Raw genomic sequence first — 55,908 nt, 5'->3', positions numbered from 1 at the left:
GGGCATCATCCTGAAGGCGCCCGCGGGTACCGGCATCATCGATGCGAGCGTCACCGGATCGGTGTTCTCGGGCAACGCCAACAGTGGCGTGGTCGGCAACGGCACCGGCGCCACGGGGCGCTTCGGGACCAGCACGATCACCGGCAACGGCTCAGGCTCGGCGGCTGCGGTCACCGGCGTGAACGCGGTCGGCGGCGCAACGCTGTCGAGCTATGGCACGAACGTGCTCGACGGCAATTTCAATAATACCAACACGCTGTCGAATGGTGCCTTCTCGGGAACGATCATCCTCCACTGATCGCTCGCGAAGTACCAAAGTGATTGTTCCCCGGGGTTAAATCCCCGGGGAGCCTTGCTTTCGATCAAGGTTAAAAAATCGCGCATTTCTTCGCGGTTTGAGTTATGGGAATCCGGCCAGAGCATCTGCTGGGAGGCAGAATGCTATTTCGGAAGGGGATTTCCATGATTTCGTTCGACAAGCGTGCGTTGATGATCGGCGCTGCAGTGCTTGGAATGGGCGTGCTGGATGCCGCGCCGGCCTATGCGCAAGCGACGCGCACCTGGGTTTCGGGCGTGGGCGACGACGCCAATCCGTGCAGCCGCACGGCGCCTTGCAAGACCTTCGCCGGCGCCATCTCGAAGACCGCAGCGGGCGGCGAGATCAACTGCCTCGATCCCGGCGGGTTCGGCGCGGTGACGATCACCAAGTCGATGTCGATCATCTGCGATTACACCGAAGGCGGCGTCCTGAACACCGGCTTCAACGGCGTCATCATCAATGCTGCCGACACCGACGTGGTGACGCTGAGCGGCCTCGACATTCTCGCGCTGCAGAGCAACCCCGGCACCAACGGCATCACCTTCCTCAATGGCGCTGGCCTTCATGTCCGCAACACCACGATCAAGGGCCAGGGCACGCAGGGAATCAGCTTCACGCCCGGCGTCGGCAAGACCTCGTTCCTGAATCTCGACAATGTCGTCGTCCAGGATAGCGGCACCAGCGGCAACGCCACCACGGGCGCGATCAAGATCGCCCCGGGGAACAGCGGCACCGCGACCGTCACCATCACCAACAGCCGCGTGACCGCCAACGCCAATGCCGGCCTTCGCCTCGATCTGACCGGCACGACCGGCACCAAGATCAACGCGCAGGTTTCGAACAGCACGTTCAGCAACAGCGCGGTCGGCATGCTGATCAAGGCGCCCGCGGGCACCGGCACGATCAACATGAGCGTCACCAACACGATCGTCGCGAACAACGGCAATAACGGCGTGTTCGGCAACGGCTCGGGCGTGTCGGCACGCTTCGCCACCACCACGATCACCAACAATGGCTCCAGCGCCGCCGGCGTCAGCGCCGGCGTCACCGCGGCGAACAGCGCCGCCGTGCAAAGCTATGGCAACAACTTTCTCAACGGCAACTTCAACAATGCCGCCGCCGCCGCCGACGGCGCCTTCTCGGGCCCGGTCGCGCAGCAGTAAGCGCTCGGCCTGTCGGATCGATTGCGCCCGGGCCGGTAACGGTCCGGGCGTTTTCGTTTCAGCCGCCCGGCGCGAAATCCTCGACCAAGTCGTAGCGGTCGCCGGGGAAACTCTGGCGGACGAAGGTGACGGGCGCGCCCTGGCGCCATGTCCAGCGCTCGACCTGCAGGCAGGCGGTACCGGTGGCGAGGCCGAGCCGGCGCGCGGTGGCGGGAGAGGCGGAGACCGCGCTGATCCGGTGGCGCGCGTCGCTCCACGGGACATGGCCGAGCAGCCAGGTGCCGGGGGCCTGCGCGGCGAAGTCGATCCGCTCGGCCTCGGGCACGGTGCCGAGATGGATCCAGCGCTGTTCCCATCCGAACGGGCTGGCGGCCGCGAGATGGGTTCCCGCCAGCTTCAGCCAGCGGCCGCGCGGCATGCCGGGCTCGGGAGCCTCGGGGCCGATCCCGCGATCGGCGAGCTGCCAGTCATAGGGCTCGCCGCGCGCGCGGAGCAGCAGGCCGATATCGGGCACGCCGATCACCGCCGAACGGATATGCGGGCGCGCGACGAACGAGCCCGCGCGGCGGCGGCGCTCGATCAGCCCTTCGCGTGCGAGGCGGCTGAGCGCCTTGTTGACCGTCGCGCGCGCGCAGCCATGCTCGGCGACCAGCTCATGCTCGAACGGGATGCGCGTGCCCGGCACCCATTCGCCCGAGCGGATGCGCGCCTCGATCTGGTCATGGATGCGCGCCTCGATCGTCATGCGAGCAGGCGGGCGAGGGTGGCGCGATAGCGGGTGGCGATGGCGTCGGCATGGATGTGGCGGCCGTTCGCGACCAGCTTCTCGCCGTTAAGCCAGACGCAATCGACCGGCGCGTGGGCGGCAAAGATCCAGCTGTCGAGGATCGCATCGCCGCTGCGGTTGGCGAAGGCGGGGTCGGCGGGGTTGAGCGAGACCCAGCTATCGTCGGTGGCGCCGAGGCTCTTGCGGCCACCCGTGAGCGCGGCGTCGAACAGCCGCGCGCCGGTTGAACGGCCGGCGGCGGCGAGGACATTGCGGGCGCGGGAGGTGAGGCGCTGGCCATATTCGAGCAGGCGGAGTTCCTCGGCAGCGTCGATGCGGACATTGGAATCGCTGCCAACGCCGATCAGCCCGCCTTCGTCGAGATACGCTGCTGCAGGGAAGATGCCGTCGCCGAGATTGGCTTCGGTGATCGGGCAGAGGCCCGCCACCGCGCCGCTCGCCGCGAGCGCGGTGCGTTCGGCGTCGGTGACATGGGTGGCGTGGACGAGGGTCCAGTCCGGTCCGACGGGCATTTCGCCGAGCAGCCATTCGACTGGGCGCCTGCCGCTCCAGGCCTCGCAGTCAACGACTTCCTTCACCTGCTCGGCGATATGGATATGGATCGGCCCGCCGAGCGGCAGGATCGCACGGAGCTCATCGGGCATGACCGCGCGCAGGCTGTGCGGAGCGATGCCGACGATATCGGTCAGCCCGCACGCGGATTCGATCAGCCTCGCGAAACTGTCGGGCGTATTGAGGAAGCGCCGCTGCGCCTCGCCCGCGGGCGCGCCGCCAAAACCGCCATGCGCGTAGAAGACCGGCAGGAGTGTGAGGCCGATGCCGGTATCCTCGGCGGCGGCGGCGATGCGCGCGGCCATCTCCGCGGGATCGGCATAGGGACGCCCGTCGGGTGCGTGGTGGAGATAGTGGAATTCGCCGACGCGGGTGAAGCCGCTCTCGAGCATCTCGGCATAGGCCTGGGCGGCGATCGCCTCGAGATCGTCGGGAGAGAGCCGGTCGACGAAGCGATACATCAGTTCGCGCCACGACCAGAAATCGTCGCTGCCGGGTCCGCGCGCTTCGGCGAGCCCCGCCATGCCGCGCTGGAAGGCATGGCTGTGGACATTGGGCAGGCCGGGAATGCCGATGGCGTGGCGCTCGTCGCCGGACTGGGGGTCGCTGTCCGCGGTAGCGCCGCTCGCGGTCACGCGGACGCGATCGGCCCATTCCCCGGCGATCCACGCGGTTTCAAACCAGAGGTTCATGCGAATATGTCTAGACATATTCGGCACATTGTCCAACACCCGCCTGCATGGCGACTCCCGCGGACCGGCTCTGGAAGAATGCGCGTCTGGCGACGATGAGCGGCGCGGGGGTGGTGGAACGGGGCGCGGTCGCGGCGAAGGATGGGCGGATCGCCTATGCCGGGCCTGAGGCGGGGGCGCCCGATGCCGCCGAGATCGTCGATTGCGATGGCCGATGGATCACCCCGGGGCTGATCGATTGCCACACCCATCTCATCCATGCCGGCAACCGCGCGCGCGAGTTCGAATTGCGGCTGCAGGGCGCGACCTATGAGGAGATTGCGCGGGCAGGGGGCGGGATCGTCTCGACGATGCAGGCCACCCGCGCGGCGAGCGAGGCCGAGCTGGTCACGGAGAGCCTGCCCCGCCTCGATGCGCTGATGGCCGAGGGCGTGACGACGGTCGAGATCAAGTCAGGCTATGGCCTGACGCTTGACGACGAGTTGAAGATGCTCCGCGCCGCGCGGGCGCTGGGCGAAGCGCGCGGGGTGCGGGTGCGCACGACTTTCCTCGGCGCGCATGCGGTGCCGCCCGAATATCGCGACGATCCCGAGGCCTATGTCGATCTGATCTGCGGCACGATGATCCCGGCGCTCGGCGGGCTCGCCGATGCGGTCGATGCCTATTGCGAGGGGATCGGTTTCTCGCCCGCGCAGACCGACCGGATTTTCGCGGCGGCGCGTGCGCATGGCCTGCCGGTCAAGCTCCATGCCGAACAGCTTTCGAACAGCCAGGGCGCGGCGATTGCTGCGCGCCATGCTGCGCTTTCGGCGGACCATCTGGAGTATCTCGACCAGGCCGGCGTCGCCGCGATGGCGGCGGCGGGGACGGTCGCGGTGCTGCTGCCCGGGGCGTTCTATTTCATGCGCGAGACGAAGCTCCCGCCGGTCGAAATGCTGCGCGCGGCGGGGGTGCCGATCGCGCTCGCGACCGATTGCAATCCGGGCACGTCGCCGCTGACCTCGCCGCTGCTGGTGATGAACATGGGGGCGACGCTGTTCCGCCTGACGGTCGAGGAATGCCTGGCCGGCGTGACGCGCAACGCCGCGCGCGCGCTTGGGCTCGACGATCTGGGCACGCTCGAAATGGGCAAGGCCTGCGATCTCGCGATCTGGGATATCGAGAGCCCGGCCGAACTGGTTTACCGGATCGGGTTCAACCCGCTCCATGCACGCGTGATGGGAGGCGTATGATACTCAAGCCCGGCCATGTGACCCTGGCCGAATGGCGCGCGATCTACGAAGGCGCGCGGCCGTCGCTCGACCCCTGCTGCAACGCCGGCATCGCGGCGAGCGCCGCCGCGGTCGAGGCGATCCTCGCGCGGCACGAGCCCGTCTACGGGATCAACACCGGCTTCGGGAAGCTCGCCTCGGTGAAGATCGGGGATGCCGATCTCGAGACGCTCCAGCGCAACATCGTGCTCAGCCATGCGGCGGGTGTGGGCGATCCGGTGCCGGTGCCGATCGTCCGGCTGATGCTTGCGCTCAAGCTGACCAGCCTCGCCCAGGGCGCATCGGGCGTGCGGCCCGCGACGATCGAAATGCTGCAGCATATGCTGCAGCATGACGTGATGCCGGTGATCCCCGGACAGGGTTCGGTGGGGGCCAGCGGCGACCTTGCCCCGCTGGCGCACATGGCCGCCGCGATGATCGGCGTCGGCGATGTGATCGTCGGCGGCGAGCGCCACGTGGCGAAGGATGTGCTGACCCCGCTGACGCTCGGACCCAAGGAGGGGCTGGCACTGCTCAACGGGACGCAATTCTCCTGCGCCCATGCGCTCGCCGGTCTGTTCGAGGCCGAGCGGCTGTTCCGTGCGGCGCTGATCACCGGGGCGCTCTCGACCGAGGCGGCGAAGGGATCGGACACGCCGTTCGACCATCGCATCCATGTGCTGCGCGGTCACAAGGGGCAGATCGAGGTCGCGGACACGCTGCGGCGGCTGATGGCGGGCTCGGCGATCCGCGCGAGCCATGCCGTTGATGACGAGCGCGTGCAGGATCCCTATTGCCTGCGCTGCCAGCCCCAGGTGATGGGCGCCTGCCTCGATCTGCTGCGGCAGGCGGCTGCAACATTGGCGGTCGAGGCCAATGGTGTGACCGACAATCCGTTGATCTTTGCGGAGACCGGCGAGGCGCTGTCGGGCGGCAATTTCCACGCCGAGCCTGTGGCGTTCGCGGCGGACATGATCGCGCTGGCGGTGTGCGAGATCGGCAGCCTCTCGGAGCGCCGCGTGGCGATGCTGGTCGATCCCGCGCTCTCCGGATTGCCCGCCTTCCTCACTCCGCATCCGGGGCTCAATTCGGGCTTCATGATCCCGCAGGTGACCGCCGCCGCGCTGGTTTCCGAGAACAAGCAGCGCGCCTATCCGGCGAGCGTCGATTCGATCCCGACCTCGGCCAATCAGGAGGACCATGTCTCGATGGCGGCCCATGGCGCGCGGCGCCTGCTCGGCATGACCGCCAACCTCGCCCATATCATCGGCATCGAATATCTCGCCGCCGCGCAGGGTTGCGACTTCCATGCGTCCCTGACCTCCAGCGCCGAACTCGAACGCGCCCGCGCGATCCTGCGCGCCAAGGTGCCGATGCTCGGCGAAGACCGGCACTTCGCGCCCGACATGGCGACGGCGACGGCATTGCTCCACCATCTCGATTTCGAGCTGCCGGGAGTGGAACCATGATCGCCATCGAACGCGGGCAGGCGCCGCTGATCGTCAGCATTCCCCATGCGGGCACCGAGATCCCGGACGATATCGCGCCCGACCTGATCTCGTTGGAGCGTGCCCGCCACGACGCCGATCTTTATATCGACAAGCTCTACGCCTTCGCCGGCGGCATGGGCGCGACGATCTTTCGCACCACCATCTCGCGCACCGTGATCGACATGAACCGCGATCCTTCGGGCGCGTCGCTCTATCCGGGCATGGCGACCACGGGACTATGCCCGCTCACGACCTTCGGCGGCGACCCGCTGTGGCGCGAAGGGCGCGAGCCGGACGAGGCCGAGATCGCGCGGCGGCGCGCACTGTATTTCGAGCCCTACCACAAGGCGCTCCACGCCGAGATCAATCGCCTCTGCGCGATCCACCCCAGGGTCGTGGTCTACGAGGCGCATTCGATCCGCAGCCATGTGCCGATGCTGTTCGACGGCGAATTGCCGCAGTTCAACATCGGCACCAATAGCGGTGCCGCCTGCGCGCCCGAACTGGCCGAGGCGGTCGCGGGGCAATGCAGCGCGAGCCAGGTCGTCGACGGCCGCTTCAAGGGCGGCTGGACCACGCGCCATTATGGCCAGCCCGAAAAGGGGGTGCACGCGATCCAGATGGAGCTGGCGATGCGCACCTATCTCGACGAGGCGGCACCCGCCTGGGACGAGGCGCGTGCCGAACCCTGCAAGACCATCCTCCGCCACGTGCTCGCCGCCGCGCTCGAATTCGCCGAAGGACGCCAATGACCCGTATCGACAACGCCCGCCATATCAAGGCCGCGACCGGCACCGAACTGACCGCGAAGAGCTGGCTCACCGAAGCGCCGCTACGCATGCTGATGAACAATCTCGATGCGGAGGTAGCCGAGGACCCGCAGAGCCTCGTCGTCTATGGCGGCATCGGCCGCGCCGCCCGCGATTGGGAGGCGTATGACCGCATCGTCGCGACGCTGCGCGACCTCGAATCCGACGAGACGCTGCTCGTCCAGTCGGGCAAGCCGGTCGGCGTGTTCCGTACTCATGCGGGCGCCCCGCGCGTGCTGATCGCCAATTCGAACCTCGTGCCCGAATGGGCGAATTGGGATCATTTCCATGAGCTCGATCGCAAGGGCCTGATGATGTACGGCCAGATGACCGCCGGCTCGTGGATCTATATCGGCACCCAGGGCATCGTTCAGGGCACCTACGAGACCTTTGTCGAGATGGGCCGCCAGCATTATGGCGGCGACCTGAGCGGCAAGTGGATCCTCACCGCCGGGCTCGGCGGGATGGGCGGCGCGCAGCCGCTCGCGGCGACGATGGGGGGGGCGCATTGCCTGGCGGTCGAGTGCCAGCCGAGCCGGATCGAGATGCGGCTGCGCACGGGTTATCTCGACCGCAGCGCGACCAGCATCGACGAGGCGCTGGAGATCATCCGCAGCGCGGACAAGCCGGTTTCGGTGGGCCTGCTCGGCAATGCGGCGGAAGTGCTGCCCGAGATGGTCCGGCGCGGCATCCGGCCCGATGCGGTGACCGACCAGACCAGCGCGCACGACCCGGTCAACGGCTACCTGCCCGCCGGGTGGAGCCTCGACCGGTGGTTCGCGAAGCGCGAGAGCGCGCCGCACGAAGTGGAGGCCGCCTCACGCAAGTCGATGGCCGCGCATGTGCGCGCGATGCTCGATTTTCAGGCGATGGGTGTGCCGACCTTCGATTACGGCAACAATATCCGTCAGGTGGCGAAGGACGAGGGCGTGGCGGATGCGTTCGCCTTTCCGGGCTTCGTCCCCGCCTATATCCGCCCGCTTTTCTGCCGGGGGATCGGGCCGTTTCGCTGGGCGGCGCTCTCCGGGAACCCTGAGGATATCTGGAAGACCGATGCAAAGGTGAAGGAGTTGCTGCCCGACAACAAGCATCTCCACAACTGGCTCGACATGGCGCGCGAGCGGATCCACTTCCAGGGCCTGCCCGCGCGGATCTGCTGGGTGGGGCTGGGCGACCGGCACCGGCTCGGCCTCGCCTTCAACGAGATGGTCGCGAAGGGCGAGCTCGAGGCCCCGGTGGTGATCGGGCGCGATCATCTCGACAGCGGTTCGGTCGCGAGCCCCAATCGCGAGACCGAGGCGATGAGGGACGGATCGGACGCGGTTTCCGATTGGCCGTTGCTCAACGCCCTGCTCAATACCGCGAGCGGGGCGACCTGGGTTTCGCTGCACCATGGCGGGGGCGTCGGGATGGGCTATTCGCAGCATAGCGGGATGGTGATCGTCGCCGACGGGACGCCCGAGGCGGCAGAGCGGCTGGGACGGGTGCTGTGGAACGACCCCGCGACCGGGGTGATGCGGCACGCCGATGCTGGGTACCAGATCGCGATCGGCTGCGCGCGTGAGCAGGGGCTGAAGCTGCCGTCGATTTGATCGACCTACGCGGTGCCCCGGCGAAGGCCGGAGCGTTGGAGGTGGAAATCGACGGTAGTGGAATATTGCCAACGCTCCGGCCTTCGCCGGAGCACGGAAGTTTAGATTGCCTTTAGCGCCTCGATCAGCCGATCCACCTCATCGGCGGTGCTGTAATGGCACAGCCCCACCCGGACCAAACCACCGGCCTCCTCCAGCCCCAGCCGCGCGATCACCTCGACGGCGTAGAAATGGCCCGACCAGGCGTAGATTTCGCAGGCGGCGAGGTGCTCGGCGATCGCGTCGGGATGGTGCCCCTCGATGGTGAAGCTGAAAGTCGGCACGCGCCCGTCCATCGTCGGCACGCCGTACAGCTTGAGCCCCGGGACGGTCGCCAGCCCGGCCAGCAGCCGCTCGCCCAGCCCGCGCTCATAATCGGTCGCCGCCTTCATCGCCGCGACCAGCCGCGCCCGGCGGCTATTGGCGGCAGGATCGGCTTCGCGGCCCAGCCATTCGAGATAGTCGATCGTGCCGAGCACGCCCGCTTGTCCCTCGAAGCTCGGCGTCCCGCTCTCGAAGCGGTGCGCGCCGTCATTGCCCGCCGGGCGGACCTTATAGGCTTCGACCGCCTCGGCGTCGCGCGCCCAGAGCACGCCTTGGTGCGGCCCGAAGAATTTGTACGGCGAGCAGGCGAGGAAATCGGCGCCGAGCGCCACCACGTCGGTGGGAATGTGCGGCACCGATTGGACTGCGTCGACATAGACCAGCGTGCCGCACCCGGCGCGGACGATGCGGATCGCTTCTTCGACCGGGTTGATCGTGCCGAGCGCGTTACTGGCGATGCCGAACGCGGCGAGGCGGGTGCGTGCGGACAGCAGTCCGGCGAGTTCGTCGAGCTTCCACTTGCCCGTAGTGGGATCGAAATCGAGCCACCGCACGGTAACGCCGCGGTCACGTGCGGCGAGCAGCCAGGGGGCGACATTGGCGTCATGATCGAGCCGGGTGAGGACGATCTCGTCGCCCTCCACCCATTTCGCGGACAGCGCGCGCGAGACGGCCAGGGTGAGCGACGTCATGTTCGGGCCGAACGCGATCTGCTCGGGCGTGCCACCGAGCAGGTCCGCCATCGCGGCGTGCGCTGCGTCGCTGACCGCGTCGGTCTCGATCGAGGTACGGAAGGCGCCGCCCGAATTGGCGGTGCCGCTCTCCAGATGGGCGACCATCGCGGCGATGGCGGGGGCGCAGATCTGGGTGCCTCCCGGCGCGTCGAAATAAACCCGCCCAAGTTCATTGGCTCCGGGCTGCGAGAGCGCCTTGAATTGCGCGCGGACGGCTTCGATAGGGAAGGTCATGCGCGCGGCATAAGTGGGACGGGGAGAGTCGGCAATGATCCGCACCGGAGTGATCGGTTACGGCCTGGGCGGCATGGCCTTCCACGCGCCCCTGGTGGACGCGGTGCCCGAGCTCGAGCTGGCCGCCATCGCTACCTCGCGCGCCGATCAGGTGCATGGGCGCTACCCCGCCATGGCGGTAACCACGCCCGAGGCAATGATCGCCGATCCCGCGATCCAGCTGATCGCCATCTCGACCCCCAATGACAGCCATTTCCCGCTCGCCGAGGCGGCGCTGAACGCGGGCAAGCATGTCGTGATCGACAAGCCGTTCACGAACACGGTGGCGGATGGCGAGACGCTGATCGCGCTGGCGAAGGCGAAGGGACTGGTGCTCAGCGCCTTCCACAATCGCCGCTGGGACGGCGATTTCCTGACGGTGCGCAAGCTGCTCGACAGCGGCCGGCTGGGCGATGTGCGGCTGGCCGAATTTCGCTGGGACCGGTTCCGGCCTGAAGTCACGACCTTGTGGCGCGACCTGCCCGAGGCGGGATCGGGGATGCTTGCCGATCTGGGGCCGCACCTGATCGATCAGGCGCTGGTGCTGTGGGGCATGCCCGAGGCACTCCACGCCGATATCGCCGTCCAGCGCGACGGTGCGCGGACCGACGATTACTTCGTGGTCACGCTCCACTACGGCCGGAAGCGCGTGGTCTGCTCGGCCTCCCGGCTGATCGTCTCGCCCAGCCCGCGCTTCGCGTTGCGCGGGACGGCGGCGAACTTCGTGAAGTACGGCCTCGATCCGCAGGAACCGATGATGAAGGCGGGCGGGAGCGCAAACGATCCGGCCTATGGCGTCGAGGATGCGGCCAGTTACGGGGTGTTGAATCTGCCCGACGGTAGCCGCGAGACGGTCCCGACCGAGCGGGGGGATTACAAGCGCTACTATTCGGGGGTTGGGCGGGCGATCGCGGAAGGTGGCAAGCCGCCGGTGACTGCGGAGGATGCGGTTGCCGGGTTGCGGCTGATCGAGCTGGCTCGGCAGAGCTCGGCCGAGGGGCGGCGGATCGTCCTCTAGACTCCCCTCCCTGCAAGGGAGGGGTAGGGGGTGGGTGGCGAGCGCAGCGAGCGATCCGCTCGGTCTCGGCAGAAGAAAAGCCCGGGCATCGAGTCCGGCCTTTTCTCACCCACCCCTAGCCCCTCCCTTGCAGGGAGGGGAATTTATTACCGCCCCGGCCGCCACGTCGCGGGCAGGGTCCGTGGCTTGAGCGTGACCTGGACCGTCTGCGACGTCTCGCGCGCCGAGGCGCCGAGGATCACCGTGTAGGTGCCGCCCGCGATCCGCCAGCAATGCCCCGCCAGGTCCCAGGTGGCGAGCAGGCGGGGGTCGATGCCGAACCTCGCGGTCTTGGTCTCGCCGGGCTTGAGATAGAATTTCTCGAACCCGCCCAGCCGCTTGGGGGCTTCCCAGCCGGTGCCCGAGACATAGACCTGCCCGACCTCGGCGCCCGCGACCTTGCCCGTATTGGTGATGCTGAACGAGACCATGATCGTCCCGTTGCCCGGCTTGGCGGTGAGCCCGCCCAGATCGAAGCTGGTATAGCTGAGCCCCCAGCCGAACGGGAAGGCGGGCTCCAGTCCCTTGGCGTCATACCATTTATAGCCGACCGCCGCGCCCTCGCTATAGGTCGTGTCGCCCTTGTTGGGCTCGCTCGGCTTGGGCAACTGATCGAGGCTCTTGGGGAAGGTCGCGGGGAGGTGGCCCGAGGGGTTGACCTTGCCGAACAGCACATTGGCGATCGCATCGCCGCCAGCAGTGCCGGGCAGCCATGCCTCGACCAGCCCCTCGACCTCGTCGGCCCAGGGGGTGAGCACCGGCCCGCCGGTCTCGAGCACCACCACCGTCTTCGGGTTCGCCGCGGCGACCGCCCAGATGGTGGTGTCCTGATTGTCGGCGAGCGTCAGCGACACGTCGAACGCCTCGCCGACCCACTGGGTCGCGAAGACGAGCGCGACATCGGCCTTCCTGGCCGCGCGCGCGGCGGCGGCGGGATCGTCACCCGAGACATAGGTGATCTTCGCGTTCGGCGCCTGGCGCTGGATCGCGGCCATCGGCGAGTTGGGATAGTACATCCGCGGCCCCGGCCAGCCGGTCGGCGCGATCCCCGGCGCGGCATTGCCGCCCACCGGATAGACGAGCGACGATCCGCTGCCCGCGAGCACGCCCTTGTCGGCATGGCCGCCGACGATGACGATCGACTTCACGTCGGGCGACAGCGGCAGGATCGCGCCGTCATTCTTCATCAGTACCATCGATTCCTCGGCATCGGCACGCGTGATATCGGCGTGCTTGGCGAGATCGGCGGCGGGCAGATCGAGCGGCGCCTCGGTGATCGGATGGTCGAACAGGCCATTGGCGAACATCGCGCGCAGGATGCGCGTCGCCATCTGGTCGAGCCGCGCCTGGCTCACCTCGCCCTTGGCCACCGCCGCCTTGAGCGGCTCGCCGAAATAGGGGGTCGAGCTGAGCCCGAATCCCGAATCCTGCTCGAGGCCCGCATTGGCCGCGGCGACGGTTGAATGCGTCGCGCCCCAATCGGCCATCACATAGCCTTTGAAGCCCCAATCGGTGCGCAGTACCTGGGTGAGCAGCCAGGGATGCTCGCAGGCATGCGTGCCGTTGACCTTGTTGTACGAGCACATGATCGAGCCGGGGTTGCCCGCCTCGATCGCGAACTGGAAGGCGAGCAGGTCGGACTGGCGCGCGGCGCTTTCCTCGATGATCGAATTGCCCTCGCCGCGATCGGTCTCCTGGTCGTTCACCGCATAATGCTTGATCGTCGAGATGATGTTGTTCGACTGGATGCCCTTGACCTGGCTGCCGACCATCACCCCCGCGAGCCAGGGATCCTCGCCGCCATATTCGAAGTTGCGGCCGTTGCGCGGCTCGCGCAGCAGGTCGACCCCGCCCGCGAGCATCACGTTGAAGCCTGACATGCGCGCTTCGCGCCCGATCATCGCGCCGCCGGCAAAGGCGGTGTCGGGGTTCCAGGTCGCGGTGGTGGCGAGGCCGGAGGGCAGGGCGGTGCGCTCGCGCTTGTGTGCCGCACCCCCCTGGGTGGCGACGCCGACACCCGCGTCGGTTTCCCACTGGGCGGGGATGCCGAGGCGGGGGATTCCGGGGACGTAGCCCGCGCTGCCCGCGCGCGCCTCGGCGTGCGCCTTGAAGCGGGTCCCGAAGTCGGTGCCGAAATAGCCGAAGACCAGGACGAGCTTCTCGTCGTTCGTCATCGCCGCGACCGCGAGCTGGGCGCGTTTGTCGGGCGAGAGCTTGGGGTTCATCCAGGGATGCGCGGGCGCGGCGGCGGCGCGTGCCGGGGCCGCATCCGCGCCGGAAACGAAGGGGGCGAATCCCGCAGCCGTGAGGGCGATGGCGGCCCCGATCAGCGGGGCGGCAAGCAGGCGGCTGCGGCGATTCATGGTCTTCCCTCTCCTCGGATGATCAGGCCCTTGGGCATTTTCTGATCTGTCAGCGTTGTCGGCGACCGACTTATAGGGCAAGCTAACCGTCGGACGCCAGCCCTGCATAGTCGTAGGGGCTTAGCGGCTTGCTCGCCTTGACTTTCGCGGCCCCGCCGCCGAGCCAAGGCGGGCGACGAGAAAACAACGATAAGTCAGGGAGAGACGCATTGGCTAGCAGATCGCAATCCGGGGCGGGGGCGGCATTTGCCGCGGTGACCGTCCTGTTCTTCGCCTGGGGGTTCATCACCTCGATGGTCGACCCGCTGGTCGCGTCGGTGAAGGGTATCTTCACGCTGACCGACGTGCAGGCTCAGATGGCGGCGGCCGCCTTCTTCACGGCTTACGGCCTGACCAGTTTTCTCGGCGCGGCGCTGCTCGCGAAAATCAAGTCGGTGCCGACGATCCTCTTTGCGTTGACGACGATGATCGTGGGCTGCCTCGTCATGCTGCTCGCGGCGAACGTTCAGGTGTTCGCGCTGGTGCTGCTCGGCCTGTTCATCCTGGCGAGCGGCATTACCGTGCTTCAGGTCGCGGCAAACCCGCTCGCCGCGGCGCTGGGCGATCCGAAATACAGCCATTTCCGCCTGACGCTCAGCCAGACCTTCAACTCGATCGGCACCGTGATCGGCCCGATCCTGGGTTCGGAACTGTTCCTGAAAGGACTGGAAGTGAAGCACGGTACGGTCGTGACCGATGCCGTGCGCGCGCAGGCGCTCGCCGGGATCGACATGGCGTATTTCTGGTTCGCCGGATTGATCCTCGCCCTGCTGCTGTTCTTCTGGGTCAGCCGCCGCGTGGTTTCCGCCGCGGCGCCCGCCTCCGTGGGAAGCGGCAACTTCTTTGCGCTGATCGGGGACGCTTTCTCGTCCAAATGGGCGCTGTTCGGCGGGCTCGCGATCTTCCTCTATGTCGGCGCGGAAGTGGCGATCGGCACCCAGATGGCGCTGTTCCTCAATTCGGATGCGGTGTGGGGCAAGTCCGATGCCCTCTTCGCACTGCCCTTCATCGAATATGCGGTGCCGCAGGACGGCGTCGTCGGCCTCTCGCTCGAGCAGGCGGGCAAGGCCACCGCTTTGTATTGGCTGGGCGCGGTGGTCGGGCGTGCGATCGGTTCGGTGCTGCTCGCGCGCATCAACGCGGCGAAGCTGCTGACGACCTTCACGGCGGTCGCGGCGGGGCTGTGCTTCTATGTCTTCGCGATCGGCGGCGTGACTGCGGGCTACGCCGCGCTCTCGATCGGCCTGTTCAATTCGATCATGTTCCCGGTGATCTTCACCCTGACGCTCGAGCGTTCGACCGCAAGCGAGGCGGCGACCTCGGGGCTGTTGTGCACCGCCATCGTCGGGGGCGCGGCGGTGCCGTTGCTGGTCGGGCTGGTCTCGGGAGCGAACGGTTATGTGTTCGCACTGATCGTGCCGGCGCTTTGCTATGTCGCGCTGTGTCTGTTCGCGATCGGCGCGGGCAAGGCGAAGGTGCTGCGCGCCGAAGGCGAGATGGCGTCGATCCACTGATGAAGCTGGCCATGTTCCCCCCGGTCCGGGGACCGGGGGGAGAAATGGTGCGCGTGATACTCGGCAACCGAGGCCCGGCGCCCGCGCGCAACGTCAGGCCCGAACCGCTAAACGACCGGGTGCGGGAAAACCTGCATGTGCTAGGCTGGTGGCATGTGGCGGCGCGGTGCGAGATTGGGACGGGGTGAGCGGATGATCCTTGGGCTTGGCGCGGTGCTGGCGGCGGCTTTGGCCCTGACTACGGCCGATGCGCCGCCGCGCGTGGCGGTGACCGGCGGGACGATCGAGGGCAGCGCCGCGCCGGGCGGCGGTGCGCTGATCTTTCGCGGCATCCCCTATGCCGCGCCCCCGACCGGCAATTTCCGCTGGCGGCCGCCGCGCGCAGTGGTGGCGTGGAAGGGCGTGCGGCCCGACAACCCGCAAGCGCCCGCCTGTCCGCAGAACGACCAGGGCTGGAACCACGCCGACTTCGCCAATGCGAGCGAGGATTGCCTGACGCTCGATATCCGCACGTCCGGCCTGACGGGCAAGCGGCCGGTGATGGTATGGATCCATGGCGGCAGCAATTTCTCGGGATCGGGGCGCGGCACCGTCCAGTCGCGGATCACCGATACGGGCGTGGTGCTGGTGGCGATCCAGTACCGGCTCGGGCTGCTCGGCTTTCTCGCGCATCGCGGCGCGGCGGCAGAGGCCGGGGGACATGCCGGCAATTACGGGCTGATGGACCAGATCGCAGCGCTGCGCTGGATCCAGGCCAATATCGCGAGGTTCGGCGGCGATCCGGCGAATGTGACGATCTTCGGGGAGTCGGCGGGGGCGCAGGACGTGTCGCTGCTGCTCGCTGCTCCGCCCGCGCGCGGGCTGTTCGCCAAGGCGATCATGGAAAGCGGAACGCCCGGCTTCGGCATGCCCCCGCGGCCCCTGGCGAACGCGCTCGAACTGGGGGATCAGGCGCAGAAGCTGCTGGGTGCGCGATCGATCGGCGAGATGCGCAAGCGGCCGCTGGCCGAGCTGCTGGCGGTGGATTTGAAACTGGTCGATCCCTCGCTGCTCACCAACGACTTTCGCTGGCTGCGCACCGCGATCGACGGCGCGGTGATCCCCAAGCCGCCGCGCGAATTGCTGGCGGAGGCGCCGCCGCGTCCGGTGATCATCGGCAGCAACCGCGCCGAGTTCGGCCCCAGGCCGGGCGAGGTCGATTGGGACCGGCAGCTCGGCGCGATCTTCGGGCCCAATGCGGCGAAGGCGCGCGAATTCTACCGGCAGGACGATCCGCGCATGGGCCATCCCGAGCTGCAATTCTGGACCGACTGGGTCTTCCGCTGCCCCGCGGGCCGCGTCGCCGATCTGCTCTCGGGCCGCGGCGCGCCGGTGTGGCGCTACGAGTGGGACATGACCGAGGACGGCAGCCGGACCGGCCATTCGGCCGAGATCGGCTGGGTGATGAACGCCAGGAGCTTCGGCAATGGCGCGTCGCTCCAGACCTATTGGACCAATTTCGCCAAGACCGGCGATCCCAACGGAAACCTGCCGCGCTGGGTGCCCTATACCGCGCGCGGGCGCGGCCATGTCTTGTTCGATCCGCGCGGCGTCACGCCCCAGACCGCGCTACGCGACCCCGTTTGTTCGATGCTGGAGGAATTATGATCGACCGCCGCTCCTTGTTCGCGCTCGGCGCGATGCTCCCCTTTGCCGGGCCCGCGCTGGCGCAGCAGGCCGCGCGCGAAGAGACGTGGGACGAGAAGTGGCAGCGCGGGTTGCGCGAGGATTGGCCCGGGCTGCGCCGCTATGCCGAGGACAACCGCAAGCTGCTCGCCTCGGGTGCGAAGACCAATATCGTCTTCCTCGGGGATTCGATCACTGAAGGGTGGCGCGACAAGCGTCCGGGCTTCTTCACCCCCGGCCGGGTCGGGCGCGGGATCAGCGGGCAGACCACACCGCAGATGGTGCTGCGGATGATGCAGGACGTCATCCAGCTCCGTCCGCGCTACCTCCACTTCATGGCCGGCACCAACGACATCGCCGGCAATACCGGCCCGATGACGGTGCCCCAGACGCTCGACAATATCCGGCTGGTCGCGGACATCGCGCGCGCGAACGGGATCAAACTGCTGCTCGCCTGCACGCCGCCCGCGGATCACTTTCCGTGGCGCCCGGGCCTCCAGGTCGTGAAGCCGATCCGCGAGATCAACGCGTGGAGCGCGGCGCACGCCAAGGCTCTCGCCGCGACCTGGGTCGATTATACACCCGTCCTCGCCGACGCTTCGGGCGCGATGAAGCCCGGCATGGCGTTCGACGGCGTCCATCCGACCGAGCAGGGCTATGTCGCCATGGAAAGCGTGATTGGGCCCCTGCTGAAGGCGCGCGCCATATGAAGTGGCTGGCGGTTGCCGCCGCACTGTTCGCCGTGTCGCCCGCGGCCGCGCAGGAGCAATGGTACACGCTCGCCTCGCCCGATGGGGTCAACGCCGTCGTGATCGGCGCCGATGCGGGCGGCACGGTGACCTATGCGGTCGAGCGCAGGGGCGAACGCGTGATCGCCGCTTCGCCGATCGTGCTCGATCTCGCGAACAACTCGCTCGGCTATGGCATGACGGTGACGGGCACCGAGGCGGCGAGCGCCGACACGCGCTACCCGATGGTCGCGGGCAAGGCCTTGGAGGGGCGCGACCATTACCGCCAGCTCACCGTCCATTTCGAGGAGCAGGGCGGCGACAAGCGCAAGATGGACGTGGTGGTCCGCGCCTATGACGACGGCATCGCCTTCCGCATCGTCCTGCCGATCCAGCCCACCACCGCCGCCGCGATCATCCGCTACGAGCGAACCGGTTTCTATTTCCCGCGCGCCTACCAATGCTGGGGCTTCAATGTGGGCAAGTTCGGATCGAGCCATGAGGGCGAGTTCGATCCCGTCGATACGACGCGGATGCGCGACCATAATCTGTTCGACCTGCCCTTCGTCTGCGAGACCGGCAAGGCGGCGTTCGCGCTCGCCGAGGCCGACCTGCTCGATTTCGCGGGCATGTACCTCACCGGGCGCGGCGATGGCGGGTTGGGGCTCCAATTGAAGCTCTCGCCCTCGCTCGACGATCCGCGCATCGCGGTGCACACCCGCGTCGGCAGCCCGATCGTCACGCCGTGGCGCGTGGTGATGCTGGCGGACGCGACCGGGCAGCTCGTCGAATCGACGATCCTCACCAATCTCTCGACCCCCAGCCGGATCGCCGACACGAGTTGGATCAAGCCCGGCCTGACGACCTGGGACTGGTGGAACGGCCCGGTGATCGCGCGCTACCCGGGCAAGCGGACCAGCACCGAGGTCTCCAAAGCGCTGATCGATTTCTCTGCCGAGAACGGCATTCCCTACGCGATGGTCGATGAAGGCTGGTATGCCGGCGCGGGCGGCGGCGGGGTGCGGCGCCCGGGCGTCGACCTCACGCGCTGGAGCGATGCGATCAACATCGAGGAGGTGGCGGGATACGCCAAATCGAAGGGCGTGCGGCTGTGGCTCTGGACGCACTGGCAGGCGCTCGACGACCAGATGGAGGAGGCGCTGACGCTCTACGAGCGGCTGGGCATTGCGGGCATCAAGGTCGATTTCATGGACCGCGACGATCAGTGGATGGTCAACTGGTATTCGAAGCTGCTCGCCGCGGCGGCGCGGCACCATCTGATGGTCGATCTCCACGGCGCCTATCCGCCGCGCGGGCTCACACGCACCTATCCGAACTTCGTCACGCAGGAGGGCGTGATGGGGGCCGAGTACAATAAATGGAGCCGGCGGGTGACCGCACGCCACAATGTGATGCTCGCCTTCACCCGCGGGCTGCTCGGGCCGATGGACTATACGCCGGGCGGCTTCCACAACGCCTCGCCCGCCGATTTCAAGATCCGCAACGACCTGCCGATGGTGCAGACCACCCGTGCGCACGGCCTGGCGCTCTATGTCGTGTTCGAAAGCGCGCTGGGGAGCGTGGCGGACAGCCCGGATAGCTATGCCGAAAGTCCGGCGGGCTTCGAGTTCGTCCGCGGCGTGCCGGCGAGCTGGGACGAGACGCGCTACGTCGCCGGCGCCACCGGCGAGTATATCGTGGTGGCACGGCGCAAGGGCACGACCTGGTATCTCGGCGCGATCGCCGATGGCGGGCGAACGGTCAGCGTGCCGCTGCGCTTTCTGGGGCCCAGACGCTACGATATGACGCTCTGGTCCGATGGCGATACCGCGAGCGCAGTGGTGAAGAGCGAGCGCCGCGTCGGCGCGGACGATATGGTCGAGCTGGTGCTCAAGCCGACGGGCGGGGCGGCGGCAGTGTTCAAGGTGAAGTGAGGTTTAGCCCGCTGCCGCCCGCCGCTCCAGGCTCGGATCCTCGTCCGCCAGCAGCGCCGCGATCTGGCTGGCCTCGATCGCGCGGCTGAACAGGAAGCCCTGTACCGACGAGCAGCCGTGGCGGCGCAGCTCGGCGAGCTGGTCGCTTTCCTCGACGCCCTCGGCGGTCGTCTCGATCCCGAGCGTGTTGGCGAGGCCGGTGATCGCATGGACGATCGCGGTCGCGCCCGGGCGTGTGAGCAGGTTCTGGATGAAGCTGCGGTCGATCTTGATCTTGTCGAACGGGAAGCGCAGCAGATAGCTGAGGCTCGAATAGCCCGTGCCGAAATCGTCGAGCGCGATCCGCACGCCGAGCGCGCGCAGCGAATGCAGGATCTTGAGCGTCGCCTCCGACCCCTCGAGGAAGATCGATTCGGTGATCTCCAGCTCGAGCTGCGAGGGCGCGAGCCGGCTGGCGGCGAGCGCCTGCATCACCAGCTCTTTCAGCCCCGGGCGGCGGAACTGGACCGATGAGACATTGACCCCGACGCGGATATGATCGGGCCAGCTCGCAGCATGCGCACAGGCTTCGCGCAGCGCCCAGGCGCCGATCTCGACGATCAGCCCGGTCTCCTCGGCGACGGGGATGAAATCGGCCGGCGCAACCGGCCCGCGGATCGGGTGCTTCCAGCGCAGCAGCGCCTCGAACGATCCGATGCGGTTGCTGGCGAGATCGAACAAGGGCTGGAAGTGAAGCTCGAACTGGCCCTCGGCCAGCGCGACGCGCAGGTCGTTTTCGAGACAGCGGCGCTCCTGCGCGCGTGCGTTGAGCGCCTCCTCGAAGAAGCAGAAGCCTTTCCGGCCGAGTTCCTTGGCGCGATGGAGGGCGAGTTCGGCATGGTTGAGCAGGCTGAGCGAATCCTTGCCATCGGCGGGCGCCAGCGCGATGCCCATGCTCGCGCCGGGGATCAGCCGGTTGCCCTCGATCGTGACCGGGTCTTCGATCAGCGCGAGCACGGTCTGCGCCAGCCGCTCGATCTGATCGCCCTCGGCGACGATCGCGAACTCGTCCCCGCCAATCCGCGCGACGAAGCTCTTGCCGAGCCCCGCGGTCAGCCGCTCGCCGATCCGGCGCAGCAATTCGTCGCCGCCGTGATGGCCGAGCCTGTCGTTGACCGACCGGAAATCGTCGAGATCGACGCAGAGCACCGCCACCTGCCCGCCGCTCCGCTCCCGCGCGCGCAATTCGAGGTTGAGATGCTCGTGGAACAGCGCGCGATTGGGCAGTCCGGTCAGCGTGTCGTTGAAGGCGAGATGCGCGATGCGGCGTTCGCGATCGGCGATGTTCCCTGCCATGCGGTTGAAGCTTTCGGCGAGGCGGCCGAGCTCGTCCTTGTCGTCGATATCGACGCGGGGCTGATCGCCCGCCGCAAGCGCCTCGGCGGCGCCGGCGAGCGTCTCGAGCGGGCGCGTGATCGACCGCACCATCCGCCACGTCGCGAACATCGCGCCCGCAAGGCCGATCGAGGCGGTGACCGCCACCGAACCGGTGAGAAAAGCGCTCAGCATCGTCGCCGCGACCAGCCCGCCGCAAACCAGCGCCAGCCGCGTTTGCAGGCGCGCGAAGCGCGGCAGGGGGGTGCTGAGGTTCGGGATGCGCATTAAGCGGGGACGCTAGCCCAACAGCGTAAACAACTCCTTCAGAGGCCGTTTCAGGAGGGTTATGGACCGAGCCATTTGCCGCGCATCCAGCGCGCCGCCGCGGCTTCGACGAGCGCGGGATAATCGGGCCATTCGGGGCCGATCAGCGGCAGGCCGAAACCGGTGATGGTGGCGGCGATCCCTTCGGCGTCGATCGCGCGGCCGGCGGCGCGGGCGCGGCGCGCGATTTCGAGCTCCTGGCCCCAGAAATAGACCGAGGCGGCCCCCACATTGACCTGCATCTCGCGCACCTCGTCGATGCGGCGGTCGTTGATCAATGGCAGCCAGATGTCGGGCATCAGCAGATCGACCGGCGCATCGGGCGCGTAAGTAAAGGCATCGCCCTCGATCGGCCGGATCTTGGTGCGCGCCGCTTCGGGGAGCTGCGAAAACAGGTCGAGTTCGCGGTGGAGCGCAAGGACGTCGGGATCGTGCTCGACCACGGTGACCGTGCTCACCTCCTCGCGCATCGCGGTCGCCGCCGCCGCCCAGCCCATGCCGAGGCCCATGATCAGCACATGGCCCTTGGACAGCCCGATCCCGATCTGCGCGCTCTCGATTTCCATCGGGGTGAGCGACATCCAGACCTCGCCGCGCCGCGCCAGCGACGGGAGCCCCACGCTCAGCGTGGCCGGGCTCCAATAGCCCTGCGACACCACCGGCCCGCTGACCCGCAGCTCCCACTCGCCGCTGGCCAGCGGGCGATATTCGGGGATGAACAGATCGGTCGAGAAGGTCTGAAGGCCGGTCATGGCCTGCTCCGATAGAGCCGATCCGCGGCGAGCGCGAGGGTCAGCGCCGTCAGAGTCCTAGTCCGCCTGCTTGTTCTCGTGGACCGTCGCGTCGGCCGAAGCTTGGTCGTGCCCGCTCTTGTCGCTGAAGAAGGCCGCGGCAAAGAGCCCGCAGCCGAGCAGGGTCGAGAAGAACACGCCGAGCGTGGTCGCAACCACCATCGTCACGTTGAGGGGACCGAATAGCGAGAGATACCAGAGCGCGCCCGCCACCATCAGCACGCCGATGACCGCGATCCAGCCGATCATCCGCTTGAATTCCTTGAGCGCTGCCGCGCGGCCGCCGGGCATTTCGTCCTCGCTTTCCTGTGGTTCTCAGATGGGCGCTCGGGGGGGTGCGGTCAACCGGACGGCAGGCTAGGATAGATGCCATGAATGCAACCCGGGATGCAGCATTTGAGCGGGCGACGCCCGATGGCGGGCGCGAGGGCGTAATGCGCGCGCTCGCGGCCGAGGTGCCGGTGGCGGTCGAGGTGAATGGCATCGGCTATGCGGTGATGATGGCGACGCCGCGGGATCTGGAGGATTTCGCGTTCGGCTTCGTCGCGTCGGAGCGGCTGGGCGAGGTAATCGAGGCCGAGGTGCACGAGGCGTCGCGGGGCGCGATCTTGCGCATCACCCTGTCGACCAGCGACATGGTGCTCGAACGCGTCCGCCACCGCACCACCGATTCCTCGTGCGGGCTGTGCGGGATCGACAACCTCGAAGCAGCGCTCCGGCCCTTGCCCAGGGTTGGCGGCGAGCGCGCCGCGCCCGAGGCGGTCTTCCGCGCGATCGGCGCGTTGCGTTCGCATCAGCCGCTCAATGCCCTCACCGGCGCGCATCATGCCGCCGCGCTCTGCGCCGCGGACGGCGCGATCCGCCTCGCGCGGGAGGATGTCGGCCGGCACAACGCCTTCGACAAGCTGATCGGCGCGATGGCGCGGCAGGGGCTCGGCTGGGATGGCGGCTTCGCGCTGCTGTCGTCGCGCTGCTCCTACGAGCTGGTCGAAAAGGCGGCGCTCGCGGGTTGCCCGATGCTCGCCACCGTCTCCGCGCCGACCGCGCTCGCGGTGGAAGCGGCGCGGGAGGCGGGCCTCGCGCTGGCGGTGCTCGCGCGTGAGGATGCCTTGCTGTGGATGGCGCCATGAGGCTGCTGGGCGCGGTGCTGGCGGGCGGGGAATCGCGGCGCTTCGGATCGGACAAGGCGCTCGCACTGCTCGACGGCAAGCCGCTGATCGAACACGCCATCGCTGCGCTGGCCACGCAGACCGAGGCGGTGATCGTCGTCGGCAGGGAAGGGGGCATTCCCGATCGCCCCGGGCCGGGCCTCGGCCCGCTCGGCGGGATCAACGCGGCGATCCATGAAGCCGCCGCGCGGGGTTTCGACGCGGTGCTGACCTGCGGCTGCGACGTGCCCGCGCTGCCGCGCGGATTGGCGGAGCTGCTCGCCGGGGGCGGCTATGTCGCGGAAATGCCGGTTATCGGTCTCTGGCCCGCGACGCTCGGCGACCATCTCGATCGCTGGCTGGCGGATGACAATGACCGCTCGGTGCGCGGCTGGGCGAATGCGGCGGGGCTGCGCCGGATGATGCTGGGCGCGCCGGTGGCGAACCTCAACACCCCCGACGATCTCGCGGCCTTTACTCGGGGGCCTGCTGGATGAAGTGGCAACGGGCGATCGGCTGGCCGGCCTTGTTGAGGCTCGAATAGAGCAGCTGTTCCCGGGTTTTCCGGTCGGTCCAGCGGATCACCCGCATCTGGATGCCGGCATTCTCGCGCGTTTCGCTCTCGCCCTTGCCGTGCCGCTTCGCGAGCATCGCCTCGAGCGCGGGGCATTGCTTCGGATCGACCGGCTCCATCTTGACGAAATCGAGCGTGCGGGTCTGCGAGGTGAAGAAGAAATCGGCATTGGTCGCGAATTTGCCGAGCTTGTACGGCGCCGAGATCAGCCGCTGGCGCCCCCAGACATCGCCGCCATTCTCGCGCTTGAGCGGCTTGGCGCCGGGTACGGCGGCCAGCACCTGTTCGGGGCTCATGCCCCAATGCGTCTTGCCCCAATCGGCGAGCGCAGGTGCCGCGGGCAGCAGGATCAGGGCGAGAGCGAGGCCAAGGGAAAGGGTAGTGCGGCGCATAAATCCCCTATCAGGGCAAAGCGTTACGAAGTTCTTCGATCCAGGGCGCTGCCACCCCGTCCGATGGCGCGCGCCAGTCCCCGCGCGGGCTGAGCGCCCCGCCCGACGAGACCTTGGGGCCATTGGGCAGCGCCGATCGCTTGAACTGGCTGGTCTGGAAGAAGCGGAACAGGAAGGTCTCGAGCCACTTGGCGATCGCCGGCAGATCATACTGGTGCCGCTCCGAAACCGGGAAATCGATCGGCCACAGCCCGGCTTCGGCATCCTTCCAGGCATGCCAGGCGAGGAAGGCGATCTTCGACGGCCGCATCCCGTGGCGGACCGTATAATGGAGGAAGAAATCGTGAAGCTCGTACGGCCCGATCCGGTCCTGCGTGCTCTGCATCTTGCCGCTGGCATCGGCGGGGACGAGTTCGGGCGAGATTTCGGTGTTCAGGATCGCGTCCAGCACATCCGCCGCCTCCCCCGAAAACTGGCCGGTCGAGATCGTCCAGCGGATCAGATACTGGATCAGCGTCTTGGGCACGCCGGCATTGACGCCATAATGGCTCATATGGTCGCCCACGCCATAGGTGCACCAGCCGAGCGCGAGTTCGCTCAGGTCCCCGGTGCCGATCACGAACCCCTGGCGCTGGTTGGCCAGTCGGAACAGATAGTCGGTGCGCAGCCCGGCCTGCACATTTTCGAAGGTCACGTCATAGACGGGTTCGCCCTTGGCGAAGGGGTGGCCCATGTCGGCGAGCATCTGTTGCGCGGCGGGCCGGATGTCGATTTCCTGGCCGGTCACCCCCAGCGCCTTCATCAGCGCCCAGGCGTTGGCCTTGGTCGCATCGCCGGTCGCGAAGCCGGGCATGGTGAAGCCGAGAATGTCCGAGCGCGAGCGGCCGAGCCGGTCCATCGCCTTGCACGCGACGATCAGCGCATGGGTCGAATCGAGCCCGCCCGACACGCCGATGACGAGATGCTCGCTCCCGGTCGAGGCGATCCGCTTGCGCAGCCCCTCGACCTGGATGTTGAACGCTTCATAGCAATCGTCGGCGAGCTTGGCCGGATTGTTGGGCACGAACGGGAAGCGGCGCAGGCTGCGCTTGAGCCCGACATCCTCGAATGTCGAACCATGATCGAAGGCGATGCGCCGGAACCGCGTCTCGGGATGCCCCGCGGCGGCGGCGGCGTCGTTGAAGGTCCCCATCCGCATCCGCTCGAGGCGGATCCGCTCGAGGTCGATATCGGCGGTGACCAACTCGGTGGTCAGCTCGAACCGCTCGGACGTCGCGAGCAACTCGCCCAGCTCATAGATTTCACCCTGGCCGTCCCACGCCAGATCGGTCGTGCTCTCGCCCGGCCCCGACGCCGAATAGAGATAGGCCGACACGCTCCGCACCGATTGCGACGCGGTCAGCAGCGCGCGTTCGCGGGCCTTGCCGATGACGATGTTCGATGCGGAAAGGTTGCACAACACCAGCGCCCCGGCGAGCGCCCCCGCGGTCGAGGGCGGGGTGGGGGCCCAGAAATCCTCGCAAATCTCGATATGGAAGACGAAGTCGGGGAGATCGCTCGCGGCGAAGATCAGATCGGTCCCGAAGGGCGCGGTCTGCCCCGCCACGTCGATGCTCAGCCCCGCAAGGCCCAGTCCGCTCGCGAACCAGCGCTTCTCATAATATTCGCGGTAATTGGGCAGGAAGCTCTTGGGCACCACGCCGAGGATGCGCCCGCGCGCGATCGCCAGCGCGCAATTATAGACGCGCCCGTTGCGCCGCAACGCCGCGCCGATCAGCAGCACCGGCTTGAGCGTTGCGCTTGCCGCGACGATTGCCGCGATCCCCGCCTCGGTCGCGCCGAGCAGCGCATCCTGGAGATGCAGGTCGTCGATCGCGTAGCTGGTGACGTTGAGTTCGGGGAAGATGAGCAGGTCCGCGCCTGCCGCGTCGCCGGCCTTGGCCAGTTCGATCGTCGCGGCCGCATTGGCGGCGGGATCGCCCGCGGTCGCGATCGGCGTGCACACGCCCGCGCGGATCATCCCCTGGCGGTGGAGCGAATAGAAAGGATGCGGCGTGGCCATGCCGCCTCCTACTGCGCTGGCGATGGACTGGCTAGCGTCAGACCTTGTTGGTCGAATAGATCATCCGTCCGGCGCCAAGCGTCAGGAAGACCTTCTCCAGATCGGCCTCGCCCACCGCGAAGCAGCCCTGGCTGCGGCCCAGCTTGCCCCATTTGGCGATCATGTCGGGGTTCGAATACCAGGCGCCATGGATGACGATCGCGCGGTCGAGCGCGTTGCTGTTGCTCTCGTCCAGCCCTTCCAGCCGCTGCGAGGCGCCATGCTTGCCGGTATAATAGTCCGAGGTGACGAAGGCGCCCTCGCAGGTCGCGTTCGAGCCCGGATCGTTCGAGAAGCGCTGGAGCAGCCCGGTATGATCGGGATCGGAGCCGATGCCGTGCGCGACGAGCAGGGTCTCGCACGCGCCAGTTCCCAGATTGATGATGTGGAAGCGCGGCAGCGCCGAGGGGATCGAGAAATCGGCGATCGCGATCCGGTCATGCGCCTGGATGCGCATCGAATGCTTGTCGAGCGCGGCGATGGCGCGGCGGAACAGCTGCGGGCGGACGCCCTGCGGCGTCAGGATCGGGCTGCGCGAGAAGGCGGGTTCCTGGAACGCCACCGGTTTTGCGAACGGCACCAGGGGCTGTTGTGGCACCGGCACCGGCGCGGCGGCGACATGCGCCACGCGCGACGTACATGCGCTCAGTCCGATACCCCCGGCCATCACCAGCGCACCCTTGATCAGCGCGCGGCGAGATTGCAGCGAATCCAGTGTTTCCATCAGCTCAGTTTGCCCACAAAAACTTCCCCGTAGGTGCATCTATAACAGAGTCCGGCCCGAATATTGGCTGAACAAAGTGTCCCAAACCGAACAATTCGACGCAAGCTTCGCCCGGTTCGCCGACACAGGGCGATTTTCCCGAGGCAGGACAGTCGCCGGTGAATCGGCCGTCAAGCGATTCGCCGACGCCACCAAAATGGGTTAATCGCGTTAACGAAACAACGCCGGGAATGTCCGGCGGGGATGTTTGCGGAGGCCTTGTTGAGCGTCGTTAAAGGCTTGCGGCAGGCGCTGATCTTTCTGTGCGCGCTCGCGCTGGGGACCGCGATTCCGGCTGCGGCGCAGGTGATCGAATCGGTCGCGGCGTTCGATGTGACCAGCCTCAAGCCCGGCGACTATGTCTGGTTCGACGAGGCGGACCCCATACCCGTGGGTTACGGCAGCGAGACCGCGATCTATGGCCCGATCTCGATCGTCGTCAGCATCCCGCAGCAGCTCGCCTATGTCTATCGCGGGGGCAACCTCATCGCGGTAAGCACCGTCTCGACGGGCCGCGACGGGCATGAGACGCCGACCGGCGAGTTCACCATCCTGCAGAAGCAGAAGTTCCACCGCTCGAACCTTTACAGCAACGCGCCCATGCCCTGGATGCAGCGGCTGACCTGGGACGGGGTGGCGCTCCATGCCGGGCATCTGCCGGGCTATCCCGCCTCGCATGGCTGCATCCGCCTGCCCGCCGCCTTTGCGCGCCAGCTCTACGATCTGACCGAGCTGGGCGCCCAGGTATCGGTGATCGACGAGGAGGTTTACGATCCGCGCCTCAATGCGTTCGGCCCGCCCACGCTGATCGCCGACACCAGCAATCTGGGCGGCGAGGCGTTCAACGGGGTGACGATGCGTTCGGGCATCCGCCCGCCGCCGCCGCTCGTGCCGGTCAGGGACGACGGCACGCGGCCGCCGGTTTCATGGGTCACCGGCCCCGCCGCTGAGGTCGTCCAGCCGATTCCGCCCGGAAAGCATTGAGCCTGCTGCCCGAAGCGCTAAAGGCCGGGCCATGACGATGAGCTTCGAGGATGCGGCGTTCGCGCTGGTGGAAGTCGGGCGAAGGCTCGACGCGCGCGGCTGGGCGCCGGCGACCGGGGGAAATTATTCTGCGCGGCTCGACGACGGCAGTATCGCGCTCACCACCTCGGGCAAGCACAAGGGCCGCCTCGTCGCGGGCGACATCATGCGCGTCGCGCTCGACGGCACCCCGCTGACCCCAGGCAAGCCCTCGGCCGAGACCGGGCTCCACCTCGCGCTCTACCGCCTCTTCCCGCATGTGAACGCCGTGCTCCACGGCCATTCTCCGGAGGCGGTGGGCATGAGCCGGGCGCTATCGGACGCGACCGAATATGTGCTGCGCGGGCACGAGATGCTCAAAATCTATCCCGGCATCGACACCCACGAGACCGAGGCGCGCCTGCCGATCGTCGACAATAGCCAGGACATGGCGGTGATCGAGGCCGCGGTGACGCCGCAACTGCGGGCGCCGCACGCCGCGCCCGCCTATCTTATCCGCAGCCACGGACTCTATAGCTGGGGCCGGACCGTGGCCGAGGCCGAATATATCCTCGAGGCCACCGAATGGATGATCGCGGCCGAGCTGGCCGAGAGGAGCTTCAGAAACGGGAGCGCGCGATGAGCAGATTGCAGGCCTATTGGTTGGACGATGCCGCCATGCCCATGGTGGAGGTGAGCGATCCCGGCATGATCGCCAGCACGCTGGCGACGATCGGGGTGCGTTTCGAGCAATGGCCTGCGCGCCCGCTGCCCGCCGATGCCGGTCCGGAAGCGGTGCTCCAGGCCTTCGCGCCCGAGGTCGAGCGGCTCAAGACCGAGAATGGCTATCAGGCGGTCGATGTGATGCGCGTCCAGCCCGATCACCCGGACCGCGAGGCGCTGCGCACCAAATTCCTGTCCGAGCATCGCCACAGTGAGGACGAGGTCCGCTTCTTCGTCGAAGGGGAGGGGCTGTTCACCTTGCGGGAGGACGATCGGGTCTATGCGGTGCTGTGCACCGCGGGCGATCTGATCTCGGTCCCCGCCGGGATGCGCCACTGGTTCGACATGGGCGCCGCGCCCAGCTTCACGGTGATCCGCCTCTATATCGATCCGGCCGGCTGGGTCGCCAACTATACCGGCGACACCATCGCCGACCGTTTCCCGCGGCATGAGAGGGAAGCGGCGTAATAATTGCCGTCATCCCGGCGAAAGCCGGGACCCAGAGCCTCACAGGGCATCGCCTGCGACTCCTGGGTCCCGGCTTTCGCCGGGATGACGAAGAAGGAGACGGATGACCCACCCTCCCAAAGCCATCCTCCTCGATATCGAGGGGACGACGAGCAGCATCGCCTTCGTGGCCGACACGCTGTTCCCCTATGCGCGCAAGCATCTCGCCACCTATGTCGCCGCGCATCCGGAAGAGGTCGCGCCGATCCTTGCCGAGGTGCCGGGCGACGACAAGGTCGCGACGCTGATCCAGTGGATCGACGAGGACCGCAAGGCGACCCCGCTCAAGACGCTCCAGGGGCTGATCTGGGCGGTGGGTTATTCGACCGGCGATCTCGACGGCCATGTCTATCCCGATACGCCCGAGGCGATGCGCCGCTGGAAGGCGGCGGGCATCGACATCCATATCTATTCCTCAGGCTCGATCGCGGCGCAGAAGCTGATCTTCGGCAACAGCCTGGCGGGTGACCTGACCCCGCTACTCAGCGGCTATTTCGATACCACCACCGGCCCCAAGCGCGAGGCCGCTTCCTACACGAAGATCGCCGAAGCGCTCGATCTGCCGCCCGGCGACATCTTGTTCCTCACCGACGTTCAGGCTGAAGCCGATGCGGCGCGCGAGGCCGGGATGCAGGCGCTGCTGATCGACCGCGACGGCGACAATGGCGAAATCTCCAGCCTGGCCGAGGTGCTGCCATGATCCTCGAAGGCGAACATCGCCGCTCGATCCGCCGCACCGAGGACGGCAAGGGCGCGTGCATCCTCGACCAGCGCAAGCTCCCTTGGGAGGTGAAATGGGTCGAGCTGCGCACCGCCGGTCAGGCAGCGGTGGCGATCCGCGACATGTGGACCCGCGGCGCGCCGATGATTGGGGCGACCGCCGCCTATGGCCTTGCCCTGGCGCTGGCCGAGGACCCGAGCGACGAAGGGCTGGCCAAGGGTTACGGCCTGCTGCTCGAGACGCGCCCGACCGCGATCAACCTGCGCTGGGCCCTCGATACGGTCCGCGCCGAAGTGGCTGGCCTGCCGCCCGAAGCGCGCGCCGCGGCCGCCTTCGCCAAGGCCGATGCCATCGCCGACGAGGACGCCGCCATGTGCCGCTCGATCGGCGAGCACGGCCTGGCGCTGTTCCGCACCCTCCACGCCAAGCATCCCGATCGCCCGCTCAACATCCTCACCCATTGCAACGCCGGCTGGCTCGCCACTGTCGATTACGGCACGGCCACCGCGCCCATCTACCTCGCGCACGATGCGGGCATCCCGGTCCATGTCTGGGTCGACGAAACCCGCCCGCGCAACCAGGGCGCACTGCTGACGGCGTTCGAGCTCAAGAATCACGGCGTCCCGCACACCGTGATCGCCGACAATGCCGGCGGGCTGCTGATGATGAAGGGGCAGGTCGATGCCGTGGTGGTCGGCACCGACCGCGTCACCGCCAACGGCGATGTCTGCAACAAGATCGGCACCTATCTGAAGGCGCTCGCCGCGCACGATAACGGCGTGCCCTTCTACGTGGCGCTTCCCTACACCACTTTCGATCCGAACACCGCGACTGGCGCGGACATACCGATCGAAGAGCGTTCGGCCGAGGAGCTGACGCAGCTCTCGGATGGCCAGAACACCGTCCAGGTCACCCAGAGCCCCGCCGCCAATCCCGCGTTCGACGTGACGCCGGCGCGGCTCGTCACCGCCTACATCACCGAACGCGGGGTGCTCGACCGGATTTAGGGTGAACTACCTTAAATCAGAACCACCCCATTCGTCCTGAGTAGCCACTGAGCTTGTCGAAGTGGCGTATCGAAGGACCGAGGTAGCGCCGCTGACCCTTCGATACGGGTCTTCGGCAAGCTCAGCCCCTACTCAGGGCGAACGGCTCGGATTCAAGGCACGCTGCGCTACTCCGTCTTGACCGTCGTGGTCGTCGTGCGCGTGGTCGTGCTCGGGCGGCGGACCGAGGCCGCGGGGGTGCGCGTCCGGCGGGTCACCACGCGGCGTTTGGCCGCGGGCCGCACCGCAGGCGTGCTTCTGACCGTCTCGGTGGTCGTCACCGTGGTGGTCGGCGGCGCGGGCGGGGCGATCACGATCGGCGGCTGGCTGCGCGCGACCGCGGCATCGGCCGCCGCGGCTTCGGCGCGCGCATTGGCGTTCGCCGCATCGGCCTGCGCCGCATCGGCGCGCGCATTGGCGGCCGCCGCATCCGTCTGCGCCGCTGCCGCGGTCGCCTCGGCGTCGCTGCGGACCGCCTGATTGACGGACGCAGCCTGCGACTTGCGCCGCTCGGTAATGCCGAGCGCCTGGTCGGCAAATGCGGAGGCCTGGTTGGCGTCGTCGATCGAGGCCAGCTCACGGCTGCGCGCCAGATCCTCTTGCGCGGTGCGCAACGAGGCCTGGGCCCGCGCCAGCGCCTCGGGCGCCTCGGTGGTGGCGCCGACCTTGATCGCGGCGTCGATCTTTGCCTGCGCCTCGACGATCGCCGAGCGGGCGCGGTCGGTCTGGCTCTGCGCGAGCGCAGGGGTTGAAACGAGCAGCGCGGCGATACCGGCGCTGCGGAAGAGAAGTTTCGAATAGTTCATGGAATCACTCCCGGTTCCCCACCGGTGCCGCGCTAACGGGTCGCGATGAACGGGGGTTTCCTCGCGTCGGACCGGGCGGGGCAAATCGGCGTTCAAGCGAGCGGCGGCGTCTCAGCCGTTCAGCCCACGCCGCCAATCCGCGATCTTGCCAATTGCGGCGTCGAGCACGGCATCCTGCTTGCAGAAGGCGAAGCGGACCACATTGGTCACCGCATCCCGCGCGTAGAAGGCCGATACGGGAATCGTCACCACGCCGGCTTCCTCGATCAGCCGGTTGCAGAAACTCACATCGTCCATCGCGATGCCCGACGCCGCCAGGTCGATCGACATGAAATAGGTCGCCGCGCTCGGCAGCGTCACCAGCCCCGCCGCCTCGAGCCCCGCCTTGAGCCGGTCGCGCCCCGCCTGGAAGCGGTGCCGCGCCTCCTGCACCCATGCGTCCTGCGTCGCCAGTCCCTCGGCCACCGCCCATTGCAGGTTGGGCGGTGTGGTGAAGGTCAGGAACTGGTGCGCCTTGGCGAGCACGCGGGCGATCGGCGGCGCGGCGCACATCCAGCCGACCTTCCAGCCCGTCAGCGCGAAGATCTTGCCCGCGCTGCCGATCTTGACGGTACGCTCGCGCATCCCCGGAAAGCCGATCAGCGGCAAATGGCGGGCGCCGTCGAAGGTCACATGCTCCCACACCTCGTCGCATATCGCGGTGAGATTATGCGCGACGCAGAAATCGGCGATCGCCGCCAGCTCCCCGGCGCTCGACATGGTCGCGGTGGGGTTGAGCGGGTTGCACAGGATCAGGTGGCGCGTCCGCGACGTTACCGCCGCTTCGAGCATCGCCGGATCGATCCGCCAATGCGGCGGCTCGAGCCGCACCAGCTTGGCCACGCCCCCGGCGCGCTCGATCAGCGGAACATAGGCGTCGTAGAGCGGCTGGAAGCAGATCACCTCGTCGCCCGGCTCGACCAGAGCGAGGATCGCCGCCGCCAGCGCCTCGGTCGCGCCCGAGGTGATGATCACCTCTTCCGCCGCCAGGTTGAGCCCCTGGTGCCGCGCATAATGATCGGCCACCGCCTGGCGCAGCTCGGTCAGCCCCGGCATCGGCGGATATTGGTTCGATTTCTCCAGGATCGCGTTCGCCGCCGCCTGCAGCACCGGCTCGGGCCCGCGCCCGTCGGCAAAGCCTTGCCCCAGATTGATCGCCCCGGTCTCGCGGGCGCGGGCGGACATCGCCTCGAAAATGGTGGTGCCCATGGCGGTGTAGACGGGGTTCATGCGGCGCTCAATTCATAGCGGTCATGCGCACTCGCGAACGGCTGGTCTTCGGCACTGGCGTAGAAGAGCAGCGGAAAGGAGAGGCGTTGGATGGAAGTCGTCAGGGGTGTGACGCGGTGTTCGATGCGGCCGGAGAAACAGGCGAACACCCCCGCGCGCGGCCGCAGCTGCGCGATCTCGCCGTCGGCGCTCCGAAACTCCAGCTCGCCGCCTTCGCCCTCCGCCATCGTTGTCGCGAAGAACACGCCGGTCATTGCCGTCGCATCGGTGTGCCAGTCTTGCTCGGCGCCCGCGCCGGTGAGGATGTTGAGCGTCATCGCGGAGCTGATGCGATTGGCCGGAAAGACGGGCCGTCCGGCGCTTTGCGCGACGAATTTGCGGATCGGCCCATGGTACAGGTCCCACAGCCAGCCGAAACGCGCCCGAACGGCCGTGCCGTCGAGGATCGAGAATCGCCCGTCCTCCGGCGAGGGCGTGAGCGGATTGACGACCATGATGCGCTCCGGTCCCGCCGCTCCTGCGCGGACCTGCTCCGCCCAATCCGCGGGCAGCAGTTCCTGCGCCGCGAGATCCAGTACGAAATAGGGCGGCCAATGCATCGGGAGTGCTCACAGCGGAAAGTGGCGCCTTGTGCACGTCAATCTTGCCCCCGTGCAACCCGGGCGTTAGCGGCTTCGTTCAATCCCCACGGAAACGGTGCGCGTTAAGGCCGCGTTTACCATGTTGGGCCAAGAAGGATGACCATGAGCAACAAGCCTGTCGTCGACAAGGAAGAAGCCGAGCCGGCGGAGGCGCCCTCGAAGGAAGGGGAGACGATGCAGATGGTCAAGCAACTCGCAGCGGCGAAGACGCGCTGGAGCCCGACGCGCAAGCAGATCGGCATGGGCGCGGCGATCGGAGTGGGGTCGGCGGCGGTGGTCGCGGCGCTCCTCTATTGGCGCGGCAACCGCAAATAAGCTGCACCGAATCTCCACCGGGTCCGGATCAAGGCTGGACCCGAGGGATGCATAGCCGCTCCACCAGCTGTGGAGTATGCGATGCGTTACCTTTCGATCCCGAAACCGCCCCCGGCCATTGACCGGGGCAGGCGTTCGGTGACACCCAGCGATGCGATGAGCCGCCGCATCCTTGTCGTCGACGACGATCCGCATATCCGCGAATTGCTCGCCTTTGCCTTGGGCAAGGCGGGGATGGAGGTCGAGCAGGCCTCGGACGGCGAGGAAGCGCTCGCCGCGATCGCGATCCGCGCGCCCGATCTGATGGTGCTCGATATCAACATGCCCAAGCTCGACGGGCTCGATCTGTGCCGCAGGCTGCGCAGCGGCGGCGGGGCCAACGCCAATCTGCCGATCCTCTTCCTCTCCTCGCGCGACGACGAGATCGACCGGATCGTCGGGATCGAGATCGGCGCGGACGATTATGTCACCAAGCCGTTCAGCCCCCGCGAGGTCGCGGCGCGCGTCGGCGCGATCCTCAAGCGCGGGGCAGGGGCGGCCGAGCCGGTGGCGGGCGCCGCGCTCAGTCATGGCCGGCTGACCCTCGACGCCGATGGCTGGGAGGCGCGGCTCGACGGCAACGTGGTCCCCACCACCGCGACCGAATTCCAGCTGCTCCGCCTGCTCGCCTCGGTCCCGTCCAAGGTCTTCACCCGCGACGCGATCATCGATCGGCTGCGCGGCCCGGGCTTCGCGGTGACCGACCGGACGATCGACAGTCATGTCCGCAACCTGCGCGCCAAATTCGCCGCGGCGGGCTGCGGCGAGCTGATCGAGACGCGCGCGGGGGTCGGCTATCGCATCGGCAGCTGCGATTGATCGCCCGGCTCAAATCGTTCCTCAAGCGCTATTGGCCGTCGCTCAGCCTGCGCACCATCCTGTTCGGCACCCTGCTGTTCGTCGCGGCCTTGCCCGGCGTGGGGGCGGTGTTCCTCCGGGTCTATGAGAATACGCTCGTCCAGCAGACCGAGGCCGAGCTGATCGCCCAGAGCGCGGTGCTCGCCTCGGCCTATCGCATCGCCTGGGGCGCGCCGGCCGAATCGCGCGCCGCCGCGCCCGAGCCGCCGGGGATCAACCTCTCTGCAAATGCCCTGCTCCCGCCGCTGCCGATCCCCGAGCCCGCGGGCGTGCCCGACAGGCGCTCGGTCGATGCCGCGCGCAAGATCGCGCCGATCGTCGACGATGCCGCGGCGGTGACGCTCTCCGACACCAGGCTGCTCGACGGGCGCGGCGTGATCATCGGCGGGCACGGCGATGTCGGCCTCAGCTACGAAACCCTGCCCGAAGTCCAGGAAGCGCAGAAGGGACACAGCGCCACCGTGCTGCGCCGCCGCCGCGACCGCGACGGCTATATGCCGAGCTTCACCGAGATGGTGAGCACGGCGGCGGCGATCCGCGTTCATCATGTCCGCCCGGTGGTGGTGCAGGGGCGCGTGGTGGGGATGGTGATGCTCGCGCGGAGCCCGCGCGGCATCTTCCTCGGCGTCTGGCAGGATCGCGCCAATATCGCGCTGGGGGTGGTGCTGATCTTCATGACCCTGCTGGTGCTTGCGGGCCTGCTCTCGCGCGGCATTGCCCGCCCGATCCGGGCGCTGGCGGCGGCGAGCCAGAATGTCGCGCGCGGCACGATCGATATTCCCGAGCCGCCGGTTACCGCGGCGGTCGAGATCCGCGAACTCTACGTCAATTTCCGCCAGATGGCCGAGCGGATCGAGGCGCGCGCGCGCTATCTGCGCGATTTCGCCGCCGCCGTGAGCCACGAGTTCAAGACCCCGCTCACCGGCATCCGCGGCGCGATCGAGCTGCTCGACGAGCATGGCGCGGAGATGAGCCCCGCCGACCGCGCGCGCTTCCTCGCCAATGCGCATGCCGATGCCGACCGCTTGTCGCGGCTCGTCCAGCGGTTGCTCGACATGGCGCGGGCCGACATGACCAGCGCGGGCGAGGACGAACGCGCCGATGCCGCAGCGGTGGCGCGCGCGGTCGCGGAGGGGCGGGGCGATGCGAAGATGGCGGTGGAGGTGAAAGCCGTGCCCGGCCTGCCGCCCGCGCGAATCTCCGCCGACGCGCTCGAAACGGTGCTGGTGACCCTCGTCGACAATAGCCGCCAGGCCAGGGCGAAGCGCGTGTCGATCCGGCTCGAGGAGCGGGACGGGCAGATCGCCATCCATGTCGCCGACAATGGCAAGGGGATCAGCGCAGGCGACCGCGAGCGCGTTTTCGAACCCTTCTTCACCGCCAATCGCGAGCGCGGCGGCACCGGGCTGGGCCTCCCCATCGCCCGCTCGCTGCTCGCCGCGACCGGCGGCACGATCGCGCTGGAGGAGCGCGCGAAAGGGGCGGCGTTCGTGCTGAAGGTGCCCGTGGCTAGCTGAACACCGTTTCGAGCTCGTTGGTCCTGGGCCCCTCCTTGGCGGCGCGCAGATCGACATAGATCACGGCGATCACCGCCACCCAGACCATCCTCGAAATCGTGCCATCAAGGCCGCCGGCCACCGCCGCGACCAGCGGGTTGCCCCCGCCGGCCATGTTGATCGCGCTCGTGATCATTCCGATGATCCACAGGATGACGACGACCACCAGCATCACCAGGAAGATATTGCCCCGCTCGCCGCGGGTCAGCTCCAGGCTGCGGTTGAACGACTCGGCGATGCCGATCCGTTCCTCGACATAGGCGGGGACCGCGACCGCCCAGCACAAAGCCAGGATCACCCCCGGCACGATCAGCAGCATCATGCCCAGTGAAGTGCCGATCGTTACGAGCAGATCGATCACGACGATGGGCAGCAACCGGATAAGCCCGATCTCCAGGCATTCGGCGAAGCCCGGGGTTTCGCCGGTCAGGCTCTGCACGGTCGCGCGGGTCAGCGCGCCCTGCAACACCGCGTCGGTCAGCACATAGACAAACCAGATGCCCACCATCGGCAACCAGAATTCGCTCGATTGGAACATGGCGAAGATTGCGTTGGGATCCCGGCCGACCCCGAGTTGCGCCGACCACCAGCTCATCAGGAACGAAGGCGCCCCCGCCAGCACTAGCGACAGGCCGAAGAAAAGCCCCGGATTCTTGCCGATCGTATCGAACGAACGCGACAGCACTCGCGATATCTCGAACGTTTCCGCAATTGCCCTGTCGTTCACCACAATTTCCCCCCAGGCCCCGATGATTCCGCTTTGTGTAACAGCTTGAAACACCAGAAATAGCCTGTCCACCTCTCGCTTTTGGCGCGCGCTTGCCTGTATAGGTGTCGCGTATGGGGGTTGGGGCGTGAACAACGCGGCTTCAGGGAATGAGACCGTGGCTGAGGCGCATGCTGCCCTCCGCGCCCGCGATGATATCCAGTTCGAACTGCCGCATACGCCGCCGCCCCAGCGCACCGAGCCGATGCCGATGCCCGCCCTCGGCGCCCTGTTCTGGCTGCTGGTGGTGCTCGGCGTGGCGATGCTGCTGTACCTGATCGTCAAGTCGATCGTCGAGCGGGAGCCCCGCGGCCAGCGCGTGTCGAGCGAGCATGAGATCGCGCAGTGGCGGCCCGAGGAGAAGGTGGCGCGCGCTTTGCTCGCCGAGGCCGATGCGATGGCCGCGGCGGGGCGTTACGAGGAGGCCGCACGGCTGCTGCTCCACCGCAGCCTCGAGGATATCGCCAGCCGCAAGCCCAAGCTGCTCCGCCCCGCGCTCACCAGCCGCGAGATCGCGCGCGCGCCGATGCTCCCCGATGCCGTCCGCGCCGCCTTCCAGGCGATGGCCGCGCCGGTCGAGCGCAGCCTGTTCGGCGGGCGGTCGCTCGACCGGGCAGCGTGGGAAGACGCGCGCGCCGCCTATGGCGACTTCGCGCTTCCGAAAGCCTGGGCATGAGCGCGGCCGGCCGCGCCGCCCCGTTCAGCGCGATCGCGATTGCCGCGGTGGTGATCGTTGGCGCGATCGGGTTCGCCGCCTTCCTGGTGCTCAGCGCCTATGCGCCCGATTATCAGCCCGTGAAGAATGGTGGGGGCCATGCCTATTCGACCTCGGCTGTCGGATTCGTCGGCGCGGCCGAGCTCGTCAGGCAGACGCATGGCGGCGCGGGGGTGATCCGGCGCGACACCGATTTGTCGAAGGCCGGACTGGTGGTGCTCACCCCCGGGCCGCAGACCGATCCGGTCGAGATCAAGTCGATCCTCGATCGCCGCAAGGACATACCGACGCTGATCGTCATGCCCAAATGGATCGTGACGCGGCTGCGGAACAATCCGGCCTGGGTGCGCGAATACGGCGCGATCCCGGGCTTTTATCTCCAGCAGATGCTGGACGATATCGCCAAGGTCCAGTTCTCCGATCCCCAGGGCCGCGAGCTGCGCAGTATCCATGGCACCGATCTGCGGGTGATAGACAGCACGCCCGAGGGCCAGCCCCTGCTCGTCGGGGTCCCCGATACCGAGATCTATATCCTCGCCGACCCCGACGTCCTCAACAATCAGGGGCTCGCGACGCGATCGGGCGCTGAGCGGGCGATGAAAATACTCGACGAGATCGCGCTGCCCGACGAATCGATCGCCTTCGACCTCACTTTGATGGGCTTCGGCAAGAACCCGAACCTCCTCAAGCTCGCCTTCGAACCGCCCTTCCTCCCCTTGACCCTGATCCTCCTCGCCGCCGCATTGCTCGCGGGCCTGCACGCGATCCGGCGATTCGGCCCCGCGGCACGCGAGGAACGTGCGGTCGCCTTCGGCAAGCGCGCGCTCGCGGAGAATGGCGCCGCGCTGCTGCGGCTCGCGCGGCGGCGGCACCGGACGGGTGGGCGCTATGCGGTGCTGACGCGTGACGCGGTCGCGGCGGCATCGGGCGCGCCGCCCTCGCTTACCGGCGAGGCGCTCGACCGCTATCTCGATCGGCTCTCGAAAGAGGGCGAACCCTATTCGCAAATCGCGGCGCGCGCTCAGGACGCGCCGGACACGCGCCGGCTGCTCGCGGCCGCGCGCGACCTTTATCACTGGAGAAGGACCGTGACTCGTGAACATCGATGAGGTGAAGGCGCTGGGCCAGGCGATCCGCGCAGAGGTCGCCAAGGGCGTGGTCGGCCAGCAGGACGCGGTCGATCTGATGCTCGTCGCGCTGTTCGCGTCGGGACATATCCTGCTCGAAGGCCCGCCGGGAACGGCCAAGACCTTCCTCGCGCAATGCTTCGCGCGCGCGGCGGGGCTCGATTATGGGCGCATCCAGTTCACGCCCGATCTGCTGCCGGGCGATATCCTCGGCTCGAACCTGTTCAACTTCCAGACGAGCCAGTTCACCCTGACCCGCGGGCCGATCTTCACCGAGCTGCTGCTCGCCGACGAAATCAACCGCACGCCGCCGAAAACGCAGGCGGCTTTGCTGGAGGCGATGCAGGAACGCACCGTCACGATCGACGGCGTCGACCACAAGCTCAGCGACCGCTTCATGGTCGTCGCCACCCAGAACCCGATCGAGAATCAGGGCGTCTATCCGCTGCCCGAGGCGCAGCTCGATCGCTTCCTGTTCAAATATGAGTTCGCCTATCCGAGCCTCGATCAGGAGAAGCAGATCGTCTCCGGCCATGGCAACCGCTTCGGCATGCCGACCCCCGAGCAATGGGGCGTCGCGCGCGTCGCCGATGCCGCGCAGATCCGCGCCGCCGCGGATGCCGTGGCGCAGAACCGGCTCGCCGAGGAGGTGATCGACTATGTCGTCCGCCTCGTCCGCGCGACGCGGAGCACCGGGGACCTGCAGACCGGCGCTTCCCCGCGTGCGGGCGCGACGCTCGCGGCGGCGGCGCGCGCACGCGCGGCGCTCGACGGGCGCGATTTCGTGCTGCCCGACGATGTGAAGGCGCTTGCGCCTGCAGCACTGCGCCACCGCGTCGTGCTCTCGCCCGCGGCCGAGATCGACGGCAAGCCGGTCGACTCGATCATCGCCGCGCTGATCGAACAGACCGAGGCGCCGCGTTGATCTTTCCGACTCCCAGAGGCGTGCTGCTGATGGCCGCGGGGGCGCCGGTGGCGCTGCTCGTCGGCGTGTTCGCGCCCGCGATCTGGTTTGCGGGACTGGTGTGGATCCCTGCGGTCCTGACGCTGCTGCTGCTCGACTGGCTGTTCGCGCCGCGCGCGCCCAGGTTCGCGGTGGCGGCGCCGGGCGCGGTCGAGGTCGGCGCGCCGGTGATCGTCGCGGTCGAGGTGACTGTGAAACGCCATGTCCCGCCCGGGCTCGAACTCGCGCTCTCGACCGGACCCAAGCTGCGGCCGGTGGCCGACAACCGCATGGTGGTGGGGCGCGAGGAGTTCCGGCCCGCTCTGGCCTTTACCGCGGTGCGGCGCGGCGTGGATGCGGTCGAGCGGCTCTGGGCGCGCTGGCCGGGGCCGATGGGACTGATCTGGCGGATGCGCAACTATGCCGTCGATCAGGAGGTGCTGATCGCCCCCAATATCCGCCAGGTGCGCGACGATGCCCAGCTGCTGCTCCGCGACGCCCAGATGGGCGAACGCTCGCGGATCGATCGCGGCGAGGGCAGCGAGTTCGAGGCGCTGACCGAATGGCAGAGCGGGATGGAGCGCCGCGACATCGACTGGCGCCAGAGCGCGCGCCACCTCAAATTGTTCGCGCGCGAATATCGGATCGAGCGCAACAACCAGATAGTGTTCGCGATCGATTCGGGCCGGGTGATGTGCGAGCCGGTCGCGGGGTTGCCGCGCGTCGACCGGGCGATCTCGGCGGCATTGCTCTCGGCCTATGCCGCGCTCAAGCTGGGTGACCGCGTCTCCTTCTTCGGCTTCGATTCGCGCCCGCGCATCTCGTCGGGCTCGGTGTCGGGGGTGCGCGCCTTTCCGCTGATCCAGCGCTTCGCCGCCAAGCTCGATTACTCGGCTGTCGAGACCAATTTCACCCTCGCGCTGGCGACGCTTGCGGGGAGCCTCAACCGGCGCTCGCTGGTGATCGTCTTCACCGAATTCACCGATCAGACCGGTGCCGAGCTGATGCTGCGTGCCGCGGCGAACCTGCTCGGGCGGCATTTGCTGCTGTTCGTCGTGCTCGCCGACGAGGAGCTCGAGGAGCTGGCCGCCGCCGAGCCGAAGACGATCGACGATGTCTCGCGCGCGGTGACCGCGGCGGCCTTGCTGCGCGAGCGGCGGCTGGTGATCTCGCGGATGCGGCATTTGGGCATCCATGTGATTGAGGCGCGGCATGACGCCGTGGGCCCCGCGCTGATTCGCCAATATCTCGACTTCAAGCGGAGGAACCTGCTGTGAGCGGGATCGACATCGCGCCGGGGCTCCACGTCAACAGCCATCGCTTCCGCGAGGCGCGCGGGCCCGATTGGGACCGGCTCGAGACCCTGCTCGACCGCGTCGAGGCGGGGCGCGCCGGGTCGCTCTCGGACGAGGACCTTTTCGAGTTGCCGGTGCTCTATCGCGCGACGCTCTCGTCGCTCTCGGTCGCGCGCGAGACGTCGCTCGATGCCGATCTGGTCGCCTATCTCGAATCGCTTTCGACCCGCGCCTATTTCCTCCTCTACGGCGTTCATTCGCCCTTGTGGCGCCGCGCGCTGGCCTTTCTGGCGGATGAGCTGCCCGCGGCAGTGCGGGGGATGTGGCGCGAGACGTTGGTGTCGCTGGCCATCACCGTGGCGGGCGCGGTCGCGGCCTATATGTTGGTGCGGAGCGACCCGAGCTGGTTCTTCGGAATTGTGCCGAGCAACATGATCGGCGGCCGCGATCCTTCCGCCAGCGTGGCGACGCTAACCGAGGCGCTGCATCACAAGCTCGCCGCGGATGATCATCTGAGCGCCTTCGCGGCGGAACTGTTCGTCAACAATGCCAGCGTGGCGCTGTTCGCCTTCGCCCTGGGCTTCGCCTTCGCGGTGCCGACGGTGCTGCTGCTCATCTACAATGGCTGCATGCTCGGCGCGATGCTCGCGGTGTTCATTCCCAAGGGGCTGGGCTGGGAGTTCGCCGCCTGGCTGTCGATCCATGGCACCACCGAAATGTTCGCGATCATCCTGGCGGGCGCGGCGGGGATGCGGATCGGGATTGCGACCGCCTTTCCGGGGCGCCAGGCCCGGCTGGCATCGGCGGTGTCGGCGGGGCGCAGCGCGGCGTTCGTGATGCTCGGCGTGGTGGGGATGCTCGTGATCGCCGGCCTGCTCGAGGGCCTTGGCCGCCAGCTCGTCGATAACTCGCTCAGCCGCGCGCTGATCGGCGGCGCGGCCCTGCTCTTCTGGCTGGTCTATTATTACCTGAAGCCCGCCAATTCCCGAAAGGCGCGGAAGCTGGAATGACCTTCGATCGGCTCGAACGCGAATTCGTGACGTCGGAGGGGATCGACCTCCGGCTGAGGCTCGGCCGCGTCGGCGAGCGTGCGGTCGCGCTGATCATCGATTGCGCGATCATCTATGGGGTGCTGCTGATCTTCACCCTGCTTGCCCAATTCGCCTTTCTTTCGAGCAAGGGCGCAGGGCAGGAGGCAACCTATGTCATCTGGCTCATCGGCAGCTTCCTGCTGCGCATCGGCTATTTCACCGCCTTCGAGCTCGGCATGCGCGGAGCAACGCCGGGCAAGCGGCTGACCAAGCTGCGCGTCGTCGCGCGCGACGGCGGGCGGCTGACCGGCGAGGCGGTGGTTGCGCGCAACGCGCTGCGCGAACTCGAATTCTTCGTGCCGCTCACGATCTTCTTCTCGCTCCTCTCCTCGGTTGGCGAGTCGGACGGAGGCGCGTTGCTGACGGTGCTCGCCGCGTTCGTGACTGTCGCCATTTTCGCGCTCTTCCCGCTCTTCAACCGCGACAATCTGCGCGTCGGCGATCTGCTCGCGGGCACCTGGGTGGTGCGCCAGCCGCGGCGCCAGCTGGGGCATACCGTCGGCCAGCGCCGGCAGGGCGCGGCGGACTTCGTCTTCACCGAGGCCCAGCTCGACGCGTATGGCGAATATGAGCTGCAGCGCCTCGAGGAGGTGTTGCGGCGCGAGGATTACGAGTCGCTGCTCGTCGTCTCGCGCGCGATTCGGCGGCGGATCGGCTGGACCGGGGGCGGGGACGAGCTCGAATTCCTCCAAGCCTATTATACCGCGCTCTGCCTCCGCCTCGAACGCAACATGCTGTTCGGCAAGCGCCGCGCGGACAAGCACAGCAAGGCATAGGGTCAGGAAAATCGGAGCCGCAGGCTCCGCAAGGCCGAACGGCCGCCCGCGCTTATGCGCGGAGAGCCAAGCGGGCGGATGCCCCCGCCGGCGCCTGAGGCAAAGCAAATAATGGCGCGCCCGGTTGGATTCGAACCAACGACCACAGGCTTAGAAGGCATGTGCTCTATCCAGCTGAGCTACGGGCGCGCGCTTGCGCCCGGTTAGCGCGGATTGCGCAGGCGTCAAACCGGCATCATAACCGCGCGCATGAGCGAGGGGACCGCAAAGCCGGCGCATGTCGCCGCAGGGGAATTGCAGAACCGGCAGTTCCGCTATTTCGATTATGTGATGGTGGCGTTCGTCGTCATCCTGCTGCTGTCGAACATCATCGGCGCGAGCAAACGCTCCTTCCTCGATCTGCCGCTGCTTGGGCATTGGCCGTTCGGGGCGGGCATCCTGTTCTTCCCCATCTCCTACGTCATCGGCGACGTGCTGACCGAGGTCTATGGCTATGCCCGCGCCCGCCGCGTGATCTGGGCGGGGTTCGTGGCGATGCTGTTCATGATCCTGATGTGCATCGTCGTGGTCGCGCTGCCGCCCGATACGGGCTGGACAGGGCAGGCGGCCTATGAACAGATTTTTGGTTTCGGCGCGATTCCGCGCATCGCCATCGCCTCGATCATCGCCTTTTGGGCGGGCGAGTTCGTCAATTCCTATGTCCTCGCGCGCATGAAGCTGATGACCCAGGGCAGGCATTTGTGGACGCGTACGATCGGCTCGACGATCTTCGGCGAGGGCGTCGACAGCCTGATCTTCTATCCGCTCGCCTTTCTCGGCGCCCCGGGCTGGACCGTCAGCCAGGTGCTCGTGATCGTCTTCACACAATGGTTTTTGAAGGTGAGCTGGGAGGTGCTGCTGACGCCCTTCACCTATCTCGTCGTCAATTTCCTCAAACGGCGCGAGGGCGTCGACATATTCGACGAGGGCACCGACTTCACGCCGTTCCGCACCCGGGTGTGAGCAACACCATCGTCTATCCCAAGGCGATCGTGGAGCCGGGCTCGACCTGGCTCCAGCAGGCGAAGCATTGGCTGATCGGCGCGGCGGGGCTGGAGAAGGATGCGCTCCATATCTATCTGGCGCTGGCCTTGCTCTTCGGCAGCGTCTGGCTGTTCCGCTGGCCCTTGCGGAGCTGGAAGCCCCAGGCGCTGGTCTTCGCGGTCGCGCTGATCGGCGAGGCCTGGGACCTGCGCGACGGGATGATGACCAGCGTGCCGCTCGGCCAGGCCATCCCGTGGAGCGTCCACGATATCTGGAACACGATGTTCTGGCCGCTGGCGATCATGCTGATGGCGCGCTTCACCACCATCTTCCACGCATCGCGCCCCTGATTGCACTCTGCGCACTTGCGGATTGATCTGGATCAGGCGCAGCTTCGCCCTTCCGCAGACACTTTGGAGGGCAGGGCTATGACCGCATTGGCAGACGCGCGCACGACCGAGGAAAGCTTCGAGAGCACGGGCGGCATCAACATCTTCTTCCGCTCCTGGCACCCCGAAGCGCGGCCCCGCGCCGTGGTGGTGATTTGTCACGGGTTCAACGCGCATAGCGGGCAATATGGTTGGACCGCCGAGCGGCTCGTCGAGGCAGGCTATGCCGTCTATGCGCACGACCTGCGCGGCCGCGGCAAATCCGAGGGCGAGCGTTTCTATGTCGAGAATGTCTCGGACTATGTGAGCGATGTCGCGGGGATGATCGCGCTCGCCAAGGGCCGCGATCCGGGGCAGCCGGTATTCCTGCTCGGGCACAGCGCGGGCGGCGTGACCTCGGCCACCTACGTGCTCGACCATCAGGCCGAGATCGACGGCTTCATCTGCGAGAGCTTCGCCTTTCAGGTGCCGGCGCCGGGCTTCGCGCTGGCGGCGATCAAGGGGCTCAGCCATATCGCGCCGCGGCTGGGGGTGCTGACGCTGCCCAACATCGCCTTTTCACGCGATCCCGAAGTGGTCGCCGCGCTCGAGGCCGATCCGCTGATCGCGGGCGAGACCCAGCCGGCGGCGACGGTCGCAGCCCTGGTCCGCGCCGACGAGCGGCTGCACGACGAATTCCCGGCGATCACCATCCCGCTGCTGATCCTGCACGGCACCGAGGACAAGGCCACCGTCTACAAGGGCAGCCAGTTCTTCTTCGATACCGCGGGATCGGCGGACAAGACGCTCAAGCTGTATGAGGGGCATTTCCACGATTTGCTCGCCGATCTCGGCAAGGAAACGGTGATGGCCGACATCCTCGCCTGGCTCGACGCGCATCTGCCGGGTTAGGCGACCGCTTCGAGCAGCCCCTCGAACATCCGCCGCCCATCGTCGCCGCCATGCGCGGCCTCGATGCGGCGTTCGGGGTGGGGCATCATGCCCAGTACATTGCCGGCCTTGTTGAGCAGCCCGGCGATGTTGCGCGCGGAGCCGTTTACCTCCTCGGCATAGCGAAAGGCGACGCGGCCCTCGCCCTCGATCCGGTCGAGCGTCTCGGCATCGGCGAAATAATTGCCGTCATGATGGGCGACGGGGATGCGGATCTCCTCGCCCTGGCCATAGCCGCTGGTGAAGATCGACTGGCTGTTGTCGATACTGAGCTTCACGTCGCGGCACACGAAATTGAGCCCCGAATTGCGCATCAGCGCGCCGGGGAGCAGCCCGGTCTCGGTGAGCACCTGGAATCCGTTGCAGATGCCGAGGACCGGCACGCCGCGCTCCGCCGCCTCGACCACCGCGCGCACCACCGGCGACCGCGCCGCGATCGCGCCGCATCGCAGATAGTCGCCGTACGAGAAGCCGCCGGGCAGCGCGATCAGGCCGAGGCCCGCGGGCAGCTCGCTCTCGCCATGCCAGACCATCGCCGGCTTGATCCCGGTGACGTCATGAAGGGCCACCGCGATATCCCGGTCGCAGTTGGAGCCGGGGAAGACGATGACCGCGGTCTTCATTGTTTTTCGATCCGGTAGTTCTCGATCACCGTGTTGGCGAGCAGCTTGCGGCACATCTCGTCGATGGCGGCGTCGCTGGTGCTGTCGGCGACATCGAGCTCGAAGATCTTGCCGGCGCGGACATCGTCGACGCCCTCGAAACCGAGCCCGCCAAGCGCGTGCTGGATGGCCTTGCCCTGGGGGTCGAGAACCCCGTTCTTGAGCGTGACGATGATGCGAAGCTTCATGCCCGCGCCCTATGGCGGGGAGCGGCGTGCGGGGCAATCGGAAATTCCGATATCCTCCCCCGTCAGGGGAGGTGGCGCCGAAGGCGTCGGAGGGGGAGGACACGAAACAGACGTGGTCGCCGTCCTCCCCCTCCGTCAGGCTGCGCCTGCCACCTCCCCCTGGCGGGGGAGGATTGGGTTCGCTCAGAAATATCGCGCCAGCGCGAACCGGAAGCGCAGCCGGTCGTTCGCGAAATAGGGGATGTTGGTATCCGTCCGCGAATAGCTGGCGGTGATCTGCGGCGAGAAGCCGAGGATGCGCCAGCCGCGGTTGCCGATCGTCGCGCGGGCGGAGAGGCGCCAGTCGTGGCGGGGATCGATCGAGAAGATGGGAATCGGGGCGTCGAAGGTCGCGCGGCTCGCGGTGCCGCTGATGCCGAAGGTGATGCCGTGGGGCAGTTCGCCGCCGAACCCCGCGATCACGCCCAGCTCGGTGCTCGAATAGGCGTCCGCGCGCAGCCAGTCGCGCCGGACGAAGCCGCCGCCCGAGACGACGAGGGTCGAGGTCACCGCATGCTCATAGGTGACATAGCCGGCGAGCTGGGTGCCGTCATAGCTGGCGTCGAACCGCGCGTCGGTGCGCCGCGCGTCGACCTGGACGCCGATCCGGTCGCGGCCGTTCAGGCGGACCTGGAAGCCGGTCTTCACCCCCGCCTGGCGGCTGACGAGCTTGCCGCCATACCAGCGCTGGGCGCCCACCGCCTGGATCGAGATGCCGGCGACGTCGCCGATGCGATATTCGAGGCCCGCGGCGAGCTGGGCCTGGTAGTCGTCATAGCTGACGCCCTGATAATTGCTCCCGGCGCTGTCGACATCGACGATCGCGGACGTGTGATCCGCCACGGGGACGCGCACCCCCGCCGAGATCGACGCGGTCTGGCCGACGCCCGAGCGCGCCTTGGCCGAGGGGTCGAGCGTCAGGGGCAGGGTGGCGCCGCCCCAGTTGATCGCGATCGTATCGGCCGCGGTCGCATTGTTGATGTTGGTGTCGGGCGCGAAGCCGACATCCACGTCGAAACGCCAGGCGCGGTTCGAGCGGATGATGTCGCGGATCGACCGGATCGTGCGCGCCACGTCGGTCGGCAGATCGTCGTCCTGCTGGGCGAGGCGGAACTGCTTGTCGGCACTGGCGGTGTGGCCCATCGCCAGCATCTCGCGTCCCAGCTCGAGCCGGACGCGGGTCTGCGAGGGATCATCGACCAGGATCGCCTTGTAGAATTCGGCCGCCCCGGCGTGATCGCCGAGCCCCGAGGCGAGCATGCCGCTGAGGAAGCGGCCTTCGAGCTTGTGATCGGGCAGCGTCATCAGCGCCGTGATCAGCGGGCGCGCCTCGTCGAAGCGCTTCTGCTCGATCAGCAGCATCGCCTCGCCGGCGAGCTGGTCAGGGGTCAGGCGTGCCTTGCAGACTTCGGCGGCGCAGCGATCGACGAGCGAGGTCGGCTGTGACGCAGGCTGAGTCTGGGCCCCCGCCGCGGCGGGCGCCAGCAGCGCCGCCGCGAAGGCGAGCGCTGCGCGGAGCGAACTCATTTCTTGCCCGTGAACGCGCCGAGGATGTCGATCCGCTCATTGGGCGTGCCGCCGACGATGCGGAAGCCGCCGCCGATTTCCTCGCCGTTCGGGCCGAAAAAGGCGCCGTCGATGCTCGATCCGGCGATGTTGACCGTGAAGGTCGTGGTGTTCGGCAGGCGGAAGCTCGCCGCGCTGAACTGGCCGGTGAAGCCGCCCTTGTTGACCAGATCGATGTTCGCGCCCGCGGTCGCGGTGAAGACGGTTCCGGCAGGCAGGTAATAGGCGCCCGAGGTATAGGCGTCGCGCGCAGGAGCGAGCACCGTGCCGGTGAAGTTGCTGGTGACCGCCAGGCTCGCGAAGTTCACCGACGTGGTGTGCGTGCCCTGGATCCACTGGAAGAAGGTCGGATAGGTCGGGTCGGTGTCCAGCATCGGGTTGAACACCATGGTGGCGATCATCTCGCCCGAATAGCTGCCGGTGCCGGTCTTCGGGACGGCGCTGTTGGCGGTACGCTCGCCGAACACAAAGGCGCCGCGATCGAAGCTGTAGCTCTGCTTGAGGTAGAGCGGCGAGGTCGCATTGTCCTGGGTCTCGGTCGTGGTGACCGAGTTGCGGACGAAGCCGGCATAGGTGACGTACGAGGTCGTGGTGCCGGGCTTCTGGTAGAAGAAGGTCTGGTGGCTGTAGGTGAAGCCCTTGGCGCCCACCGCATAGTCCGAATTTCCGGCGCCCAGGCCCGCGGAGTAATAGGGATCTCCCGGGTTGGTGGTCGCGCCCGAGCTGGTGCCCGATTCCAGATACTGGATGTTGCGGCTGGCCGGCAGATCGGGAACGCTTGCCTGAGGCTCGATCGCGCCGCCGAAATCGGTGCGGTGGGCGGGATCCTGGAACCGCATCACGTTGGTGGTGACGTTGCCGAGCGGGCGGTTGATCGTCACCTCGAAAATGGCGTCGCGCGGATTATAGGCGACGGTGATGCCGCTGTCGCGCACGGTGTTGGCGTCGCCGGCATAGAGCTGGCCGCCCTGGCCGACGCCGTCCGAGCGGGTGGCATATTCGAAATGCTGGACCCCGCCGATCGCCTCGTATGACTTGACCTCGGTCGGCGCGACGAAGCTGTGCGTCGAGGTCGGGGTGGGCGAAGCGCTGGGCGTGCCGCCGCCGCCGCCGCTGGGCGGAGCGACCGAGCCGACTGTCTGCAGCCCGGTATCGCCGCCGCAGGCGGACAGCAGGGAGGCACTCGAAAGCGCCAGCAATTTGACCAACGATCGCATCGGAAAACCCCCGTGAATTCTGAAGCAGAGGTACCCGGGGGTGGTTAAGAAGGCCTTTATGCAGCCGCTAGAATCGCGGTTTTTTCACGCAATTCAGCGCGGATCGGCTGGTTTGGGGTTTCCGGCGGCGAGCAGCGCGGCGAGCGCGGGGTGCCGGAAGAGGATGCCACCGACATAGATGGCGCCGGGCCGGGTGAGGTGCTCGCGGTCCTGGCTGATGAATTTGCGGTCGGGCGTGAAGACGGGCACGCGCCCCTGCGCGTCGGCGAGCATGCCGATCACGTCGACGTAGAGCGTGGAGGGCAGGGCGCGGCGAGCGGCCTCATTCGCCTCCAGTGCCTCGGGCTGCGGCGCGACCCGCCAGGTCCAGCGCTGGCTCTCGGGCAGTTGCATGACTGCATTATTATTGTATCCGAATGATTTACGGCCAATTATGATGATTTTAGCTGAGGTTTCGCCTTGCAGCCGGGTAACGCGCTGGACGATGCACCGCACGTCCTTGGGCTTGAAGCGGTACGCGAGGACGATGAAGTCGGCGCGGTGCGCCTGTTCGACTAAGCCGGGCTTCAGCCGCGCACAGACCGCGATGGGGGCAAGCTTGATGACATAGCCGCCCACCCGGCCGGTCTCGTTGGCCATGTTGATGAAATCGGCGGCGAAGCTGTCGCCGATCACGAGCAGGCGTACCTTGCCCCCAGCTTCGGGGAGCTGGACCTTGGTGAAGCGTCTGGCGCTCTCATTATAGGCGATATTGGCGCTGCGCCCCGACTCTCCGCCGGCCAGCTCGGGCCAGTTGCGATAGAAGCCCGAGGTGAAGTGGAAGGTCAGCCCCGCCGCGAGCACGACCAGCGCCGCCGCAGCCGAGCCGGCCAGCAGCGCCCGGGTCGAGACGCGGTTGCGGTCGCGGCACGGCTGCTCGACGAAGCGCCATGACGCCCAGGCGCAGACGAAGATCGGGACGATCAGCGCCGCCATTAGTGCATGGGCCGGTTCGTCCAGGCTGACGATTCGCACGAAAGCGAAGACCGGCTGCTGGAACAGATAGGCGCTATAGCTCATCAGCCCGACCGCGACGAAGGGTCGGCTCGAGAGCAGCTTGCCCGCCGGGCCGGCCTGGCCGCCGAAGAGCAGGATCAGACATACGCCCAGCACCGGGACCAGCGTGCGCGCGTCGGGGGAGAGGTTGGTGACCGGAAGGACGAGCGGGATGACCGCGAGCGCCAGCCCGGCCAGTGCGAGCCTGGCGGCGGTGCGTCTGTCCGCCAGCGGCCGGATGCGCGGCTCGAGCAGCATCGCCAGCGCGCCCGCGCCCAGTTCCCAGCCGCGTGAGACGATCAGGAAGAAATCGGCCACCGGCGCGGCGCGCGCGAGGAACAGGCACGCCGCGAAGCTCAGCGCGGTCACCGCGACAACGCCGATCAGCAGCCCGCGCGCCTTGCCCAGCCGCCAGGCCAAGCCCATCAGCAAGGGCACGACGAGATAGTATTGCTCTTCGACGCCGAGGCTCCAGCTGTGCATCAGCGGCTTGAACTGCACCTCCATCTCGAAATAGCCCGAGGTAAGGAACAGCAGGATATTGTTCGCGAAGAGCGTGGTGCCGACGAGCGACTGGCCGAAATTCTCCAGATCGTCGGGCAGCATCAGCCACACCGCGAAGGGAATGCACAGCAGCATCACCAGCATCAGCGCGGGGATGATCCGGCGGATGCGGCGCTCGTAGAAGCGCAGGATCGAGAAGCGGCCCTGCGCCAGATCCGCGGCCAGGACGCCGGTGATCAGATAGCCGCTGATCACGAAAAAGAGATCGACGCCGAGGAAGCCGGTGCGGAAGCCCGGAATCTTGGCATGGCAGAGGATCACCGCGACGACCGCGATCGCGCGAAGCCCGTCGATCTCGGGCCGATAGGCGAGGCCGGAGCGGGCGGCGCCGGTCACGGGCGGGGGCGCAGCATGGCGAAGGCGGGATCGCGGAACAGGATCGCGCCGATATAGGCCGCGCCCGGCCTAGTCAGGTGCTGGCGGTCCCAGCTGATCAGCTTGCCCTGCGGGGTGAAGAGCGGAACGCGGCCCTGCGCGTCGGTTAGCTTCCCGAGCAGATCGATATAGGTCTCGCCCGCCAGCGCGTGCTTGGCCGCTGCATTGATCGCCACCGCGCGCTCGAGCGGCAATGCGCGCCAGGCGAAGCGCCGCTCGGGCGGGAGCATCAGCGGCGCATTGTTGCTCCAGCCGAAGGACTTGGTGCCGAGGATGATGATCGGCGCGCGGGTGACGCCATGGAGCCGCTTCACCCGCTGGCCGAAGCAGGACAGCGTCTCCGGCAACAGGCGATCCGAAAGGACGATCAGATCGGCGCGCATGACCTCGGCGATCTTGCGGTCGGGGATCCTGTTGCAGAGCTTCGAGGGAATGAAGCTGACCGCCCAGCCGTCGAACCGGTGCGTTTCCTGGCCCATGCTGATGAAATCGCGCGCGAAGCTGTCGCCGATCACCAGCAGCCGCGGGCGCTCGCGCGTCGCGGGCAGGGGTCTGTTGGCGAACTCCAGCGCCGCGCGGTTGAAGGCCACGTTGGCCGGGCGAACATAGCCACCCTCCGTATCGAGCAGGTCGGGACGCGAAGATGCGAAGCCATGGGTCGTTATCAGTACCAGCCCGGCCGCGAGCGCGAGCGCGGTACCGGCGCCGGTGGCGATCCAGAGCGTGCGCGCCGACACCTGTGCGGGATCGCGGAACGGTTGCTCGACGAAACGCCACGACAGCCAGGCGCAGACGAGCACGGGGAGGATCAGCGCGGCGCTGAGCATCCGGCTGGGTTCGTCGAGTGCGGAGGCGGCGACGAAGGCGAAGATCGGCTGGTGATAGAGATAGGCGCTGTAGCTGATCAGCCCGAGCCAGACCAAGGGCCGGACCGCGAGCAGCCGTGCCGCCGGTTCGCCCGCACGCGCGAAGACGAGGAGCAGCGCGGTGCCCGCGACCGGCACCGTGCTCTCCCAGTCGGGCAGCTTCATCTGCTGGACGAAGAGGAATAGCGGCACCACCGCCATCACGAGGCCAAGCATCGCCAGCGCCTGCCCGCCCCGGCTTCCCGCAAGCGCACGCAGCCGAGGCTGGGCCAGCACCGCCAGCGCACCCGCGCCCAGCTCCCAGACGCGGGTCGGCAGCAGGAAGAAATTGGCGGGGCCCCAGCGGTGCGCGAGCCACAGGCACAGCAGGAAGCTCGCCGCGCTCGCCGCCACCGCGCCCCACCAGATCGCCCGGGCGCGACCGATCCGCCACGCGGCAAGCATAAGCGCGGGCACAAGCAGGTAATATTGCTCCTCGACGCCCAAGCTCCAGCTGTGGATCAGCGGCTTGAAGTCTGAAAAGGTCGCGAAATAGTTCGCGGTGCCGGTGAGCAGGATATTGTTCGCGAACGCCGCTGTCGCCGCCAGCGACCGGCCATAGGCGTCCAGATCGTCGGGGATCAGCAGCCGGATCGCCACCGGCACCGTCAGCAGCAGCATGACCAGCAGCGCCGGCAGGATGCGGCGCGCGCGGCGCTCGTAGAAGCGCAGGAACGAGAAATCGCCTCCGGCGAGCTCCCCCATCAAGATGCCGGTGATCAGATAGCCGCTGATCACGAAGAAGATATCGACGCCCAGGAAGCCGCCCGGGATCCAGTCCATCCGCGCATGATCAAGGATCACCACAGCGACGGCGATGCCGCGCAGTCCGTCGATTTCGGGGCGATAGGCGATGCGGTGCGGCGTCGCGCTAGCCCCCGCGTCCATCGCGGCTTACTTGCCCCGGCGCTTGCGGTGCGTTTCGAGATCGAGCACGGCCGAATCGGCGCCCTCGGGGAAGAGGCCCAGGCGGCGCGCGACCTCCTGATAGGCCTCGACCTCGCCGCCCAGGTCGCGGCGGAACCGGTCCTTGTCGAGCTTTTCGCCGGTCGACATGTCCCACAGGCGGCAACCGTCCGGGCTGATCTCGTCGGCCAGGATGATCCGGCTGTAATCATTGTCCCAGATGCGGCCGAATTCGAGCTTGAAGTCGATCAGCCGGATGCCGATCCCTGCGAACAGGCCCGACATGAAGTCGTTCACGCGAATCGCCATGTCGGCCATGTCGTGAAGCTCTTCCTGCGACGCCCAGCCAAAGGCGAGGATATGTTCGTCGGTGATCATCGGATCGCCGAGCGCATCATCCTTGAAATAATATTCGATGATCGTGCGGGGCAGGGGGGTGCCCTCCTCGATCCCCAGCCGCTTCGACAGCGAACCGGCCGCGACATTGCGCACCACGACTTCGACCGGAACGATCTCAACCTGTCGAATGAGTTGCTCGCGCATGTTCAGACGGCGAATGAAGTGCGTCGGGATGCCGATCCCGGCGAGCAGCGTGAAGATATGCTCGCTGATCCGGTTGTTGAGCACGCCCTTGCCGTTGATCGTGCCCTTCTTCTGGGCATTGAAGGCAGTGGCGTCGTCTTTGAAATACTGGATCAGCGTACCCGGCTCGGGACCCTCGTAGAGAATCTTGGCCTTGCCTTCGTAGATCTGGCGGCGGCGTGCCATGGCGGCGGAAACCCCTGAAAAGCGCGGCCCCGGCGGCGCGGATGAGCGCGCGGTCGCCGGGGCGTGGAAAGGCTGGGCCTATATCGAAACGACCCAGTTCGCGCAATCAGCCATCGCCCAAGGGCGCCGGCGGTGCGGCGCGCCGCCGCGAGAGGCGCCGGATACCCAGAAAGCCGAGCAGGGCGAGCAGGCCCCAGGGCGCCAGATAGATGAACACCGTCAGCAGCGCACGGACGCCGATCATGAAGCTGGTCGCCGATCCCAGCGTGGCGTCGCCGAGCTGGCCGGTGACGCTGCCGGCATCGGCGCTGGCGGCGATCGAGCCATAGCTGATATCGACATTGGCCATGGCGACGCGGCCCTGGAGCTCGGTGAGCCAGGCGCGGGCCTGGTCGAGCTCCTCCTGCGCCTGGGTGACGCTGCGCTCGGCCTCGACCAGCTCCTCCACGCTGCCCGATTTATTACGCAGCACCTCGGTCAGCCGCTTTACGAGCAGCTCGCGTTGCTCGATCCGTGCGCGGGTATCGACGATCGCCTTGGAGACCTCCTCGGTGGCGATGGTCGATTCGGTGTTGCGGCCGCCGGCATTGGTCACTGACTTGCCCATCGAATCGGTGAAGGCGCGCGCCTCGTTGCTGGCGACGCGGAGCTGGAGCGTGGCCTCGGCATGGGTGTTTTCGCCGGTGCCGCGCTGGAGCGACAGGATCTGGCAGCGCGCCGGGCCCATCTGTTCGCATAGGGTGCGGTGCGCCTCCTGCACCTCGGCGACCTTGTCGCCGGGAAGCAGATAGGTGAGCTTGTACGAATAGGAGAGCTGGGGGAGGGTGACCTTGACCGGCTCCGCGGCCCCGGGCGCGCCCGTCTTGGCCTCGCCTGGCGCCGAGGCGTCGGCGGACGCGATCTCGGCTGCGCTGGTCGATTGTGAATCCCCCGTCTGCTGAACACTCCCGCATCCGGCCAACATTGTGGCAACAATAAGAACTGGAATTACCCGCATGGCACCGTCTCCTCTCTGGACGGTGATACCTGATCACATGAGTCGGGTTTTGTAAATATGGCAAAATATGGGCATGCCTTTTTTATGCCATATTTAAGTCATGCGGGTTCGGCCTCCTCCAAGGAGGGCGGCGGGGTGTCGCGCGTCGCGCGGCGGATCAGCGCGCGCACGCCCAGGATCAGCGGGACCACGAGCAGCATCCAGGGGACGAGATAGATGAGCAGGGTGAGCAGCGAGCGCATCGCGATCAGGAAGGCGGCGCCCGAGCCGCTGATCGATTCGCCCAACTGATCCCTGGCCACCGCGGGCGCGGCCTGGGGCGCCACCGCCTGATAGGCGATCTCGAAATTCGACATGGCGACGCGGCCGCGCAGCTCGGCGAGCCAGGCGCGGGCCTGGTCGAGCTCCTCCTGCGCGCTGGCGACGCTGCGCTCGGCATCGACCAGCTCGGCGACGGTGCCGCGGCGGCTGCGCAGGATGTCGGTCAGCCGGGCGACGAGCATCTCGCGCTGGCGGATCCGCGCGACGGCATCGACCACCTGCTTCGAGACATCCTCGGCCACGATATCGGTGCGGATCGCGCGGCCGCCCGCCTTGGCGATGCTGCGGACCAGCGCGTCGGAGAAGCGATCGGCCTCGCTGCTTGCGACGCGGAGCTTGAGCATGGCGCTGGTCTCGGCGTCGTCGGCCTCGCCGCGCCGCATCTCGAGCAGCTGGCAGCGCGCCGGGCCCATGCGGATGCAGATCTGCCGGTGCGCGTCCTGCGCCGCCGCGATCTTGCCGCCGTCGAGGCGGAAGCCGAGCGCATAGGCGTAGGCGAGCTTGGGCAGGCTGACTTCGACGGGCTTGATCTCGTCGACCGCCTCCGCGGCGGGCTCGCCGGGCGACGCGGCTTCGGGGGGAGGCGGCGGTTCCGACACCGCCATCGCGGGCAGATTCTGTGACGGTTGCGGGGGCGGCGCGGGCGCGCGGACGTCCAGATTCGGCATCACCGCGTCGCGGGTTTCGGGTGAGCGGAAGGGCCCCGCGAACAGGAAGGTCAGGATGAAGACCGTCATCACCGCGAAGGTCGCGATCAAGGGGATGAGCCTGGGCCGCTTGAATAACCGCATCGTTCCCCTCCTATTCTGTGATGATATACTATCACATAAACGAGAGGCGGCAAGAGTCCGGAAATCCATCGTCATCCCGGCCTTGAGCCGGGATCCCGCTTCTCCTTCTTGGAACAAGCTTGGAACGAGGTAGCGGGACCCCGGCTCAAGGCCGGGGCGACGAGGAAATAATTCGAGCCCTCAGCCTAGGGTCTGTTGAGATTCAGGATTCCCTAAGAGTGTAAATTCTGATTCAAACTGCGGATGGACAGACTTGTTTTGAC

Annotated in this window: 53 protein-coding genes and 1 tRNA gene (1 of these 54 only partly in view); 30 read left to right on the top strand and 24 right to left on the bottom strand. The window is 67.6% G+C overall.

Features of this window, described 5'->3' with window-relative positions; all coding sequences use genetic code 11:
* Together OF829_RS13430 and OF829_RS13425 are read left to right on the top strand one after the other, a co-directional pair.
* Positions 1-298, top strand: the 3' end of a protein-coding gene (locus OF829_RS13430) for a hypothetical protein (RefSeq protein WP_264940592.1). 713 nt of this gene lie to the left of the window's left edge; the window shows 298 of its 1,011 coding nt (coding positions 714-1,011); its start codon lies beyond the left edge, outside the window; it ends in the stop codon at positions 296-298.
* 164 nt (positions 299-462) lie between these two features.
* Positions 463-1,482 (top strand): hypothetical protein, encoded by a 1,020-nt coding sequence (locus tag OF829_RS13425; RefSeq protein WP_264940591.1) that lies wholly within the window; start codon positions 463-465, stop codon positions 1,480-1,482.
* A gap of 58 nt (positions 1,483-1,540) precedes the next feature.
* On the opposite strand, the gene OF829_RS13420 is transcribed toward OF829_RS13425, so the two are convergent.
* Together OF829_RS13420 and OF829_RS13415 are read right to left on the bottom strand one after the other, a co-directional pair.
* Positions 1,541-2,227 (bottom strand): UTRA domain-containing protein, encoded by a 687-nt coding sequence (locus OF829_RS13420; RefSeq protein WP_264940590.1) that lies wholly within the window; start codon positions 2,225-2,227, stop codon positions 1,541-1,543.
* On the bottom strand, positions 2,224-3,513 hold the full coding sequence (locus OF829_RS13415) for a formimidoylglutamate deiminase (protein WP_264940589.1): 1,290 nt from the start codon (positions 3,511-3,513) through the stop codon (positions 2,224-2,226). Before OF829_RS13415 ends, OF829_RS13420 begins: the two co-directional genes overlap by 4 nt.
* A gap of 47 nt (positions 3,514-3,560) precedes the next feature.
* Between OF829_RS13415 and hutI the strand changes: the two genes are divergently transcribed.
* From hutI to hutU, 4 genes are read left to right on the top strand one after another with little or no spacing between them, the layout of a single operon-like run.
* Positions 3,561-4,745: an imidazolonepropionase gene (hutI, locus tag OF829_RS13410; RefSeq protein ID WP_264940588.1), complete on the top strand. Its 1,185-nt coding sequence runs from the start codon at positions 3,561-3,563 to the stop codon at positions 4,743-4,745.
* Positions 4,742-6,232, top strand: coding sequence for a histidine ammonia-lyase (gene hutH / locus OF829_RS13405; RefSeq protein ID WP_264940587.1), 1,491 nt, complete (start codon positions 4,742-4,744; stop codon positions 6,230-6,232). Before hutI ends, hutH begins: the two co-directional genes overlap by 4 nt.
* Entirely contained in the window at positions 6,229-7,005 is a 777-nt protein-coding gene (gene hutG / locus OF829_RS13400) for an N-formylglutamate deformylase (protein WP_264940586.1), read from the top strand. Before hutH ends, hutG begins: the two co-directional genes overlap by 4 nt.
* Positions 7,002-8,654: a urocanate hydratase gene (hutU, locus tag OF829_RS13395; protein ID WP_264940585.1), complete on the top strand. Its 1,653-nt coding sequence runs from the start codon at positions 7,002-7,004 to the stop codon at positions 8,652-8,654. Before hutG ends, hutU begins: the two co-directional genes overlap by 4 nt.
* 101 nt (positions 8,655-8,755) lie before the next feature.
* Here hutU and OF829_RS13390 read toward each other — a convergent pair whose 3' ends face one another.
* Positions 8,756-9,985: a cysteine desulfurase-like protein gene (locus OF829_RS13390; RefSeq protein ID WP_264940584.1), complete on the bottom strand. Its 1,230-nt coding sequence runs from the start codon at positions 9,983-9,985 to the stop codon at positions 8,756-8,758.
* Positions 9,986-10,019: 34 nt separating this feature from the next.
* Between OF829_RS13390 and OF829_RS13385 the strand changes: the two genes are divergently transcribed.
* Positions 10,020-11,042: an oxidoreductase gene (locus OF829_RS13385; RefSeq protein ID WP_264940583.1), complete on the top strand. Its 1,023-nt coding sequence runs from the start codon at positions 10,020-10,022 to the stop codon at positions 11,040-11,042.
* A 146-nt stretch (positions 11,043-11,188) separates the two neighbouring features.
* Here OF829_RS13385 and OF829_RS13380 read toward each other — a convergent pair whose 3' ends face one another.
* Positions 11,189-13,444 carry a glycoside hydrolase family 3 C-terminal domain-containing protein gene (locus tag OF829_RS13380; protein WP_264940582.1) on the bottom strand — a complete coding sequence of 752 codons (2,256 nt, stop codon included), beginning with the start codon at positions 13,442-13,444 and terminating at the stop codon, positions 11,189-11,191.
* A gap of 209 nt (positions 13,445-13,653) precedes the next feature.
* On the opposite strand from OF829_RS13380, the gene OF829_RS13375 reads away from it, so the two are divergent.
* The 4 genes from OF829_RS13375 (at position 13,654) to OF829_RS13360 (ending at position 19,324) form a co-directional block, all read left to right on the top strand.
* The gene (locus OF829_RS13375; protein WP_264940581.1) at positions 13,654-14,997 is read left to right on the top strand and encodes an MFS transporter; all 1,344 of its coding nucleotides are present in this window, start codon (positions 13,654-13,656) and stop codon (positions 14,995-14,997) included.
* 192 nt (positions 14,998-15,189) lie between these two features.
* Positions 15,190-16,644: a carboxylesterase/lipase family protein gene (locus tag OF829_RS13370; protein WP_264940580.1), complete on the top strand. Its 1,455-nt coding sequence runs from the start codon at positions 15,190-15,192 to the stop codon at positions 16,642-16,644.
* Positions 16,641-17,372 (top strand): GDSL-type esterase/lipase family protein, encoded by a 732-nt coding sequence (locus tag OF829_RS13365; RefSeq protein ID WP_264940579.1) that lies wholly within the window; start codon positions 16,641-16,643, stop codon positions 17,370-17,372. The genes OF829_RS13370 and OF829_RS13365 overlap by 4 nt, the downstream gene beginning before the upstream one ends.
* Positions 17,369-19,324: a glycoside hydrolase family 97 protein gene (locus tag OF829_RS13360; RefSeq protein WP_264940578.1), complete on the top strand. Its 1,956-nt coding sequence runs from the start codon at positions 17,369-17,371 to the stop codon at positions 19,322-19,324. The genes OF829_RS13365 and OF829_RS13360 overlap by 4 nt, the downstream gene beginning before the upstream one ends.
* A 3-nt stretch (positions 19,325-19,327) precedes the next feature.
* Here the strand turns inward: OF829_RS13360 and OF829_RS13355 are convergent, their stop codons facing one another.
* Genes OF829_RS13355 through OF829_RS13345 form a run of 3 tightly spaced genes read right to left on the bottom strand, consistent with a single transcriptional unit; the run spans position 19,328 to position 22,086 of the window.
* Positions 19,328-20,965 carry a putative bifunctional diguanylate cyclase/phosphodiesterase gene (locus OF829_RS13355; RefSeq protein ID WP_264940577.1) on the bottom strand — a complete coding sequence of 546 codons (1,638 nt, stop codon included), beginning with the start codon at positions 20,963-20,965 and terminating at the stop codon, positions 19,328-19,330.
* Between the two features lie 59 nt (positions 20,966-21,024).
* Positions 21,025-21,756, bottom strand: a complete 732-nt coding sequence (locus OF829_RS13350) for a hypothetical protein (RefSeq protein ID WP_264940576.1) — start codon at positions 21,754-21,756, stop codon at positions 21,025-21,027.
* A 57-nt stretch (positions 21,757-21,813) separates the two neighbouring features.
* The gene (locus OF829_RS13345) at positions 21,814-22,086 is read right to left on the bottom strand and encodes a hypothetical protein (protein ID WP_264940575.1); all 273 of its coding nucleotides are present in this window, start codon (positions 22,084-22,086) and stop codon (positions 21,814-21,816) included.
* Positions 22,087-22,166: 80 nt separating this feature from the next.
* Here OF829_RS13345 and fdhD point away from each other — a divergent pair, with 80 nt between their 5' ends.
* Positions 22,167-22,925 (top strand): formate dehydrogenase accessory sulfurtransferase FdhD, encoded by a 759-nt coding sequence (gene fdhD / locus OF829_RS13340; protein WP_264940574.1) that lies wholly within the window; start codon positions 22,167-22,169, stop codon positions 22,923-22,925.
* Entirely contained in the window at positions 22,922-23,440 is a 519-nt protein-coding gene (gene mobA / locus OF829_RS13335) for a molybdenum cofactor guanylyltransferase (protein ID WP_264940573.1), read from the top strand. Before fdhD ends, mobA begins: the two co-directional genes overlap by 4 nt.
* Here mobA and OF829_RS13330 read toward each other — a convergent pair.
* The 3 genes from OF829_RS13330 to OF829_RS13320 are packed head-to-tail and all read right to left on the bottom strand — an operon-like array spanning position 23,418 to position 26,734.
* Positions 23,418-23,909, bottom strand: coding sequence for a hypothetical protein (locus OF829_RS13330; protein ID WP_264940572.1), 492 nt, complete (start codon positions 23,907-23,909; stop codon positions 23,418-23,420). The genes mobA and OF829_RS13330 overlap by 23 nt on opposite strands.
* 10 nt (positions 23,910-23,919) lie before the next feature.
* Complete coding sequence (locus OF829_RS13325; protein WP_264940571.1) at positions 23,920-25,971, bottom strand: NAD(+) synthase; 2,052 nt, start codon at positions 25,969-25,971, stop codon at positions 23,920-23,922.
* Between the two features lie 37 nt (positions 25,972-26,008).
* Positions 26,009-26,734, bottom strand: a complete 726-nt coding sequence (locus tag OF829_RS13320; protein ID WP_264940570.1) for a murein L,D-transpeptidase catalytic domain family protein — start codon at positions 26,732-26,734, stop codon at positions 26,009-26,011.
* A 261-nt stretch (positions 26,735-26,995) separates the two neighbouring features.
* Here OF829_RS13320 and OF829_RS13315 point away from each other — a divergent pair, with 261 nt between their 5' ends.
* From OF829_RS13315 to mtnA, 5 genes are all read left to right on the top strand, one after another.
* Entirely contained in the window at positions 26,996-27,757 is a 762-nt protein-coding gene (locus tag OF829_RS13315; RefSeq protein ID WP_264940569.1) for a L,D-transpeptidase family protein, read from the top strand.
* A 31-nt stretch (positions 27,758-27,788) separates the two neighbouring features.
* Complete coding sequence (gene mtnB / locus OF829_RS13310; RefSeq protein WP_264940568.1) at positions 27,789-28,418, top strand: methylthioribulose 1-phosphate dehydratase; 630 nt, start codon at positions 27,789-27,791, stop codon at positions 28,416-28,418.
* Positions 28,415-28,966: a 1,2-dihydroxy-3-keto-5-methylthiopentene dioxygenase gene (locus tag OF829_RS13305; protein ID WP_264940567.1), complete on the top strand. Its 552-nt coding sequence runs from the start codon at positions 28,415-28,417 to the stop codon at positions 28,964-28,966. The genes mtnB and OF829_RS13305 overlap by 4 nt, the downstream gene beginning before the upstream one ends.
* 103 nt (positions 28,967-29,069) lie before the next feature.
* Positions 29,070-29,705: an acireductone synthase gene (gene mtnC / locus OF829_RS13300; protein WP_264940566.1), complete on the top strand. Its 636-nt coding sequence runs from the start codon at positions 29,070-29,072 to the stop codon at positions 29,703-29,705.
* A complete protein-coding gene (mtnA, locus tag OF829_RS13295; protein WP_264940565.1) occupies positions 29,702-30,733 on the top strand; it encodes an S-methyl-5-thioribose-1-phosphate isomerase in 1,032 nt (343 codons plus the stop codon). Before mtnC ends, mtnA begins: the two co-directional genes overlap by 4 nt.
* Before the next feature lie 167 nt (positions 30,734-30,900).
* Here mtnA and OF829_RS13290 read toward each other — a convergent pair whose 3' ends face one another.
* The 3 genes from OF829_RS13290 to OF829_RS13280 all read right to left on the bottom strand — a co-directional run bounded on the left by OF829_RS13290 (position 30,901) and on the right by OF829_RS13280 (position 33,446).
* The gene (locus OF829_RS13290) at positions 30,901-31,578 is read right to left on the bottom strand and encodes a hypothetical protein (RefSeq protein ID WP_264940564.1); all 678 of its coding nucleotides are present in this window, start codon (positions 31,576-31,578) and stop codon (positions 30,901-30,903) included.
* Between the two features lie 111 nt (positions 31,579-31,689).
* Positions 31,690-32,847, bottom strand: a complete 1,158-nt coding sequence (locus OF829_RS13285; protein ID WP_264940563.1) for an aminotransferase — start codon at positions 32,845-32,847, stop codon at positions 31,690-31,692.
* The gene (locus OF829_RS13280) at positions 32,844-33,446 is read right to left on the bottom strand and encodes a 2OG-Fe(II) oxygenase (RefSeq protein ID WP_264940562.1); all 603 of its coding nucleotides are present in this window, start codon (positions 33,444-33,446) and stop codon (positions 32,844-32,846) included. The genes OF829_RS13285 and OF829_RS13280 overlap by 4 nt, the downstream gene beginning before the upstream one ends.
* Positions 33,447-33,590: 144 nt before the next feature.
* Here OF829_RS13280 and OF829_RS13275 point away from each other — a divergent pair, with 144 nt between their 5' ends.
* The 3 genes from OF829_RS13275 (at position 33,591) to OF829_RS13265 (ending at position 36,217) form a co-directional block, all read left to right on the top strand.
* A complete protein-coding gene (locus tag OF829_RS13275) occupies positions 33,591-33,803 on the top strand; it encodes a DUF2062 domain-containing protein (protein ID WP_264940561.1) in 213 nt (70 codons plus the stop codon).
* Between the two features lie 156 nt (positions 33,804-33,959).
* Positions 33,960-34,661: a response regulator transcription factor gene (locus tag OF829_RS13270; RefSeq protein ID WP_264940560.1), complete on the top strand. Its 702-nt coding sequence runs from the start codon at positions 33,960-33,962 to the stop codon at positions 34,659-34,661.
* Positions 34,658-36,217 (top strand): sensor histidine kinase, encoded by a 1,560-nt coding sequence (locus tag OF829_RS13265; RefSeq protein ID WP_264940559.1) that lies wholly within the window; start codon positions 34,658-34,660, stop codon positions 36,215-36,217. The genes OF829_RS13270 and OF829_RS13265 overlap by 4 nt, the downstream gene beginning before the upstream one ends.
* On the opposite strand, the gene OF829_RS13260 is transcribed toward OF829_RS13265, so the two are convergent.
* Complete coding sequence (locus tag OF829_RS13260) at positions 36,210-36,983, bottom strand: hypothetical protein (protein WP_264940558.1); 774 nt, start codon at positions 36,981-36,983, stop codon at positions 36,210-36,212. The two genes, OF829_RS13265 and OF829_RS13260, sit on opposite strands and share 8 nt — an antisense overlap.
* Before the next feature lie 157 nt (positions 36,984-37,140).
* Here OF829_RS13260 and OF829_RS13255 point away from each other — a divergent pair, with 157 nt between their 5' ends.
* From OF829_RS13255 to OF829_RS13230, 6 genes are read left to right on the top strand one after another with little or no spacing between them, the layout of a single operon-like run.
* The gene (locus tag OF829_RS13255) at positions 37,141-37,698 is read left to right on the top strand and encodes a hypothetical protein (RefSeq protein ID WP_264940557.1); all 558 of its coding nucleotides are present in this window, start codon (positions 37,141-37,143) and stop codon (positions 37,696-37,698) included.
* Entirely contained in the window at positions 37,695-38,846 is a 1,152-nt protein-coding gene (locus OF829_RS13250) for a hypothetical protein (RefSeq protein WP_264940555.1), read from the top strand. Before OF829_RS13255 ends, OF829_RS13250 begins: the two co-directional genes overlap by 4 nt.
* On the top strand, positions 38,833-39,789 hold the full coding sequence (locus tag OF829_RS13245) for an AAA family ATPase (RefSeq protein WP_264940554.1): 957 nt from the start codon (positions 38,833-38,835) through the stop codon (positions 39,787-39,789). The genes OF829_RS13250 and OF829_RS13245 overlap by 14 nt, the downstream gene beginning before the upstream one ends.
* Positions 39,790-39,818: 29 nt before the next feature.
* Positions 39,819-41,084: a DUF58 domain-containing protein gene (locus OF829_RS13240; RefSeq protein WP_319951558.1), complete on the top strand. Its 1,266-nt coding sequence runs from the start codon at positions 39,819-39,821 to the stop codon at positions 41,082-41,084.
* Positions 41,081-42,112: a stage II sporulation protein M gene (locus OF829_RS13235; protein WP_264940552.1), complete on the top strand. Its 1,032-nt coding sequence runs from the start codon at positions 41,081-41,083 to the stop codon at positions 42,110-42,112. The genes OF829_RS13240 and OF829_RS13235 overlap by 4 nt, the downstream gene beginning before the upstream one ends.
* Positions 42,109-42,969, top strand: a complete 861-nt coding sequence (locus OF829_RS13230; protein ID WP_264940551.1) for an RDD family protein — start codon at positions 42,109-42,111, stop codon at positions 42,967-42,969. The genes OF829_RS13235 and OF829_RS13230 overlap by 4 nt, the downstream gene beginning before the upstream one ends.
* Positions 42,970-43,081: 112 nt before the next feature.
* Here the strand turns inward: OF829_RS13230 and OF829_RS13225 are convergent.
* A tRNA-Arg gene (locus tag OF829_RS13225) sits at positions 43,082-43,158 on the bottom strand.
* A gap of 60 nt (positions 43,159-43,218) precedes the next feature.
* Between OF829_RS13225 and OF829_RS13220 the strand changes: the two genes are divergently transcribed.
* From OF829_RS13220 to OF829_RS13210, 3 genes are all read left to right on the top strand, one after another.
* Entirely contained in the window at positions 43,219-43,971 is a 753-nt protein-coding gene (locus OF829_RS13220) for a queuosine precursor transporter (RefSeq protein WP_264940550.1), read from the top strand.
* On the top strand, positions 43,968-44,342 hold the full coding sequence (locus OF829_RS13215; protein WP_264940549.1) for a hypothetical protein: 375 nt from the start codon (positions 43,968-43,970) through the stop codon (positions 44,340-44,342). Before OF829_RS13220 ends, OF829_RS13215 begins: the two co-directional genes overlap by 4 nt.
* Positions 44,343-44,420: 78 nt before the next feature.
* Positions 44,421-45,272 (top strand): alpha/beta hydrolase, encoded by an 852-nt coding sequence (locus tag OF829_RS13210; RefSeq protein WP_264940548.1) that lies wholly within the window; start codon positions 44,421-44,423, stop codon positions 45,270-45,272.
* Here OF829_RS13210 and purQ read toward each other — a convergent pair.
* The 9 genes from purQ to OF829_RS13165 all read right to left on the bottom strand — a co-directional run bounded on the left by purQ (position 45,269) and on the right by OF829_RS13165 (position 55,645).
* Positions 45,269-45,934 carry a phosphoribosylformylglycinamidine synthase subunit PurQ gene (gene purQ, locus OF829_RS13205; RefSeq protein WP_264940547.1) on the bottom strand — a complete coding sequence of 222 codons (666 nt, stop codon included), beginning with the start codon at positions 45,932-45,934 and terminating at the stop codon, positions 45,269-45,271. The two genes, OF829_RS13210 and purQ, sit on opposite strands and share 4 nt — an antisense overlap.
* Complete coding sequence (gene purS / locus OF829_RS13200) at positions 45,931-46,161, bottom strand: phosphoribosylformylglycinamidine synthase subunit PurS (RefSeq protein WP_264940546.1); 231 nt, start codon at positions 46,159-46,161, stop codon at positions 45,931-45,933. Before purS ends, purQ begins: the two co-directional genes overlap by 4 nt.
* Positions 46,162-46,344: 183 nt before the next feature.
* The gene (locus OF829_RS13195) at positions 46,345-47,727 is read right to left on the bottom strand and encodes a surface lipoprotein assembly modifier (RefSeq protein ID WP_264940545.1); all 1,383 of its coding nucleotides are present in this window, start codon (positions 47,725-47,727) and stop codon (positions 46,345-46,347) included.
* Complete coding sequence (locus OF829_RS13190) at positions 47,724-48,983, bottom strand: transferrin-binding protein-like solute binding protein (protein WP_264940544.1); 1,260 nt, start codon at positions 48,981-48,983, stop codon at positions 47,724-47,726. The genes OF829_RS13195 and OF829_RS13190 overlap by 4 nt, the downstream gene beginning before the upstream one ends.
* Positions 48,984-49,076: 93 nt before the next feature.
* Entirely contained in the window at positions 49,077-50,918 is a 1,842-nt protein-coding gene (locus OF829_RS13185) for an acyltransferase family protein (RefSeq protein WP_264940543.1), read from the bottom strand.
* Positions 50,915-52,750, bottom strand: coding sequence for an acyltransferase family protein (locus tag OF829_RS13180; RefSeq protein ID WP_264940541.1), 1,836 nt, complete (start codon positions 52,748-52,750; stop codon positions 50,915-50,917). The genes OF829_RS13185 and OF829_RS13180 overlap by 4 nt, the downstream gene beginning before the upstream one ends.
* Before the next feature lie 6 nt (positions 52,751-52,756).
* Positions 52,757-53,536, bottom strand: a complete 780-nt coding sequence (gene purC, locus OF829_RS13175; protein WP_264940540.1) for a phosphoribosylaminoimidazolesuccinocarboxamide synthase — start codon at positions 53,534-53,536, stop codon at positions 52,757-52,759.
* 106 nt (positions 53,537-53,642) lie between these two features.
* Entirely contained in the window at positions 53,643-54,500 is an 858-nt protein-coding gene (locus OF829_RS13170) for a DUF4349 domain-containing protein (protein WP_264940539.1), read from the bottom strand.
* 131 nt (positions 54,501-54,631) lie between these two features.
* A complete protein-coding gene (locus OF829_RS13165; protein WP_264940538.1) occupies positions 54,632-55,645 on the bottom strand; it encodes a DUF4349 domain-containing protein in 1,014 nt (337 codons plus the stop codon).
* Positions 55,646-55,908 lie beyond the last annotated feature (263 nt).

Source organism: Sphingomonas caeni (assembly GCF_026013415.1).
GTDB classification, from domain to species: domain Bacteria; phylum Pseudomonadota; class Alphaproteobacteria; order Sphingomonadales; family Sphingomonadaceae; genus Sphingomonas; species Sphingomonas caeni.
The sequence above is the reverse complement of the archived record's forward strand: the minus strand, read 5'-3'. Positions and strand labels throughout refer to the sequence as shown.

What these genes read in the sequence shown, in the direction of transcription:
- OF829_RS13425 (WP_264940591.1), top strand. Translation starts at nt 463, where the DNA reads ATGATTTCGTTCGACAAGCGTGCGTTGATGATCGGCGCTGCAGTGCTT.
- OF829_RS13420 (WP_264940590.1), bottom strand. Translation starts at nt 2,227, where the DNA reads ATGACGATCGAGGCGCGCATCCATGACCAGATCGAGGCGCGCATCCGC.
- OF829_RS13415 (WP_264940589.1), bottom strand. Translation starts at nt 3,513, where the DNA reads ATGAACCTCTGGTTTGAAACCGCGTGGATCGCCGGGGAATGGGCCGAT.
- hutI (WP_264940588.1), top strand. Translation starts at nt 3,561, where the DNA reads ATGGCGACTCCCGCGGACCGGCTCTGGAAGAATGCGCGTCTGGCGACG.
- hutH (WP_264940587.1), top strand. Translation starts at nt 4,742, where the DNA reads ATGATACTCAAGCCCGGCCATGTGACCCTGGCCGAATGGCGCGCGATC.
- hutG (WP_264940586.1), top strand. Translation starts at nt 6,229, where the DNA reads ATGATCGCCATCGAACGCGGGCAGGCGCCGCTGATCGTCAGCATTCCC.
- hutU (WP_264940585.1), top strand. Translation starts at nt 7,002, where the DNA reads ATGACCCGTATCGACAACGCCCGCCATATCAAGGCCGCGACCGGCACC.
- OF829_RS13390 (WP_264940584.1), bottom strand. Translation starts at nt 9,985, where the DNA reads ATGACCTTCCCTATCGAAGCCGTCCGCGCGCAATTCAAGGCGCTCTCG.
- OF829_RS13385 (WP_264940583.1), top strand. Translation starts at nt 10,020, where the DNA reads ATGATCCGCACCGGAGTGATCGGTTACGGCCTGGGCGGCATGGCCTTC.
- OF829_RS13380 (WP_264940582.1), bottom strand. Translation starts at nt 13,444, where the DNA reads ATGAATCGCCGCAGCCGCCTGCTTGCCGCCCCGCTGATCGGGGCCGCC.
- OF829_RS13370 (WP_264940580.1), top strand. Translation starts at nt 15,190, where the DNA reads ATGATCCTTGGGCTTGGCGCGGTGCTGGCGGCGGCTTTGGCCCTGACT.
- OF829_RS13365 (WP_264940579.1), top strand. Translation starts at nt 16,641, where the DNA reads ATGATCGACCGCCGCTCCTTGTTCGCGCTCGGCGCGATGCTCCCCTTT.
- OF829_RS13360 (WP_264940578.1), top strand. Translation starts at nt 17,369, where the DNA reads ATGAAGTGGCTGGCGGTTGCCGCCGCACTGTTCGCCGTGTCGCCCGCG.
- OF829_RS13355 (WP_264940577.1), bottom strand. Translation starts at nt 20,965, where the DNA reads ATGCGCATCCCGAACCTCAGCACCCCCCTGCCGCGCTTCGCGCGCCTG.
- OF829_RS13350 (WP_264940576.1), bottom strand. Translation starts at nt 21,756, where the DNA reads ATGACCGGCCTTCAGACCTTCTCGACCGATCTGTTCATCCCCGAATAT.
- OF829_RS13345 (WP_264940575.1), bottom strand. Translation starts at nt 22,086, where the DNA reads ATGCCCGGCGGCCGCGCGGCAGCGCTCAAGGAATTCAAGCGGATGATC.
- fdhD (WP_264940574.1), top strand. Translation starts at nt 22,167, where the DNA reads ATGAATGCAACCCGGGATGCAGCATTTGAGCGGGCGACGCCCGATGGC.
- mobA (WP_264940573.1), top strand. Translation starts at nt 22,922, where the DNA reads ATGAGGCTGCTGGGCGCGGTGCTGGCGGGCGGGGAATCGCGGCGCTTC.
- OF829_RS13330 (WP_264940572.1), bottom strand. Translation starts at nt 23,909, where the DNA reads ATGCGCCGCACTACCCTTTCCCTTGGCCTCGCTCTCGCCCTGATCCTG.
- OF829_RS13325 (WP_264940571.1), bottom strand. Translation starts at nt 25,971, where the DNA reads ATGGCCACGCCGCATCCTTTCTATTCGCTCCACCGCCAGGGGATGATC.
- OF829_RS13320 (WP_264940570.1), bottom strand. Translation starts at nt 26,734, where the DNA reads ATGGAAACACTGGATTCGCTGCAATCTCGCCGCGCGCTGATCAAGGGT.
- mtnB (WP_264940568.1), top strand. Translation starts at nt 27,789, where the DNA reads ATGACGATGAGCTTCGAGGATGCGGCGTTCGCGCTGGTGGAAGTCGGG.
- OF829_RS13305 (WP_264940567.1), top strand. Translation starts at nt 28,415, where the DNA reads ATGAGCAGATTGCAGGCCTATTGGTTGGACGATGCCGCCATGCCCATG.
- mtnC (WP_264940566.1), top strand. Translation starts at nt 29,070, where the DNA reads ATGACCCACCCTCCCAAAGCCATCCTCCTCGATATCGAGGGGACGACG.
- mtnA (WP_264940565.1), top strand. Translation starts at nt 29,702, where the DNA reads ATGATCCTCGAAGGCGAACATCGCCGCTCGATCCGCCGCACCGAGGAC.
- OF829_RS13290 (WP_264940564.1), bottom strand. Translation starts at nt 31,578, where the DNA reads ATGAACTATTCGAAACTTCTCTTCCGCAGCGCCGGTATCGCCGCGCTG.
- OF829_RS13285 (WP_264940563.1), bottom strand. Translation starts at nt 32,847, where the DNA reads ATGAACCCCGTCTACACCGCCATGGGCACCACCATTTTCGAGGCGATG.
- OF829_RS13280 (WP_264940562.1), bottom strand. Translation starts at nt 33,446, where the DNA reads ATGCATTGGCCGCCCTATTTCGTACTGGATCTCGCGGCGCAGGAACTG.
- OF829_RS13275 (WP_264940561.1), top strand. Translation starts at nt 33,591, where the DNA reads ATGAGCAACAAGCCTGTCGTCGACAAGGAAGAAGCCGAGCCGGCGGAG.
- OF829_RS13270 (WP_264940560.1), top strand. Translation starts at nt 33,960, where the DNA reads ATGAGCCGCCGCATCCTTGTCGTCGACGACGATCCGCATATCCGCGAA.
- OF829_RS13250 (WP_264940555.1), top strand. Translation starts at nt 37,695, where the DNA reads ATGAGCGCGGCCGGCCGCGCCGCCCCGTTCAGCGCGATCGCGATTGCC.
- OF829_RS13240 (WP_319951558.1), top strand. Translation starts at nt 39,819, where the DNA reads ATGGCCGCGGGGGCGCCGGTGGCGCTGCTCGTCGGCGTGTTCGCGCCC.
- OF829_RS13230 (WP_264940551.1), top strand. Translation starts at nt 42,109, where the DNA reads ATGACCTTCGATCGGCTCGAACGCGAATTCGTGACGTCGGAGGGGATC.
- OF829_RS13220 (WP_264940550.1), top strand. Translation starts at nt 43,219, where the DNA reads ATGAGCGAGGGGACCGCAAAGCCGGCGCATGTCGCCGCAGGGGAATTG.
- OF829_RS13210 (WP_264940548.1), top strand. Translation starts at nt 44,421, where the DNA reads ATGACCGCATTGGCAGACGCGCGCACGACCGAGGAAAGCTTCGAGAGC.
- purQ (WP_264940547.1), bottom strand. Translation starts at nt 45,934, where the DNA reads ATGAAGACCGCGGTCATCGTCTTCCCCGGCTCCAACTGCGACCGGGAT.
- purS (WP_264940546.1), bottom strand. Translation starts at nt 46,161, where the DNA reads ATGAAGCTTCGCATCATCGTCACGCTCAAGAACGGGGTTCTCGACCCC.
- OF829_RS13195 (WP_264940545.1), bottom strand. Translation starts at nt 47,727, where the DNA reads ATGAGTTCGCTCCGCGCAGCGCTCGCCTTCGCGGCGGCGCTGCTGGCG.
- OF829_RS13190 (WP_264940544.1), bottom strand. Translation starts at nt 48,983, where the DNA reads ATGCGATCGTTGGTCAAATTGCTGGCGCTTTCGAGTGCCTCCCTGCTG.
- OF829_RS13180 (WP_264940541.1), bottom strand. Translation starts at nt 52,750, where the DNA reads ATGGACGCGGGGGCTAGCGCGACGCCGCACCGCATCGCCTATCGCCCC.
- purC (WP_264940540.1), bottom strand. Translation starts at nt 53,536, where the DNA reads ATGGCACGCCGCCGCCAGATCTACGAAGGCAAGGCCAAGATTCTCTAC.
- OF829_RS13170 (WP_264940539.1), bottom strand. Translation starts at nt 54,500, where the DNA reads ATGTTGGCCGGATGCGGGAGTGTTCAGCAGACGGGGGATTCACAATCG.
- OF829_RS13165 (WP_264940538.1), bottom strand. Translation starts at nt 55,645, where the DNA reads ATGCGGTTATTCAAGCGGCCCAGGCTCATCCCCTTGATCGCGACCTTC.